The following is a 57,671-nucleotide window of genomic DNA, read 5'->3' as shown; positions in this document are numbered from 1 at the left end:
TCCGCTTTCTTCACAAGACCACTATGGCTTCGGTCAAGCTTCTCAGCAAACCTCAAAAAAGTAGAAAGAACCGCAACTGCCTCCTTCGTCTTCTCATCCATGTCCTTTGTTTTAAGGGCTTTTTTGGTGGGCAACTTTTTGCGGTGAAAAAGCGCAATGTTAGCCATTTCCATGATTTCTTTTTTGTCAAAACCTGGCAATCCCGCGTTGCAGATAATGTAGTGGGAGTGGAGGTGATGACTGCTAAAGGAAAGAAAATCGCCTACATCATGTAGCATAGAGGCGTGCTGTAGCAGTTCTCTTTGGCTATCGCCAAAATCGTGTAACCCGATTTGTTTAGCGCTGTCAAAAAGCTGCAGTGCCAGAGCCGTCACGGTTTCTGCGTGTTTCTCATCAAAATTGCATGAGCGCCCCAAATGTAGCACACTGCGGTTTCTGGCGGGGGTTTTCTGCAGTTCACGGAAACTCTCAAAATTAGAAAGGTAATCAATCAGCATTCCATCCCGAAGTTCTCGGTGACTAATGCATATTTCTTCAAGCCCAAAATCTTCCATAACAGCTTCAATTATTGCTGCCCCTGCGATTATGATGTCTGCCCTGTCAGGGTTGATTGCGGGTAACTGTTTTCTTTTCTCAAGAGACAGCGAGCACAAGATGGGCACTAATTTTTTGAGGTTTTTGCGTGAAAGTGATGCGTTGCCGCAGTTTCCGTTACCGTTTTTCTTAAAGAGTTTGTTTGAGACTTCAGCTAAGTTTATGATTGTTCCCGAGGAGCCCCATGCTCTTCTAACACCGTACTCGAGAACGCGGCTTTTTACAACCTGCATCTTTTTAGATGCATACTGTTTAATCTGTTTGTAAATGTTTAATGAAACATGTCCAGTCCAGCCTTCCCCAATAAAATCCGACGTCAACCGAATAGCGCCCAACCGTAGACTGTTGGCGTAAAAGCTTTCATACTGATTTCCAATAGCGATTTCAGTGCTTCCGCCGCCTAAATCAACAAAAATCGCTTTTTCATCGCCAATATCTACCCCACTTGAAACGCCCAAATAAATCAGGTGTGCTTCTTCCTGCCCAGAAATAACCCTAACAGAAAGTCCAGTTTCATCCTTTAGCTTTTGAAGGAACTCGGCTTGGTTTTTTGCTTCCCTAATCGCGGAGGTTCCAACAGCAATTATATCGCTTGCACCGTACGTTTTGGCTAAACTGACAAATTTTCCACAGACAAAAACAGCCCGTTCAATCGCTTCAGGTTTTAGCTGGTTGTCTTTGAATTCTTGCTCGCCGAGTCTGATGACTTCTTTTTCTTGGCTGATTATGGTGTAGGATAGGTTTGGGTTTATTCTCACCACTAAAAGGCGTACGGCGTTGGTGCCTATGTCCACGAATGCGACCACTTTATCAGTTTTTGAGGTTACTTCCATGCGAGCACCAATTTTTTGTCAAAGACTTTTTCAAACAAATCCTTCTTCTTATTAAAAGCCTCTTCTTCCAGAAGAGATTTTGTACCTGATTTGCATTCAACAATGACTTTTTTTGTGCTAACGTTAAAACTTATGCTTTCCACAGATGCTTCATGAGTGTAATCCAAGCCGTCAGCAACCCGCAGAAAACTAGCCAGTGTCGTTACCTTTACTACTAAGTCGCTGTCTAATGATGCAAGATTGTAATGTTTAGCTTTAGGCAAACCCTTACGGTGATACCGCGCTATACACGCGATTACCTGTCTGTCCTGTGAAGCCAACGGCAACCGCGTTTCATCTAAGATAAGCTCCATTGACTTTTTATGGTGCCCCCCACCCGGCTTTGATAAGCCGATGTCATGCAGAATTGAAGCACATTCAAGCCAACACCGTTCCCTATAGCCGAACATATGCAGGTCAGTTAAGCCATCAAAAAACTGTAGTGCAAGCTTGGAAACTTGAGTGTAATGCTCGGTGTCGGGCCAGTATTTAGCCGCAAAATACCTGCAGGAATTCGCGGTTTCCTTGGGGTTTATGGTCATCATTTCGTGCCGTTTTCTGTCATCTTCCAGTACTTCATCTAAGGAAATACCCCTAAGAAGCATCTGTGCAAAACTCTCAGGCAAGCCCTTCTTTCGCAATGCTTTTGCCGCAACCGTCACATCATAGTTTAGGCGGATAAGTTCCACTTTGAAGGGGTTAAACCACAAAATCGCATACGCCGTCTGCGGATTACCATCGCCTGGGCGTCCCACACTTCCTGGATTAACAAAACACACATCTTTTACCTGTTTTTGGAACTGCTCATGTGAATGCCCAACAATTATCACGTCCGCTTTTGCGTTTTCAGCTAAACTTTTTAGTTTTTCAGTTGGCGTTTTTTGGGTTAGGTGTTCGTTGATTGATTTGGGGCTTCCATGAGTGATGAGCAGTTTTTTACCTGCAACTTCAAAACGTAATTCACGAGGCAACGATTCAAGGTAGCACTGGCTTGATTTAGAGAGTTCTTTTTTGGCAAATTTGTAGGCGACTCTTTTTGGTCCTTTAACGTTGACTTTTCCCTCTAAAACTTCAAGGTCATAATTTCCCAAGACCCCAAACACGCCTTTATCACAAAGCAACTCAACAACCTCGTTTGGGAAAGCGCCATAACCCACGGTGTCGCCTGCATTAACAAAAACATTAACTCCCCGCTTTTTGGCATCCTCAAAAACGCATTCCAACGCGTGAAAATTACCGTGAATATCTGATATAACCCCGATTGGACCTTTATGCGTTGACAGGGTTTGCTGGATTTGTGTTTCAGTCAATGTTGATTCCGCCGCGCTTTCACTTCTTAAATTATTAAAGAAATCGTTTTTCTTGTTTTCCTCCCACAATTTGACAAACGCGCGGTAATTTTGCAGCCTTTGTCTTTTAAGGTAGAGCAGGAACTTTCGCAGTGAGCCTTCAAGCTTGGCGCTGTCTGGTTTTTTTCTTTTTGCCGCAAGTTTTTCTATGAATTGTGGGATGTACTCAATCCAGACTTCATTGTCATGTTTTTCGCCGAGAAGGTCTTGATATTTTTTGATTGTTTCAATCTGTTCTTTCAGTTGATTCTGGTAGAGGGGCGCAAAAAACTCCATGGTGTACCGTAGCTTTTTGGCGGCAATTCGCATTTGATGATGCTTTTTGTTCTTGTTTGAAAAATGAACAAACCTCTGATTGGCTAAAAACTCGTCCAGCCTAAAGGAGATGTACCAGCGGCTTCTTGTGAGAACTTGAGAAGGGTCAAATGGTTGGTTAGCTTTTTCAGTTAGGGTTTGCCTGCAAAAAAGCGATATTTCCCATAGCATGTCTACTGCTTTAAGTATGTTGAGTTCGTGCTCAATTTTGGGTTGAATGCTGCTACGGCGGTTTTTATGGTCTGAAAGCATGATTTCAAGGGCTTTTTTTTTCTCGGGGATTAAATTTTTTTATGTATTCTTCTATGAAAATTATTTGGACATCAAGGTCTCTGGCTTCCCCCAGCAGACGCGTTACCTTTTTTATTTCTTTAAACCATTTCTTGTATTTATCTTCGGGAAAGCAGATTTTGAACAGGGGCAGGGCGGCTCTTAGTTTTCGGGAGGCAACTCGCGTTTTATGCACGCACTCTACATCCTTGTTTTCGATGACGCCGTCAATGTTGCTGCCAAAACTTTCTAGTAATTTGAGAATTGTTTTTGAGCCGAATTTGCAGTAGCTGGTGTCTAAATCACAGGTCTTGGATGTAGTCGGCATACTGGTGCCATACTCCCCTGTTTTGAATTAGCCAAAACTGCGAGTTCACGCTTCGTTCGCCCTCTTTAGGTGTAATCCTCTCGTATGTGCCGTTAGAGAGAAGTCTGCGGGCTTTAATGTTGTCTTTTAAGTGGATTTTTAGCATATTATCAAGGATTGCTTTTCGAATCTGCGGGTCAGGTACGCTGAAGAGGACTTCAACACGCTCATTGAGGTTTCTGAACATCATATCTGAGCTGCCGATTAGGACCTCACTGTTTTCACCATTTTGGAAATAGTAGATTCGGGCATGCTCAAGAAACCGGCCAACAATAGAAATAACTGAAATATTGTCGCTTACACCCTGTATGTCTGGTCTTAAACAGCACAGTGCCCTCACGTTTAATTCGATTTTTATGCCTGCCATTGATGCCCGAAAAAGCGCTTTAATGATGTCTTTTTCTTCCAGATTGTTTAATTTAAAGGCTAAATAGCCTTTGCCTGTTTTGCGGTGGAAGGCAATTTCTTGGTCAATTCGTTTAAGAATTTCGTTTTTAAGCGATTTAGGTGCAACAAGCAAATGTTTGAACTCTTTTTCTTGCAACCCGTTAATCAGGATGTTGAAGAGGTCTTCTAGTTCTCTGCCCACCTCTTGGTTAGCCGTTAAGTAACCAATATCGCCATAGATTTTGGCTGTCACAGAGTTATAGTTTCCTGAGCCGATATGCGAGTACCGCACCAGCCCCATTTTCTCATTGCGCACTACAAGGCACAGTTTTGCGTGCACCTTAAAATTTGGAAAATTATACACCGTGTTAACACCTGCTGCCCGAAGCTTTGAAACCAGCTGGATGTTATTTTCTTCATCAAATTTTGCTTTTAACTCGATTATAGCAGTTACTTTTATGCCTTTTTGGGCTGCATCCATAAGCGCGCTGACAACGGGTGATTTCGCGTCCATGCGGTACATGGTGATGCAGATTTCAACAACGTCGCTGTCATTGGCTGCTTCTTTGAGAAAATCAACAATCACCTCAAAACTGTCGTAGGGATGATAAAGTACAATGTCTCTTTTGGCGATTGTTTTGAAAATATTTTTCTCAGGCGTAAGCAAGGGCAGAATCGAGGGTAAAAACGTTTTATCTTTAAGGTCAGGACGATTTATTTTCATTAACTGCCAAAGGTCAACCAAACCCAAAGGACCGTCAAACTCGTACTGCACGTAATCAGGCAATTCCAAATAATTTGACAACATTTCTCTGATTGGTTGTGGTGTGCGTTTGTCAAACTCTATCCTTGTCGGAAAACCTGTTTTTCTATCCGAAAGCCCCTTCTGAACTGAATCAAGAAAATCTGAAGATTCATCCATTATGATATCAATTTCCCCGTTTCGCGTCACCCTAAACGGATAAGCAACCAGACTTTTCTCGTTGGGAAAGAACATGTCCAAGTTGTTTGCTATTAAATCCTCCAAGAAAACATAATCATATTCCATTAGGTTTTGAGGTTCAGGTTTTGGCAGGTACGTTTTTCGGGGAATCAGAATTAACCGACCAAATTTTTCAATAGGCATCGGAAGTATACAAAAAGAGTCCTTGTTTACAAACCCTGACACGTAAAGCGTAACACACAAGTTCTCAATGTTTTCGCTGTCAAAACCCTGTGCGGGGATTGGAAAGTTTGGGATAACCTCTGTTTTAAGGAACTCACGAAGGTTTTCTCTCCATTTTTCTGGTAACTCCACAAATTTTCGGATATGGATATCTTCTGTGGCCAAGGCAGGGATGAGTTCGTTGTTCCAGCAGTCCGCGTGGCTTTGTATCAGTGGCAGAATCTCTTTTCGTGTGGCTTTGATTTGCTCAAAAAAGGTCATCCCGTCCATGGATCGTTCTTGGGAGTTTTTGTTTATTTTTTTAATCATTCTGGCAACGCGTGTCATGAAGAACTCGTCAAGGTTGCTTCCGCAGATTGCGATGAACTTTACCCTTTCCAGCAGTGGTTGCCACATGTCACGTGCTTCTTCAAGTATGCGGGCGTTAAACCTTACCCAGCTAAGTTCCCTGTTAATGTAGAAGTCAGGGTTGTCAAGCATGGTTTCCTGTGATAACAGGTCTTTATCTTGTGAGTTTAAATCATCGTCAATTAGCACGTGCTGTGACCCTACCAGAAACCTGTGTTGCTATATTCTGTGCATATCATTAGGGCAAACGCGTTTTTATTGTTTATCAAATTTACTGGTTTAGCAACGTTTGTGTTTAGGTAATTCGTAGGCATCCCTGACTCTTGGTTTTTGAACTGCAAAAGTTTCGTACATGAAGAGTGGCATTTTTTTATCCATTTATTATTTTCACTCTGCATTGATTTTTTGTGTTATTTGTCATTAATGCTTCGAAAATAGACTCTATAGTTGTATATATGCTATATAGCAATGGTTAAATCTTCTAACTGTAACTAAAAATATATGAACTCATCAACTTTAAAGGAAAAAGGCTTCAAGGAATTTACATCCATCAAGTCATTAACCTTCTCATCTATACCCGCCGACAAAAGCGGCGTCATCATTCTAATTGATTCAACAATTACAGGAAAAAACCCCTCTGATATCCTCTACATAGGCAAATCCAAAAAACCCGCCAAAAGAATCTTCGGCGGCTACCTTGCAGGATACGGCAGCAAATCATCCAGAAAAATACATTCAATGCTAACAAAAGATGGCTGCATGGAAAAAGTTTCAGTAAGCTGGATGGAAAGCGACAAGCCAAAAGTAGCCCAACAAGCGCTACTTGAGAACTTTAAGAAAGAACACGGTAAATACCCCGCTTGGAACACTCCAAAAAAGCCAGTTCAAAAACCCAAGCCCGTTGCTGCAGCCAAACCTGTTAAGAAGAAACCTGCCCAAAAACCAAAACCCAAAACCGTTCCCTAAACTTCCTTCTATCTATTTTGTTTTTCATAATAATGCCGTATTAACTCGTCAGTTGACCAGGTAAAGCAATCTTTTTCTTGGAAACCCAACATTTCTGCATATTTTCTTATTTCTTTGAGGCTACCTTCTATTTCCATAAACTCTGGAATAAACCCGTAGACTCCTCCATACTTATCAATATCAAAACGAGCACCCTCAAACTTGTAGCTGGTTCGGTGTTTTTGCATTTCTCCAGTAACTTCTAAACCAATTTCCTGCAAAATTTCGGTTATTGCATCCGCATCTGAAACATTAACTGAAACCTCTTGAGCGACCTTAGCTTTTTCCTCAAACCGCGCCTTCTTAAAAGTTAACTCAACCTTTTCAGGCTCTTTCCTCAAACGCAACACATTTCTTTTTTTTCGGATTCTGCCATCTTGAAAATCAAAAAACAACGTTAACAATTCTCCATCAAACACTTTAATGGCACCCAAAGCTGCCAGAGTTTTTTCGATTTTTTCTCTGTTAACTTCTAAAATTTTCACTTCAGTTTCTTTCATACATACCCGAAGAGCCTTTTTAAGTTAAAAACTTCGCGGAACCCAAAAACTCTGCCAGTTTAGTAAAGACGGGAAACCGGTACTACGTGTTGGAGAACTTCAACTCTTGTATTGTTTCCTTTTTTAATTATTTGATGTTCAAGCTCACATACAGGGCACATAATTATGTCGTAGTCGGAAAAGATTTCAGTGTGTACCTCAAAATTCTTCTGACAGCCTGCACATTTAACCTTCATCTTTTTCACCTACCGCGTGTATTATTTTCTTGGTTTGGCTTCTTGGATGCAGGCTTCAAAACATTGAAGTTGAATATTTTGCCCTTCTCGGACAGTGATGCAGTCAATTCCGCAAAGTGGGCAGGGTACAAATTGGTGTTCTTGAACCGCGTCGAACTCAAATTCTTCCAAACATTCTGGACAGGTAAACGTTACTGTTTCTAACGCTTTTATCATTGTTATTTCTCACCATAAAAAATAAGGCTGGCATCAAAATAAGAAGTGCTGACATAAAATTAAGTAACTATATAGATGCCTGAATAAGTGATAAGTGCTGCAAACTATGAAAAAGAATCGATGCAATTGACAGTTTTTACGTATTCAAAGCCTCTTTGGGTCTGCCAATATAAAAGGGGAAGGAGCTGTCGATAGCAAAGAGGGTTAGTTGGTCAGTTGTTGTCTTGTTCTTCTTTAGGTTCTGTCTGCGTGTCCTCGCTGGTTAGTTGCCCTTCTATGTTTACTATTTTTTCTCTTATCGTTTCAAAGTATTTTTTAACCACTTTCTCTTGCTCCTCAATTGACAAGTTAAGAATCCCCAAATCTTTGACAAGCTGTTGCTTTTCTAAATTAAGCGCAATTCTCATGGCTTGGATTTTTTCGACACTGCTTGAAATTTTAGACAACTGAGCCAGTACTGTTTGGGACCCTTGTTCCTGAAACAGTGTAACGTCAATTTTTGGTTCTTCAGGTAGTTTAGCTTCCATTACGGGGGCTGAGGCAATCTCTGGTTGCAGAGTTGGCGTGAAGGGGTTGTCTGGTGGCGGAGAAGAAGTTAATGTTGTGCTTGAAACTGGTAAGCTTGGCATAGCAATGTCCAGTTTTCCTGTGGGTTTTCTTCTAAGGAAAAAGAACAGTGCCGTAAACGTGAATATTCCCGTTGCCACTAAAAGCCACGAAAATAGGCTAATCGCATTTTCTTCTGGAGGTGTTGCTGTTGGCGTTGGTGAAGAGCTACTGCTTGGAGATGAGGTGGGTTCATTATGCATGCTTAATGTTGAGAATGTTTTCGTTTTATTTTCAGCCACTGGGATGCTTATGTTTTCAAAAGTTCCTGAACATATTCCCACGTTAATTTTGGTTAATCCTTCTGGGGTGTTATTGGGGAGTTGAATGGTTGCTGGGACTATGGTGGTGTTTTGCTGTATTTGGACATTTTGAAGGCTTGTTTGGTTTACTATTTTGCCTGTGGAATCCTCCATATCAACATTTATGTTTACAGTTTTTGCTTGAGCTTCCTTGTTTTCGATTGTAATTTGCGTTTCAATTATTTCGCCTGTGTAAAAGCTTGTTTGACTTTCTCCCTCTATATCTATAAGGCGAATAGAAGTGATTTCCATACTCCAATCTGCATTAAAACTAACATCCTCCTCCAACGTCCCATTTTCAGTCTGTATCACAGCAATGCCTGTCCAGTTGCCTGTGAATGGGTCTTGACCTTCAATCGGAACGCGGAATGACCATGAAGCCACACCGTTGGCATCCGTGCTTATGATTCTTGTGATGTTGACTGCTTTGCCGGTGGCATCTGGTCCTTGAAGCTTAAATGTGACAAGCACATCAGGTTGGTTTACGCCCCCGTAGGTTACATTTGCTGTTAATTGTACCTCGTCAAAGGGGTGAGTTGTTGCTGTTCCGTTTTGAATCTGGAGGTTTAGTCCCCACTCTTGTGGTGTAGTGTCACAGTTAACGGGATTTACGGTTTGAATAATGCATAGTGCTAAAGACAGCACTAGCAAAAGGCTTGTTATGCATTGTTTTTTCATTTTTTTCATGTTTTTTCCTCATGTTTGCCCAGTTATTTTTTTATTTAAACGATTTCTAAGCCACAACCCAGTAATGCAAATAATCATGAAAATTCCTATTAGCACAGATGCGGCGGAGAAAGCCAGATTCTCTGCATTAGCCACGTTAACGCCACCTGAAGCCATAAGAGACCTTATCTTCTCTATCCAAACAGTCAGCGCTGGAACCTTGTCGCCGATAATATTAGTTGGAAACGCGTCTGGTATTACATGGCCTGAAGTGAGAAGAAGAACCGCGGTTTCTCCAATGGCTCCCCCTATGCCTAGGATGATTCCTGTGATTACTCCTGGGCTCGAAGCATACAAAATTATTTTTCCAATAGTTTGAGATTTAGTTGCGCCAAGGGCGTATGCGCCTTCACGATAACTTTGTGGAACAGATTTTATTGCCTCTTCGCTCACTCTTATGTTCCACGGTATAGTCATCATCATTAATGATAGGCTACCTGCCAAGAGGCACTCCTTCCATCCAAAAAAATTACAAAATATCGCGTATCCCACTAATCCTATAACAACTGATGGGATGCCAGCTAAAGTTTCTATGAAAAAACGGATGGTTCCTGTAATTTTGTTCTGTGGGGCATATTCCGATAGATAAATTGCTGAGCAAAGTCCCAGCGGGATGGATACTGCTTCACAAAGTGCAACCAGTAATAGTGAACCTAAAATGAATATGAATATGCCTCCTAAGTTCGGGTCACCTGCTAACATAGAAGTTCTAAGAAGGTCATAGCTCCATGGTCCAGTAATGAAATCAAAACTTATGTATATGGAGCCTCTAACAAACACATAAAGTATAAATCCAAAAAGAATAAAGATGCATAAAACTCCTGAGACTTGTAAGCCTAATTTAGCAATATTTTCTGTAATTATTGATGAACTGATTTTTGCCGTTTGCTGTGACTTTCTTTTATTATAAAGATTAATGGATGCTGCGACTGTGCTTAGTAAAGCAACAGGTATTGTAAACATTTGATCTATTAATCCTGTGGCAGTTAAAACAGCTGCGATTATGGCTACTCCATATGTTATTTTCCATGCCATCGGATGCGCTTCAATTAGTAAGTATCCTAATGCAAAAAAGCCAATAATGGGTACTATCATTAATGCTCCCACTATGGTGTCTTGCATATAGAAATTAAAGTATGAAACCCATCCGAAGAGATCCACGTAATCCGCTTGAGATGACATATATAGGATTTTAGAAAAGGCAAAATATGCAAAAATGCCTGCGACAATAAATATGAGCAGTCCTGCCACAATATTGTCTATTTTTTTATTCCTGAAATAGTGGCTGATTCGTTTTGGGCTAATTAATTGAGTCATTTCACTGTTCCCTCGCGGTTCCTTTTTTGGTTAAGAATCGTATAGCTATGTTTAGTAAAGCGCACATTACAAAGAGAATAAATGCTACACCACCGATTGCATACCAAAAGTTGTTTCCGGTGGTTCCTATTTCATTGTCCGTGATTTGAAGTATTAACGGTGTCAAAACGCATGTTTTGGTAAATGGGTTTAAGGTAATGGTTGGTCCATATACCACTGGCATTATCATACTTATTGCCATTACTTCACCGATTGCTTCTCCTAAACCAAGTAGAACCGAAGCTAAGATTCCGGGTTTTGCGGAAGGCAGTAAAACTTTGATGGTGGTTTGCCATTTGGTTGCTCCTACCCCCAGTGATGCTTCTCTAAGGTCATTGGGTACTCTTCTTATTGCATCTTCTGAAACTGTTGTTATAATTGGAAGCGCCATTATGCCAAGGAGGATCCAGCCTGCTAATGTGCTTACAAAAGGTTGGCCAGAATATCTAGTTAAAAGTGGTACCAGTAAAGCGAAACCTATGTAACCAATAATTATAGATGGAAAACCTGTGAGCATTTCTAAACTTGGTTTAACTAAATTTCTAAATTTTGATCCAGCAAACTCGGATAAATATATTGCACAGGGGATGCCTATGATAGCTGCAAATGCTATTGCCCCGACACCGACATAAACGGTACTAAAAATATATGGAATTATGCCATACTCTCCAGCGTTTCCATAATCAGGAAACCAGACCATTCCAAAACCGTTAGCAAACCAATCAATCAGTTGAGAATATCCGATGGATAAAATTATGCCAAGTATGGAGAAAACTATTAGTATTGAGGAAGCCGCACAAGCAAACAAAATGTATTTGATTAACTTTTCTTTCAGTGCCTTATTGTTTCCTGTTGTCGTTTTCCTCTCTCCTTGCTCTCTCCCTTATAAATACAGGCTCAAAATATCCTTGCAACAAAATATTGGTATCCTATTTATTTACAATAGACTCTATTCCATCTAAAGTGGCTATAGCAAAAGTTGCTTTTTTCATTTTTAAAATCGTTTTCTATCGATAAAACTTAGCCTAAATAGTTATACGTAATTTAAATCGACAACCAAAATATTCTCGCTACCCGATAAGACTCCTCGAACGAAACACCGGTCGTTAGCTCGAACGGAAATCGTTCAAAAACAAAAGGAGAAAGGAAACAAATTGACACCTATTAAAAAATCTATTGTTGCTATAGCTTTGATTGCATTAATGGCTTTTGCAATGGTCGGTCCAGTACAGGCTTTGCTAACATCACACGAATTAGTAACGAGAGGTTCTTCAACAGTTTATCCAGTCTCTATGGCTGCAAAAACTGCTTTTATGAACCATTATCCTGCAATTACTTCTGTTGAGGTCAATTCAGGCGGAAGCGGCGGTGCTTTTCCAGGTGTTTATCAGGTAGATACGCCTTACTCTGACGTCGGTTCAATGTCAAGGCTTCCCAAATCAACTGAATGGGCCCTATCTGGTGCTGATAACGCTCAAATCTGGTCTATAGGTATTGACAGCATTGCAATTCTTATCGGTCCTGGCAACAACTGGCTGAAAACAGACCTAACAACGCAAGAAGTTGCAGACATTTACTGCGGCGGTTACACCAACTGGGATGATCTTCCAGCAGGCTACCTTGTCGGCACTGCACCAGCAACTCCAATCGACAGAGTCGTACGCGACCTTGAATCCGGAACTACTGACTGCTTCTATAACTTCTTCCTTGACCCAGAAGATCTAGAACTTACAGACATAACTACTCCATTCACAGAACTGCCAAACAACATTGACGTTTACAACCACATGACAACAGGTGCTACTAAAGACTATTCAATTGCTTTCATCGGCATGGGCTTCCTCCACCTCGGTGGACTCTACCCAATTAACATCTACAACGCAGCCGAAGGCGAATACTACGAACCAACAGAAGCAAACGTTCTTGCAGGTCTATACACACCAATCCGCAACCTCTGGCACCTCACTGACGGCATTCCAGCAGTTGGCTCAGAAGATGCAGCTCAATCAGTTTGGATCAGCTTCATGAAACTGCCAAACGCAACCAACCCTGACTACCAAGGTGACTACGCATACGTCGAAGATCTATGTGAAGAGAACTTCGTTTCAGGTGAAGGCTACATGAACATGCTACGCGACGACTTCACAAGCGACATCAGTACAGGTAACGGAGCACGCCCAGGTCAGACTCAGTACATCCCTGACAACGCGATTTCACCATTAGATCTATACTACTTTGCAGGCAATTATGGTTCAAGCTTACTTAACCCCTATGTCGACATGAACGCTGACGGTCAGTACAGTCCTACAGACACATACATCTTTGCACGCAACTACAAGTAAACACAATCAAAGTGTATAAGCAAAAACTGAATCACGTTCCCCCTTTTATTTAGGGAAATAATAAAAAAATAAGATAAAAATAGTAAAAAATTGAAAGGAGATAAAAATAAATGAACTTTAAAATCTATAAAAGAAAAACCATAGCTACACTGTCGTTAGCTTTGCTCATAATCGTCCCACTAGTCCTTGCTAGCGTTGCTTCTGCTTCTGCAACCGGTTCAATCGATGTCTACAAGAGAGGAACTACTGAATCAACATGGACATACATGCCAAGTGATATGGGCACAATCTTCCAAGTCGGCGTCTACATTAGTGGCGCTTCTGAGGTTTGGGGTTGGGGCTTTGACACTGTTACTTGGAACCCTGACGTTGTCCACTGCACTCAGGTGAAAGAAGGCGATTTCCTAATAGATGAAGAAAATGGCGACTATAACACACTCTTCGCTGTAGGCACAATTGATAATGACGTTGGCATTATTTCTGCAGGAATTGGCGATGCTATTCTAGGTGACGAAGATGGCGCTTCAACTCTTGAGACTGGCGAATTATGCTATCTCAAGTTCGAGATTGTCGGTTTTGGCGATGCAAACATTCAGTTTAGCGGTGCAACCTTAAATGATGGCGATGTTACAGTGAACGCACCACTCGTTAACGTTACAGGACCATTCGTGGTTCCTGAATACCTCGTTGGTGCTCTTGCAGCTTTAGGCGCAGCATTCGCAGCATTCTTTGCATTCGCAGCCTTCAAGAAAAGCTTCAAATTCCCATCATTCAGCAAACACATCTAAGCTATGGAAAAGTGCTGATCACTAATTGTGATCCAGCAACCAACTTTTTTTATTTTTTAATACTTTAAGAGGTTTAATTGCTGTAACCCTTCTCACTCTCACTATAAGTCCTATATTTTATGTAGATAACGCTAATTAGAAATAGGCAACAGAAAAATTGCCAAACTCAGATTGGAGAAGGGATAAAAAATATGTTATCGCATCAAGTTATTAGCAATAGGAATAATCCAGCGTGCAAGTGGAGGCGTCAATTGATGCAAGTTTTCTCAGACCTATGGTTTATTTCACGCATAAATTCTCAGTTGATTCCGAATCAAGAAGTATCACTAAATCGGCAGAAAATAACTTTTCCGAGAGGATTCAAAAAATGAACAGAAAATTTATCGCTTGCCTTTTAATCCTGTCTGCGTTATCAATATTTCTTGCTGTGAACATAGAACCAGTTAACGCTCAAAATGCTCCTACTCTAACGTTTGACCCAGCTGAGTATACTGCTGAACAACTCAATGAAGAGTTCACAGTTGCAATCGAGATTTCATCAGTTGAACATCTTTGGGGCTGGGATGCCAACGTAACATGGGATCCAGAGTGTCTGTCTTTAGTTGGGATTCCTCAAGAAGGCTCTTTCTTTTCAGACCAAGATATTACCACTATCTATGGAGTTTTACCTGCGGAGGACTCAGTAGGATATCCTCCAGGAAAATGCACCATAGCTGATGCTGTGTTGGGTAGTCTTACTACCTTTGCAAGTGGAAGTGGAACGCTAGCAACTTTAACATTTAAAGTGATAAAACCATGTTCAGACTCTCCACTAAAACTAGAGGGTATACGTTTAATTTATGAAAGAACGGCTAATAATGAAATGGAGTATATAACTCCTTCATCAACTTCTTTTACTGCCAAAATTTCTCTTGAAGCAACTGCTGGTCCACCAATCGCTAGCGCAGGAGACAACAAAACAGTCGTACAGGGAACCCCCGTTATTCTTAATGCGTCACGAACAGTGTCTGTGGGAAATGATACCACTTATACATGGACATTTACTGATGGCACAGCCCAAACTCTAACAGGCATGATTGCTACCTACACTTTCAATAACACTGGAACATATGATATCTTGTTAACAGTTCAAGATTCATATGGCACTGATGATGCCTCAGTTACAATAAAAGTCAAAAAGGACACCACTGCATCTCCTACACCGTCTGACTCTTCACCATCTTCTACTCCCGTTGTTATTGACATTACCAAAAACTTGCCCGTTACCATCTTAGGTATTATTGTTGCAGTTACAATTATTGTCGTGGCTGGTTCAGTTTTCTGGCTCAGAAAAGCAAGATAAACTAATTTTCTTATTTTCTTCTATTTATTTATATCTAATTGGTTCCTATAACAGACCATATTCTATGTAGATAATGCTAATTTAGTAAGTAAACAAAGGAACTCTCGTTGTAGTTGATTATGTTTACCAATAAAATCAGCCATAAAAAGATAATTGGATTATTTTGCCTAACACTCCTTGTGGCATCAATGGTTTTACTATCAGTCAACAGCTTTGTTTCCGCAACCACGTCAGGAACATTTAATGTTTATCAAAGAGATACAACGGAATCATCATGGTCATACCCGGACGGGACATACACAATTGGTTCAACCACCTTTCAGGTCAGTCTCACTATCAGTGACGCTGCTGACATCTGGGGTTGGGGAATAGACCTTGTAACGTGGAATCCAGATGTCGTTAACTTAACCAAAATCAAAGAAGGTACATATCTTAGAGACAGAGACAATGGAGACTATACCACGCTCTTCGCTCCAGGCGTCATTAACAATACCGTGGGGGCTCTTCAGGGTGGGGTTGGTGATGGTATTCTTGGTGATGATGATGGCGCTTCAAGCCTTACTGCGGGTGAGTTGTGTTATTTTACTTTCCTTATTGTTGGTACTGGTGATGCAAATATTCAATTTACTGGTGCAACATTAACCGGTCCAGCATTAAGCGATGGTGTATACCCAAAAATTTCTCTACCCATAACTTCTCCAACAGTGACTGTAATTGCCCCTGTTGTGCCTGATACTGGCAAAATCGACGCTTTTACTGATAAAGGCGGAATAGGTGCAAGCGGTGGGGTTTATCGTTCGCTGGAACTTGTTAAGGCATATACTAGGCTTCTTCATTCTACTGAATCTGTTGAGGGTGTAGATGTGTCCTTTGTAGTTACTTATAATGGGACTCAATTTAAATCTGAAATAGTGCAGACAAATTCGTCTGGTTATGCTTCCTTCGAATTTAGGTTGCCTCCACCGAGTGAAATCGAGGCTGAGATGGTTGGAATCTGGATTATTAATGCGTCAGCAACTGTTTCTGGCGTGTTTTTAAATGATACTGTTGGATTTACGTTTACTCGTTCAAACGATATAATCAGCAGCGTTCAAGTTCCCTCAAGTGTCCACAAGCTAGAAAACATTTCAATAACGATACCTACACGCAGCCTGAGTAACTTCTCTTCGTGGCATCAAATAGATATAACCTTATTTGACCATGCACAAATCCCCATAAACTCATACACAATAAAAAACAGTGAAACACCGGTAAATGACACATATACTGCATCAATCTTTATTCCTCAATGGGCTTTCAATGGCGAAGCAATAGCTTATATTTGCTTATTATCTGAAAATAGTACTGCCTTAGCGGCGGAAGTGGATGTTAACTTTACAATTTTAGATAGTATTTCTACACAAGAGCCAACATCTACTACGAATCCTACTTCCACTCAACCCCCCACATCATCTCCTACTGCTGGTCCATTTCCTGTGCCGGAGTATGCTTGGGCTGGTATTGCTGCACTTTTTGTCTGTTTTGCCGCCTTTTTATCCTTTTACATAGTTTCTCATAAAAGAAAAAGTGCTTTTTTTAATAAATTTTCCATCTAAAATCTTTTATAAAAAAGAAATAAATGAGTGTTTATTCTGGACATTCCGTTATCAGCCGAATTTGCCATTAATGTAGTTTCGAGTTAACTCGTTTGCTGGTCTTTCAAAAAGGGTTCTTGTATTATTATATTCGACAAGTTGACCTACATACATGAAAGCTGTGAAATCTGAGACTCGTAATGCTTGCTGCAAATTGTGAGTAACAATGATGACAGTGTATTTTTCCTTAAGTTTTCCAACAAGCGTTTCTATACGTGCTGTCGCAGCGGGGTCCAAAGCACTACATGGTTCATCCATAAGTATCAGTTCAGGTTCGGCAGCTAATGCACGTGCTATGCAAAGCCTTTGTTGCTGGCCTCCTGATAAGCTAAAAGCGTGCTCGTTTAGGCGATCTTTGACTTCATCCCACAATGCTGCGCCTCTGAGACTGTTCTCGACAACTTCTTTTAGTTTTTCGCCTTTTGCTGTGTTGTGGATGCGTGGACCAAAAGCTACGTTTTCAAAAATGGATTTAGGAAATGGGTTGGGCTTTTGGAATACCATGCCTATCCTGCGTCTTAAATCGTAAACATTGCTGTCATCACTATAAATGTTCATTCCATCGAAAAATATTTCGCCAGCAGTTTTGCAACCGTTGATTAAGTCATTCATTCGGTTAATTGAGCGTAAAAGAGTTGATTTGCCACATCCAGACGGGCCCATTATGGCAGTTACTGTTTTCTCTCTGATTTCAAAATCAACATTTTTCAAAATGTGATTATTTTTGAACCATAAATTGAATTTTTTAGTTTGAACTTTACCCAATCCTTTCTCCTCCTAAAGCGAACATTTTTTTGATTTGATTTTGTTTAAGGTTAACTTGATTATGGCACCTTATCTTCTTTCAGTGAATCGTTTGGGTAAAATGTATTATATTGGTTTTCGCAATAGCAGCAATAAACTATGATTTTGTATGTACTTTCTATAGATAAGGCATTTATTATGTAATTCTCTGTAGATAGCCGTGTTATTAGCCGAAGGCATGGAAAGGGAAGGCTTAGTGCAGGCAAAACAGGATGAGGAAACAAGAAAAATTCAGTTCACTGGTGGCTCTACTTACATTATTTCATTACCTAAAAAATGGATTGCCTCTAATCAATTAAAGAAAGGAAGTTTCATTAAATTACGCGAGGAACAAGGTGGCTTATTGACTATAGGTCCTCCAGCTGCTGCTGTGCAAAAAAAGACTGGCGAAGTTGTAATCAAGGTTTCTGCTTCGGACTCTACAGAAATGATAACAAGAAAAATTATTGCAGTCTATTTAGCGGGACATAATACCCTTCAAATTAGACCAGTTAAACCCGATAAACAAGCGTTGTCTACAAAACAAAGGTATGAAATCAAAAATTTTGTTCGTCGCATGCTGGTTGGAACAGAAATAGTAACCGATACATCACATCAATTGAGCTTACAAGTTCTTCTAAGCTATCCTGAACTTACAGTGCAAAGCGCTCTGAGAAGAATGAGCATAATAGCTACCTCGATGCATAAAGAAGCACTATCAGGCCTAAAAACAAATGATTACCAACTGGCAAAGGAAATAATATCCACAGATAACGAAGTGGATCGGTTTAATCTTTATGTTAATAGATTGTTAAAATTGGCCATACAAAATCCTCGGGTATCCAAAGAAATCGGTCTTGAAAACGATAGAGATTGTTTAAGCTATCGTCTTGTTACAACGTCAGTGGAACGAACAGCAGATCATGCTGTTAAGATTGCAGAAAACATTTTAGTCCTCAAAAAGGGGTTAAATCCCGATGTTTTAGAGAAAATTGACAAAATGGGTAATATAGCAATCACAATGTTCACTATCGCCATGGAAGCCCTTTTCAGACAAGACTATAACATGGCTGAAAAAATAATGGAAAACATCAATGAGGTTGTTTCTTTAGAGCATGATGCTATCTCTGCTCAGGTAGATATTGAGGATGTAGCAACATTGCGTTTAATTATTGAAAGTATTCGGAGAACAGCTGAATACTCCTGTGACATAGCCGAGATTGTTCTCAATCTAACAGTGGACTCAATACTGGGATAATCATGGCAGAAACAGTTAACAATTTAAACATAAACAAATATTTAACAAATAAAACTGTAACCGATTTTGTATCTAAACTCACTATAACTTTTGGCATTATCTTGATTATTGGTGGGATATATTTGATGATTGAATGTCCCAGTTCTTCATCTCAACTCGCTCAAACAACTCAAGATTTGCAACCTGCTTTTTCTATTGATTTAGTGCCGGGTGTTCCACTTTCCATGGCTGAACTTGCTGGTTTGGATGCCATAACGTTTGGATCCGTTTCTTGGATAATTGGTGTTGATTTACTGCTTGTTGGTTTAGGGCTTTGGGTGAGACATAAAGTTGCTCGTTTAGCTGCTATGTTGATATTTACGCTGGCTGCTTTTTTCCAGTTTTCAGAGTTTTTATTTCTTGGCTTTTTAAATGCGCCCTTTTCTTTTATAATGTTTATCGTTAATGCTGTGTTTGTGTTCTTTTTATTTTCAAAATTTGACACACATACAGCGACTGTTCACATAAATTAACAGTGTTTCCTATACGGAATATTTTTTTTTATCTTATACTGATGTGGCTGAGGGTTTCGCTTCTGTTTAGACGAAGTTTTCTTGAAGCATCGCAGTTTTCATTTTTTGACAGTATATAGTCTATGGAAAGTTTATGGAAAATGGTTAAAGGTTTTCCATGGCATTTTCGATTTCAGTTACTTGGAGGAAGGAGAGTAGTCGATTAAACCATAAATAGACACCTTGTTCATGTCCTCTTCTGTCAGGAAGGGATTGGATAGGTTTGATTCCAAGTTTGATTTATTTTTTAAAAACATCTTTTGGGGTATTGCTTTGGTTCGTAAAAAACGTGATCGTTTAAGTATAATAATTTCAGTTTTGGATGCTGCAGGATCTGGTGCCTGCAAAACCAGAATTATGCTCAAAGCAAATTTGAACTATACTTTAGTTAATAAGTACCTGTCTATCGTTATGGAGTTTGATTTGATTAAGGTTGAGGGATCAAACTACTCACTGACTTCTAAAGGCAGTGCATTTCTTAAGCAATACTGGTACATACATGAGCGCTATGTTAATACCCAGGCGTTGCTTGAAACTTTAAATTTTGAATACCAAAAGTTATCAAGTTTATATGGTGACTCTCCAACGCCATAGTTAGTCTCATTATAGACTATACCTAAAGATTAGGCAATATAGTGATATAGAATTAACGTCGAGAGTTTTGATATAACGGTTTTCCCCTTTTCTCCTTTCAGGAAGGCAAGTTATCCATAAGAGAGGAGACTTATTGCAATGGAGAAAGGAGAAAGACACAGTAACATTATAATCTTGGCTACTGCCCTTTTGGGTGACAAGGACAAATTAGGATTCCTCGCCAGAGCCAGTCAACCAGTTGTCCAATCAAGCCACGGCTTTTTTGAGCCTAAAGCGCCTTTTTGGGGTTGACAGGTATGGCGGGTGATCTTTCAAATTCGGAAGAGTTGTTCAATGAGACCCAAATCGGTATGCTGCATGACGCTGATTTGTTGCAGCCAAGTAACCTTGAATTTTCTGGTTTCAAGATTGATTGTTTGGACCTAAGTATAGGCGTTGCGATTCCCGCTTTTAATGAAGAAAAAAACATTGGCGATGTACTCACACAACTGACTGGATTGGGTCTTGACAATATTTTGGTCATTGATGGCTTATCAGCTGATGGAACTTTAAAGGTTGCTGAAAAAAATGGTGCCAAAATCGTTTTGCAGGATGGACGCGGTAAAGGTCAAGCTATCCGACAAGTTCTAAAGAATGAATATTTGGATTCTGACGTATTGGTGTTGATGGATGCGGATGGCTCTATGTCTCCAGAAGAAGTTCCCCGATTTGTTGCAGCAATCAAGGATGGCGCCGATGTCGTTAAAGGTTCACGTTTTATATCTGGCGGCAAAACTTACGATATGACTTTTCTGAGAAGATTTGGCAACACTATAATGACATCGTTTGTTAATTTTGTGTGTTCTTCAAATTATACCGATTTATGCTATGGTTTTGTGGCTTTAAACAAGAAAGCGGTTAGAGCTTTGGCGCCAGTTCTGGAGACTAACGGTTTTGAAATAGAAACTGAAGTTTTTATAAAAGCCAAAAAGCTCGGACTTAAAGTTGTTGAAGTACCTAGCATTGAATATGAACGCAAAAGTGGGAAATCCAACCTTAAAACATTTAGGGATGGCTATAAAATCTTGAAGACAATCGCTATAGCCTCCCTCACCTGACTTAGTTTTTTCTGAAGTTCTTTAAAAATATTTACAAGATTCCACTATTTGCTTTCCAAATTTTTAGAATTAGAATAATCTTTGGCGGTTCGTATGGTGTCTAACTGTAAATTGATGACTACGAGCCTGCTTATCCTTTTGCTGTCAATTTCCTACTTTTTTGGAGTACCTGTGGTCTCAGCTCAAAATGATAGTGCCGCAAAATTACAAGCTGCCAATGATGCAACTGAACAGGCTTTTACCGCTGTTTTAAGTGCTGAGAAAGCTGGTGCAAACGTTACTGAGTTAATAGCTAAATTAAACAATGCTATAACTTTCTTAGCACACGCAGAAAACGCAAATAGATTTGGCGACGTCAACTCCGTAATAAGTAATGCGGATTCTGCAATCTCTATCTCTCAACAGGTTACCGCTCAAGCTAAAACTGCTGAAGAATCAGTTACATCACAAAGCATGAATGCTTTTTGGTTAAGTGTTGGTTCTGTAATGGGCGGGTCAGTTTTGTTTATTTTAGGGTTATTTTTGGTTTGGCGCTTGTTTGAGCGGCGTTATCTGCGTAGCCTATTGGATACACAACCTGAGGTGACTGGCAATTAAGTTCTCCGATTATCAGATTATTTTTGTTGCTGTGGGCTTAATCGGCGTTTTACTTATTGCTTCACCGGTTTTGGGGTACATCTTAGAAGACCTCCCTGCTGGTGAAGCGTTTTCTGAACTTTACGTGTTGGGACCAGACGAGATGGCGCAGGGTATGCCTTTTAACATAGTGGTTAATCAGGATTATACTGTCTATTTGGGTGTAGGCAATCACTTAGGTGCATCTACTTACTATGTCTGTTATCTAAAACTGCAAAATCAAACGGACGCGCTCCCCAATGAGGAAACCCAGACGCCGTCATCCTTACCATCCATATATGAGTACCGCGCACTCATCAAAGACAATACAAACTGGATGGTTCCCTTAAACTTTAGCATAACTGATGTGTCTGCCGCAAATCATCAATTATTAATTCAAAACATAAACATTAATGGTGAAGTGTTTACTGTAAACAAAATCGCCCAGTTCGACCAGGATAACAGCGGGTACTATTATCAAATTCTCATCGAGCTTTGGGCTTTCAATCCTGACTTAGACACATTGCAATACCAAAACAGATATGTTTACTTCTGGCTTAAACTGACATCTACCGTTGATGCTCTATGACTACTGACATCTCACAAGTAACAGAAGACTCTGCACGCGGCAGCTTTTTTCTGTTTTCAGGCGCAACTTTAGCTAGCATAATTTTGGCGGTCTCTGCCATACTTATGGGGAGATTTCTGGGACCTGAATTATATGGTCAGTACAATCTGGTTCTTGTAGTTCCTATGCTTCTTGCGTTGCTTACAGATTTAGGCATGAATGCAGGTGTTACCAAATTTGCCGCCAGTCTTCGTACAGAAGGAAAAAGCGAACGTATTCCTGCAATCATCAAGTACAGCCTAATTTTTAGGTTAGCTATCGGAATTACAGTTTCCATTTTTAGCATAGTTTTTGCTAACTATTTCGCTCTTCTCATAAATAGGCCTGATTTTGTTTTCTTCATACAGATAGCGTCCCTTTCAGTGGTCTTTCAAGTATTCTTTACAACAGCCAATTCCGCATTCGTAGGACTAGACCAGTCTGAATATAGTGCTTTAAACACAACTATCCGAGCAGTTCTCACTACAATATTACAAGTTGCCCTTGTATTGTTCAGTTTTAGTGTAACTGGCGCACTGATTGGTTTTGTTGGAGGCTTTCTTATAGCTTCAATTGTTGGAAGCGCTATACTGTTCATCAAATTTCTCAAGCCCAATAAAAGAAGCATTAAGCGGGGAATTGCCAATGAAAATGGACGCCAGATTCTTTTACTTCTCGCAAAGTATGGCATGCCTGTATATGTTTCTGTTGTCTTAGTCGGTTTCTTTCCTCTTTATCAGCAAGTTATTCTTGCCTTTTTCACTTCTGATGTGGCTATAGGAAATTTTAGAGCAGCATACAATTTTGTAGCCTTATTAACTATTCTTTCCGCGTCCTTAACAACAGCTTTTCTACCTGCATTTTCAAAACTTGAATCTGCTAGACCTGAAGTTATCAGCACATTTTTTAATAAAGCAAACAAATACACCTGCCTAATAGTCATACCTATAACCATTTCAGTGATTATTTTTTCAGGTCCAATTGTTAATTTGATTTATGGAGCAACTTACACTTCAGCAGCTTTGTATTTGTCCCTGAACTGTTCCGTCTTTTTACTTGCAATAATTGGCTCTCTTACATTAATGAGTGTGTTTAATGGTATAGGCAAAACCCGTTTAACCATGAACATGACACTGATTAATTTTGTACTCTTGCTTGTCCTCTCACCACCACTTGCTGCTCTCTACGATGTTGTCGGTGTCATAGTTGCTTTCTTAGTATCGACCATAGTTGCGTCAGTCTACGCTGCCATTGTTGCAATACGGCAACTTAAGATAAAATTCAGTTTCGGACCTGACCTTCGAATATACTTAATTTCCCTCCTTTCCGCTGTTCCACCATTGGTTTTATTAGTCTTTTTATCCCTAAACTTCATCGCCGTCTTGCTAATTGGTGGATTAATGTATCTGATAATATTCATAACTTTGATGCCAATAATGGGGATAGTTAATGAAGCTGAAATTGAATCATTAGAAAAAGTGACTGGCAAGTTGCCCTTGGTGAGATTTATCGCTAGACCATTGTTTGGTTATCAACATAAAATTTTCAATACTCTATATGGGTCTAATAATCCATAACTAATTCCATTGGGGTGTAGCGTTTTTGAGAAGTGTTTCCGTAATAATCTCTGTTTACTCAATTGAGAGAGCAAACGATGTAATGGATTGCATTGCTTCTCTTAAGCAACAAACTCTTCCTCCCAAAGAGATAATTCTGGTTTTAGACCCCCAAGCGTCCTTAGTTTCCTATTACAAAAAACGGTTAGATTCATCTGTCAAACTTGTTGTGAGTGATGCTTTTGGTTTATCAGCAGCTAGAAATGCTGGCATAAAAAACACTGATTCTGAATTTGTCGCATTCATAGACGATGACGCCACAGCTGATAAGAGCTGGCTCCAAAACCTCATAAACAACTTCGAATACCCTTCCGTTATTGGTGTAGGCGGCAAAATACTTCCTGTTTGGCCATCTAAAAATCCTGTATGGTTTCCTGAAGAATTATACTGGGTAGTCGGGTGTTCCTATAAAGGTCTTCCAACCCAGAAAGCACCTATCCGAAACCCCATTGGTTGCAACATGGCTTTTAGGCGAAGTATGTTTGAAAAAGTAGGCTACTTCAGCACAGAAACCGGTCGAGTCGGGAATAAACTGATGGGTCACGATGATACCGAAATCGGCATACGTGCAACAAATAAGTTGCATGGAACATCAATCCTCTATGACCCCACTGCAGTTGTCTATCATAGAGTTTCAGCCAATAGAGTCAGTGTCAATTATGTGCTGAAACGTTCATATTCTGAAGGTTTCTCAAAAGCGTTTATCTCAAGTAGCAGCCAAACAAAGATTGCACTTGGAGCTGAAAAAACCTATTTGCACAACCTTTTTTTGGGTTCCTCAAAAATGTTGCTACAGGGTAATATACGAACAGGTCCTTCTCGTTGTTGGACACTTTGGGTTGCAACGGTTATGGTTTTTTTGGGCTATATTGTTGGTAAAACTTATTGACTTCTAGTGAGTGTTCATGAATCAACGAAGACTCAATATCAATAGAGTTGTTGAATCGGATCTTTGTATTAGCTGTGGCACCTGTATAAGTATCTGCCCTAAAAAAGCCATTACTCTTAAAAAAGACGCATATGATGTGTTTATTCCAAAAATTAACTCTGCTCTATGTATAAGTTGTGGTCTTTGCATACAGATCTGTCCTGGGATAGAAGTTAATTTTCATAGTTTAAATGAATCCAAATTTCATCAACTCTCAAAAGATTCTATTTTCGGTAATTATATCAAGTGCTACAGTGGAAATGCAAATAATTTTAACAAACCTATCCATGTGTCTTCTGGTGGAATTGTAACTCAGCTATTGATTTATGCGTTACAGAACAAAATGATTGATGGTGCCTTAGTATCTCGAATGAGTACAGATAATCCCTTGTTGGCTGAACCATTCATTGCAAGGACGGTGGATGAAATTCTTTCTGCTTCAGGTTCAAAATACTGTCCTTGCCCAACTAATTTAGAGTTAAGAAATCTGTTTAGTAATAAGACTGGCCGATTTGCGATTGTAGGGTTACCTTGTCATATTCAGGCTTTAAGAAAGTTTTTGAAGATTCACCCCGAATTTGAAAAAAGAATTGCTCTCACAATTGGTCTTTTCTGTGCGCATTCAAATAATTCCAAAGCTACAGAAGTTGTGTTGTCAAAATTAAAGATTAACTGCAGTCAAGTTCAACGATTGCGTTACAGAAGTCATGGGCGACCGGGGTCAATGTATGTGGAAACAACCACTGGTTTAGTTTATAACTTGCCTTATTCCGGATCATTTAAATCGTATTATCCTCTTTTCGATTCTTACTTTTTTGTACCTTGGCGTTGCATTTTTTGTCAGGACCATTTTAATCAACTTGCTGATGTTAGTATGGGTGATGCATGGCTTCCTGAATTTAAAAGTTGTACACTTGGTCATTCATTGATAATATCAAGAACCCCAATCGGTCAACAATTTATTCAAGATGCGAACATAAAAAAAATGATTAATATCCACCCTATTTCTGCTGAAAGGGTTATGAAATCCCAATGTGATGTTTTAAAATTCAAATCTGCAAATCAAGATTTTAGATTATCTTTAGCGCAAAAAATGAATAAACTATCACCTGCTTGTAGTTTACTTTCGAAGAGGCAGCCCAGCGTCAGTTCATATGCAGTAAATGTCATTCGTATTTACTCTATACGAACACAAAAAAATAGGTTCTTTAAGAATCTTCCAAAATATGTTCCCTTGCCGTTATTTAGGCTTTATAACATTGCGTTTTCCATTCTTTTAAAATTATCTTGAATTATTGATGATTGAAAAGTGAAAAATGATGACTAAGTTGCTAAATTTCTTTATAACACAAGCATGTGATGTAGGGAATAAAGGCGATCAAGCTATTATTAAGAGCGAAATAGCCATGCTCAGACGTCTTTTTCCTGACTGTGCCATATCTGTTGCCACTTGGTGGTCTAATGACTTGCTTCAGCGAATGGATAGTAATATCAAAGTTCATTCTCCCTTAGTTGATTTTAAAATAAGAGGTCATGATGCTCCGCTAATTTTTTATCCATTTCTTTTTGTTTTAACTTCATATCTTTCTGTTTTATCTGCACTTTGTATAAAACATAATTTAGCGCCTATTTATCGAAAAAATTATTTGGTTGGTCTTAAAGAAGCGAATCTTGTGTTGTCGTCTGGTCATCAGCCATTTGTAGAAGGTTCACGTTATCGGCAAAGGACTCTATGGGATACTCTTGCAAATTTTCTTATGTTGCTTTGGGGTTCAATGGATGTTTTAATAGCCAAAAAAATTTTTAGAAAACGCTTTACAACATTTCCTCAGTCCGTGGGGCCATTTGATACTTTTGTTGGTAAAATGTTTGCTAAATTTATTTTTGGCAATATGGATGTTATTTGCGTTAGAGAACAAATCTCTAAACAGACTCTCAATAAACTGGGTGTCACCTCCTGCATAATTCAGTCTATTGATATGGCTTTCTTTTTTAGGCCTAATCTCAAACAAAATCCTTCAATTCAAACAGTCGTAGGAGTATCCCCTTGTTTTGTTGCTGGCATGTCTGAAAATGAAAAAAAACGTTACGTGCATGTTTTGTGTGGAACTTTACGGGAGCTTCTAAGAAGGGATGATTTAAAAATACTTCTGTTGCCCAGTCAAACTACAAAAGGAAAAGCAATGAGCATATCTGGGCGAGAAGATGATGCTTTTTTAAGTCAGCTGATTCAAACTGAAATGGAACAGGGAAAAGAAAAAAACGTTGAAACTGTAATTACTGAGTCTGTTGACGAATTTGTTTATTTAATTAAACAGTTGGATCTGTTGATTGCAAATAGGATGCATCCTAGTATTTTTGCTGCTGCGTTAGGTGTGCCATTTGTTGAGATTATTTATGAACATAAACAAGCAGGTCTACTTGAGAAATTAGATCTTTCCCAGGTTGGAATTAATATTAATAATCTTACAATGGAAAAGTTGTTGCTTAAAATAGATTTTGTGTGGTCGCAACGAAGTGAGATTAGCCATAAATTAACACAGAAAGTTGATTTCCTTTGTCTAACCGATGAACGGAAGATCGAAAAATTGATTGTATGTTTGGTCAGCAAATAATCAGTCATTAGCCAGCTGGTGTATGCATGAACACACGTTTCTTTATATTTGGGTCTCTTCTCATTTTATCAATTGCAAGAGCCATAGGCACAATGGCGACCACTTCTATACCATACACTATGGTTTCTGATTATGGTATTGCTTCCCAACTTCCTTTATTTTATTGGGTGGGCCTGTTAGCTGTTCTTATTCTTTCATTTCTTGGTAGGTCATCAAAAAAACAGTTAGCAATTGTTTTTGCCTTAGTAGTGGTATACTTGTTCGTGGTACCAACAGTTGTTCAAGAAAATGCAACGTTGTTGGGAACAAGCTATCCTGCATCAGAAGGTCAACAACTCGCTACCACTGGTAACCTCCCAGAGGACCTCTACAGTATTTATAAATATCATAATTTTCCAGGATTTTTGTATTTTACCGGAATTTTGACTTCAATAACCGGTATCCCTCTTGTACTTATCTGCAAATATGCCCCGCCTCTTTTTGCTTTACTCATTGGTGTTATAGTTTATCTTATATTCAGACTCAAATTAAATTCATCCAATTCCATTATGGGTGCAATTTGGTTCCTTGCAAGTTGGTGGTGGGTAGCTGGTAACTATTTCAGCCCACAAGAAGTCGCTTTTGTGTTTTTTGGTCTAGTATTTCTGATTTTTAGCAGATTTGCTTTTGGTTATAAGAGTCATGATCGGTCATTGGTAGTGATTGTTTTTGTTCTTTTAGGTGCAACAATTTTCACCCACGCTTTTACATCAATTATGTTGTTGTCTTGTTTTGTACCTTTGTTACTTTTTAATAAAATAAAAACTGGGCGGGTGATGGCCTTCTTGCTTCTTGTTTCAGAAGTAGCTTATCTCGTTCTATGGGCAACTCCTTTTACAACTTGGGCTGCATCAAGAACTTTAGAGGAGTTACCTACTTTATTGAGCTCTCAATTTGGTAGAGCTGTGCTGCCGGGATCATCATCGCAGATTTTTACAAATGATTTTAGATATTTTACTATGCTTATAACGCTCTCGATTTTAGCTATTTTTGTTTTTTCGGTCATATTAAAACGAGAAAAGAACACAGAAAAATATTGGCTGTTATGTGTTGTTGGAATGGCTTTGCCTATCGCGGCAACTGCTTATGGAATGTCGGAGACAATTATCCGGTTTTTTATGTTTGCTTTAATTCCCTTATCTTATATTTGCGTTAAATTTATCTCTAAAAAACCTGCGGTGTTGGTGTTTTTGGTATGCCTGCTGATTGTGGCTAATGTTCCTGCTCATTACGGCGGCTCTACTGTGGAAGGTGTATCATCATCTGAAATCGCGGGAGCTTCCTTTTATATCAATCATGTCCCAGCAGGGGCACCGTATTTTTCCCTAACTGCAAAAACAACCTATTTAATGTGGTTTATTTCCCCATATTCTGTTCAGTTCCCTGTGCATTTGAATGTGTTATCTCCTATATCCGATGAATCAGTTTTGCCGCAACCTCTGAGGTATTATCAATTTATTGTTTATTCTCAGGCAGATGTTAATCAATTTTTGTATTATCACAACAATGTGCCGTTAAATGAATCAAACTTTGCATTTTTTAATAAGATCTATGATAATCCCTTTATTAAATTATACGAAAATAGTACATTCGTTGAGATCCCATTACCTCCTGGAAATTAATGTTATAAGGTGTTTTTATGTATAAATTGTCTTCAAACAAAATAATAAAACAAACTTCGATAATTAGAAAGCTAATTCCCTTCACCTCTTATCTCAGAAAAAACCGGTCATTAGTTGTTAGTAGATACTCTTCAGGAGTCGTCTTAGATGTAGGATGTGGACCTGCTGAGATATTGCATTATTTTCCAAAAGAAAATCATGTCAGGTATGTTGGGGTTGATACAAACAAACCTGAAATAGAAGGTTTGGGCAAAAAATATCCTTCTTTGGAATTCTATTGGGTGGATGTTGATAAACAAGACTTGCCCCCACAGGTGTCTGCTTTACGTTTTGACACTGTGTTGCTGATTGCTGTTATAGAACATTTAAAGTGTCCTGAGGTGCTTTTGGGTCAGCTTTCAAAATTGATAAAACATAACGGTAAATTAATAATGACTACGGCCACTCCTATGGGTGAACATGTTCATAATATGTTGGCAATTTTTGGTCTCACCAGTTTCGAGGCAATACAGGAGCACAAAACTGCCGCTCACGCTTCATACTCTACACAACAATTGCTTGAATTGGTCGCACCTTTTGGCTTCGAACTATCAAAACAACATAAATTTGAATTTGGATTAAACCAGGTTATTATTTTTACAAAGATTCGTTAATTGTCGTATTTATTTGTTTATCAGTATTTCATATGCGCTTCTTGTGTCACCGGTTTGAGCATCCTCACATAAGTTATAGCCTGTTCTTCCGTATCCAAAAGTGTTTGGAACATTGTTATCGCCCTCCCAGAACCATGCCGAATAGGATGTAACTTGTAGCGTTTTGTAGAATTGTATGCTCTTTTCCATGTGGGCTGCTTGTATGTTGGAATCATTAGTGTTGTATCCAAATTCGCTTATACTAACCGTTTTGCCATGATAATTGCTTTCGTTGATGTTGGTTATAGTCATGTTTTGCCATGTTTCTTCAAGTTGCGGGTAATCTGGCATATACACATTGAAGCTGACAAAATCAACGGCATTAAAAAGTCTATTATCCATTCCCCAATCGTCTGTAAAAATATTTTTTATCTTTGGAGCGCCGTCTGACCCTATGTACGTCTTGGTGTTACAGAATTTTATGGTTACTGGTCTTTCATCAACCATTTTGACGGTATTTGATAGGTCTTTAAACAGTGTTAGGAAGTTTTCCTTTTGTGTTTGTCCGTTGCTTGTTACAAAGTCATGTTCCGTTGGTGTTCTGCCCCAATACCATGGTTCGTTAAGGATTCCCCATGCCCAAATGCCTTGAGCATCTGAAAGATAGGTAACGGTGTGATTTATCATGTCTATAAATGCCTGTTTCATCTCCGGGCTTCTAACTATTGCCAAGCCAATGTTTTTTCCACTAGCAGGGTCAATAACATAGTCGGGTGTGCACCATGTGCTATCATCATCCCAAAGCGTTTGGACTGTAGCTATAACTTTGATTCCATATTGATTGGCTGTTGAAATGACATGTTTAACATTATCTAAAAATATGTCACCATAAATTGATCCGTCGGGTAACGTGCCGTTGTAGCTTCCTTGGGTGTTCCCTTCTAAACGGTACCAGTAGAGGCTTAAGCTGATTATGCTTATGTTATCTTGTTGAAATTTTGAGAAGTCCCTGTTAAGAATTGCGTCAGTGGTGTATTTTGGAGAATAAAGGTGGTATGTTGAGAGGTAGTTTAGCCCTATTTGTGTGGTTGTTGGTTGGCTGTTGTTGATTGTGCCTGCGTTGGTTATGGTTTGTGTGGTGCTGGCTAGTCCTTGGGCTTGTGTGGCTATTAGCAGAAGTATTAGGGTTGTAATTAGAATGTATTGTTTTTTCATTTTGTTATCTACAAATCTCTTATATATTAAGAGTTAATATATGCGATGGTTTCTTGGTAAGGATTTACAATAAACAATCCCTGCCGAAATGCTTCATATTTACTTCAAATTTTAGTCAAATAAAAAAAACAAATGAACGTGAAGATAAAAATGCAGAAGAACCATAAAAACATTATTCAAATACTAATTATCTGCCTTGTTGTATTGGGAATTACTTGTATAGTTGCTTCTTCTTTCTATGATTCTTCATATTTGGCAATCTTGGGTGTAAGCTTTGTTTTCTGGGGTGGCATCCTGCTATATATTAAACCCACCCGAAATGTACCCTTGCGCTTTTTGACTGCTGTGGCAACATCAAATGCATGCAACACTGAACGCTTGCTAACACAGCATAAAATCAGCCAAAAAGCCATTTATCTCCCCCCAAAAAACCTCCAAGACCCTGAATCATCTCTAATGTTTATTTCAAAAATGCAAAACCAGCCGTTCCCTCAACCTCAGGACACAAAAGTAGGTGAAATAAGCCTCAGTCAAGACAGTTTATTTTTAACGCCGCCGGGCTCGGGTTTAGTAAAGCTTTTTGAGGAAAAACTAGGTGGGTCTTTTACAAAAGTTGAAATAAGAAATTTGCAAAATACCTTTTCTAAATTGTTGGTTGAGGATTTGTCCATAGCAGAAAACGTAGAGATTCAAACACAAGGCAATGCGATAATAGTTGAGGTGTACGGTAGCATTTTTACAGAGGATTGTCAAGAAACCCAAATGTATCCTTTGACACACAAAATTATTGGTTGTTTGTTTAGCAGTTTTCTTGCGTGTGTGTTGGCTAAGACTACTGGAAAGCCCATAATCATTGATGGTGAAGAACATAAGGACGTAAAGACAGCAAAAATTCAGTTTTTAATGTTGGAGGAATAATGTGCAGTTACCCCCTTTAGTTTTTACTGATGTGAGTTTGCTGTTTGCGGTGTGTTCTATCATCCTTTTGATTACTGCTGAGTTGTCGTCTTCTTATTATGGACAAACCAAGCTTGATTGTAATAGGGAAAAACTGAAAAATTCTGCTTATGCTGCGGGTGTAATCTTTCTGATAACTGCTGTTATGAGAATGGTGGGTGTGCTCTATTAATCGGTGGTTTATTTGATGGTTAGTCAAGAGGTCGCAGTCGGCCAGATGCGCGAATTAATAGTTGAGGTTCTTAAGAGTAGTGAGCCTAAAACTACTGCTGAATTAGTGAAACTTTTACAGCAAAAATCTTCTTTGCCTGAAAAAGAAGTAATCCGTTTGCTGATTCAATTTAAAGATGAAAACCAGATTTTGTTCAAAAAAAGAAGTTTGCCGCAGCAGCCAGCAACCTTTGGAGCATACCTGTTTTCGTTTAAGTCTTTTTGGTTCTGGTTTTCACTAGTTTTGACTATTGTAACAGCTGTTGCTGTTTTTACTATTGGCGATGATGTTTATCCTTTAGTTTATGTTCGTCAAATTACGGGTTTAGTTTTTGTATTGTTTTTGCCTGGTTTTGTTTTGCTTAAGGCTCTTTACCCATCAACTGTTCCTATTCCTACTTCTTCAGAGACTTTAGATAAGCTGGAGCGGACTGCGTTAAGTATTGGGCTAAGTATCTCTTTGATTGCTATTTCTGGTTTAGTGCTCAATTATACACCTTGGGGAATACGTTTAACCCCTGTTACTCTGAGCTTATCGGCTTTGATAGTGGTGTTTGCAACAATTGGGTTACTGAGGGAGTTCTCTATTGTACTTAACATGCCAATGTCTAATAGTATTTCAAATGAGATAAAAGTTGAAAAACATCCTAAAGATAACTTACAACCCCCTATGGCAAGTGCTGTTAAACCTGATATTTCTTCTGAAGCCGTACCTGCTCAAACAACAGAGCCGGTTTCTTCTAAGATCCTCACCGTTGAGGAACCACAGAAAAGTGGTGATTTAGATGTCTTAAAGAACTCAGACGCGTTGGCGTTGGGTCTTCAGACAGAGAAGGCTGTGTTTACAAAAGATGAGCTTGCTGAGCTTAAGAAGTTGTTGAGTGATGAAGAAGCTGAAGCGGAGAATTATTTTGATTCGTTAAGGAGGGAAATTCAGAAAATAGTGAAAAAGCTGGATGAGAAAAAAACGTAAGCTATTGTTTTAAACTTGACTGTTTTTAATTGTATCATCATATTCTCTTTTGAGGTGTCATGATGGTGTGGTGAGTGATGAATTCTTTTTTTAGCATTTATTTTGGTATTTAGTCTATATATTCAATAGACTAAACCTAATTTTAGCGCTAAAGCCACTTCCTTCTAAGTGCACTATATGCAAAATGTAAATAATCCCCATAGCAATACCCTCAAGGTTGCATCAACACTAAACCAGCACAGATTAGCTATAGCCTTAAAATTTTCAGTTATTACTGTCGTGGTCGGTGCACTTTATTTTCAGGATTTAAACATGGTTTTTCAAGGCGCTCTGACTAATGAATCAACTTTTCATATACTTGCGATCCCTTTCCTTTTTACGTATCTTCTATTTCGAAAACGAAAAATGATAAATGCGTCACTTCAGCTAACTGAAGAAAATAAACGCGGGTTCCAAAAATATTTTAGTACGCTGGCGGGAATCGCACTTTTTGCCGTTGCAATACTCTTGTATTGGTATGGTAGCTACTCGTTTACACCTCTAGAATTTCATGTCCTTACTCTGCCGTTATTAACCGCGAGTTTGGTTCTTATTTTGTTTAATGCACAGATTCTAAAACAGTTGATTTTTCCCATATCCTTTTTAATTCTCCTAACCCCTCCGCCATCAGAAATTCTCTACACTGTAGGTTCAGCGCTTGCTAGTTTGAGTGCAATCGCATCAAACAGTTTAGCGAATCTTTTCGGGTTTAATGCTACCCTTCTTTTTGATAATACGGGACCTGTTATTACTATAGCTCGACCTGATGCTTCTGTTCTGCATTTTAATGTCAGTGTTGCTTGCTCGGGGATCTATAGTATAATTGGGTTTATGATTTTTGTAATCTTTATTGCTTATATAACGCATGGTAAACTGCTCAATAAGTTAATTATTCTCCTTTTGGGTCTTCCTCTAATCATAGCCTTAAACATAATTCGCATTACCACTATTCTTGGTATAGGCTATCATTGGGGCGAGGACTTAGCCTTGCAAGTTTTCCATAATTTTGGTGCAACAGCGCTGATGTTCATTGGAACTCTCATATTGCTTGTATTCACAGAAAAGGCTTTCAAAAAACCCAAGCCAGCGCAACCTTGTCCAATATGTACTCCAACACCTAAAAACCCAAACTTGCCCTTCTGTTTGAACTGTGGTAAATTTTTCAAATACCCAAAAATGTTGAGGCTAAATAAAACCGATTTAGTAAAGGTTCTAGGAATCGTTATCGCCGCGGCTTTATTGTTGTCAATTCAGGCGCCTGTGTTTGCGTTAACTCAAGGTCCACCTGAAGTTATCTCTCAGAGCCCTTCAGGTATACAGGTGGATTCTTCAGCTTCTGCTTTGCCTGAAATTTCTGGTTATAATTTGACTTACTCTTACCGAGATAAGGCGTATGAGCAAACCTCTGGAAATGATGCAGCAATTGTTTATATTTATCGTCCCCAAGGCGAAAATAAGTCAGTTGTTACAGCGACTATACAGATAGGTGTCAGTTCAACTTCTCAACACCGCTGGGAAACCTGCCTTATTAATTATCCACTTAGTCAGGGTCAGCAAGCAAAGGTGGAGCAATTAGACCTGCATGATATTCAGATTCAAGATAATCCTCCCATAACCGCGCGATACTTTTCTTTCCAGTATACAAGCAATAATCGAACTGAAGTGGTTTTGTACTGGTATCAAACAGCGAATTTTAACGTGAATGGTACTGCTCAAACAAAAAGTGTCATGATGAGTCTAATTATTTATCCAAAATCAGTACATGATCTTCAAGATGCTGAAAACCAACTGTTGCCTATAGCCCAAGCAATTAATCTTTATTGGCAACCCTTGAAAACGTGGTCTTCTGTTTCTTTGGTTATCAGCCAAAATGGGTTTGAGTTATCAGTGGGTGCTGCTGTAGTTTTTGTGTCTTTGCTAATTTATCAGTTGTACTTGAGTAGAAAAGAGAAAGTTGAGTTGCTGACTCTTTACCGGAAACTTCCTGAGCAAAGCCAGCTGCTGATAAAGGCAATTAGTAGTTCAAAGATGTTTTCTACTCAGGAGATAATTGCAGAGTTTCAAAAAGTTTCCCAGGCTGATGCATCTGAAGGGTTGATTGCTTCAAAGCTGGAGGACATGGAAAAATCAGGCTTAATTAAAAAAGCTTTAGTGAACAAGCGTGATAATCCTGTATTGTTATGGAAAAATCTGGTGCCAAAACAAGCAGGCTTTTTTGGTGTTCTTAAAAGCGTAGTTGCTACCATATTTTAGGTTACACTATAACCCTTGATATAGGAAAAACTGTCTGATTAGTGTAAACGGCGTAGTTTTGTTAGTTTATTTTTTGGTCTATATTTTATTTGTGTAACTCTTAAGAGCAGAATTTGGCTTGTAGTTAATTGCGAGACCCGCAGGCAAACCGTAGTAGTCTTGGCGAATCAACGTTTAACAAGCCACACATAGCCACCCCGTCCCCAAGGTTTCCGTATTTGTTGAACGTTGGTTTGCCAAGAATTCGTTTTTGTGAAAAACAGGTTTGGTTTTGGTTTGGGGTTGTTGATTTTTGATTCTGTTTCTGTTTTCATAAGTATTATGTATTAATACAACATATATGATTTCGGCGTTAAAATGACTCAACATACCCCTCAAATAAATTACAGAATAACCCAACTTGTTCATAGCGTAGGCTTAAGTTGTCTTGGAGGAGCAATATTTCTGCAAATTCTTGTGTTTTCCAGCATCCTTGGGCAAGGGTATTTTAGGGCAATTGAAACAAACCCCTACATCCTATCATTTGAAGTTATACTCACAGGCTTCACAGCGTTTTATTTTCTCTACGTCTACCATAAAATTTTTAAATCCATCAAAAGCTCTTAACTTTTTTTGGTACATGTTTGCCAATCCCTAAACTATATACTTAGGGTATGAAAAGCTATAGAAAATATACAGGACAACTCTAAAAACGACCCTGCCTTCATCAAGAATGTGGAGGCAACAAAAATGTGTAAACTAACAATCCAAATACCTGATGAGGTAAATAAAAGAAAAAGCTTCGAACCCCAAATATCCCATAAAAAACAGGTGCCTTTCCACTGTCACTGCTAACAAAATTCTGAGGTTTGCCCATGTACAAAACAATAGTTTTAGACTGCCAAGACTCAGCTATAGCTGTAATTTCCTGCGATGGGTGCATCGCCTACAAGACCTGCGCGCTTTCTCGTAGTGCACAAAAAGAAGAAACCGTGCCAGTTAAAAAGCACCTGTAATTTTTTTCACACAATTGTCTTTTTCTGTTTTAGTTTTTGTTTTGTGTGCCGTCCGAGTAACTCTGATCCGTCATCCAATTAAGTCAAGCTAATGCCTTCTCTTCATCCGGCAAAAAACAATAAGCTCTGTCGATAATAAAAGCATTCAGAAAAAATCAAAAAGTATAGCTTGAGATTGTCTATTAAGGAAAAAATAAGGCGGTTGAAGATGTTTAATGGTCTTCAACAACTATCATGGTCAGTGTTGATCGTACTTTGTCAAGGCGGCGTATTCGCCAAGTGACTATTTCTTTGAGTCTATCCATTGCATCGGCTTTGACCCGCGCAACAATGTCATAAACTCCATAAACCGCTGATGCTTCTTCGACGCCTTCAACTTTTTTCATGTCCTTAAGAACATCCGATTCAGAACCAATTTCCGTGTTTATTAATACAAACGCTGTTGGCATGATTAAGTCCCTCTAACAATTACTTAGAGGAGTTTGCATTAAAATCTTTCCCATAACCTAACCGTAGCAACTAAAAACACCAAACAAAACCAACAAGCAATAGACTAAATTCTTCCAAAATACCCAATTTTATATCTACAATACAACCAAACCACGAGCGCCTTAAGTCTTAAACAGAAAAACCATAAAAAGCTTCAACATTCATATTTGCCGCCTATTAGGCTCCAAATAGTTGATCTATGCAGAAACGATAGAGGGGAGAGAGCTAACGGCGGCACCTCAAACCAAAAACTTGGGTAGTTGGTCGTTTTAGGGTGGGGCTATTTTTTGGAAATTAATTTCGAAAGCCGCCACGGGATTTTCCAGTTTCCACGCTTCCAGCACCGCGGGGCTAACTTCACCGACAACACCCACCTCAGCTCCATCAACGATGACCATGCCGACTCTGCCCTCAACAAAACTCGGATGCGCAGTCTCTCTAATCTGCCATTGCACACCTAGATTACTCAAGAACGAGTCCAAAGCGGATTTTGCTTCGCTGAATCCTGCGGTTGCGTGTGTGGTTGCGGCGGCTAGCCAGTTTTGGTCGTCGGTTTTAGTTTCTTTTGAGTTATCGATTAGTGTGACTTTGCCGGGTTCAAAGATTTTTTGGGGGAACTCCACAGATGGATTAACGCTGAGAAACTCCATTAGGCTGGGTAGAAGCTGGTTGCGTAGGCAGGTCATGGTTACTACCTGCGGGTTAGTAACTTCAACAATTGGTGTGGGTTGTGTGTTCATTTTTTCAAACAGGTTCTGCGGGTTTGTTAGTGTGTTGTTGAGTGTTTCTTGATAACCCAGTCCCACCATGAGGTCACGTGCAAGGTTAATGATGTGCTGCTCGGGTTTGGCGCGTCCAGTCGTTGGCAATTCCCGCCATAACGGTTCAATATTATTGTAACCATACGCAACCGCAACATCCTCCATCAAATCCACAGGATGCATCACGTCCACACGATAAAACGGCACCAACACATCCACCACGTCCGCGCTGACTTTTGCTACGCCCAACCCTGCTGTTTGCAAAAGCTCTGCAATCTTCTCCGCAGAAAGCTCTAAGCCTAACAGTTTGCAGGTTTCATTCACGCTTAAGTTCATGGTTCGGTTGCTAAAATCTGGAGTTACCACGGTCTGATTGGTTTGGGTGTAGTGGATTGTGGCTTTGTAGGCTTTGCCGCCTCTGTCAATCAACGCCGACGTGACAAGGTTAAGCGTGTTTAGAACCGTTTTGTGCAGTGTACCCGTTACTTCAACGAGTAGGTTGCGTGAGTCCTCAGTGATTTTGCCCAAATCATTGCTGTTTATGATGGGTGGGAAAGAGAGCACTTTGCCTTCGCTGTCATAGAGCATGGGGTAAAGCTGGTTTTTCTTGACAATGTGACCATACTCATTGCCCTTGGGGTGGAATTCAAGAATCTGGTCCAGCCCCATTTTTTCCTCGAACCCTAAGGGCACAAAAGATACATCCGAGGGTTTTACGGCGCAGTAACGAATTGGAGGCTTGATTAAGTCGAGGTTGTAGATGCCGATGCTGGTTTTTTGGCGGTTGCGTCCAAAGGTGCCATCCAGCTTGTCCTGTAGATGCATTATGCCTTTTATCATGGAATCGGACAGGTTGATGTCTTTGATTACGGCGCAGGCGATGAAGGGTCTGATGCCCTCAAGATTATCGTCAACAGTGACTTCGACTGCTGAATCACCCAACTGGTAGGTTTTAATGCCCTTTTGAATGCCCAAGTAGCATTGCAAACCGCGGGCTAAACCGTCTACACTCCAAAGGTCAGGGCGGTTTGTGTCTTTCATTTCAATGTTAACCGTGCCTTCTTTTTCGTTTACGCCTTTAACTTCAGCTTTCACATAAGCCAAAATATCGTCGAGCTTTTCCATGTCACCGTTTAGGTTTAGTTTGAGCAAGCGTTGAAGCTCATTACAGTCCATGTCTATTGTGGGCATTTATGTCACCTGTTTCCTTCTTAGCCAATCAAGGTCTTGGCAGAAAATCTGCCGTATATCAGAAATTCCCGCCTTCATCATAAATAATCGGTCAACACCTAACCCCCACGCAATAACGGGCACCTTAACACCTAAAGGCTGCGTGACTTCAGGACGGAAAATCCCCGAACCCCCAAACTCAACCCAGCCATACCCTTCCTTATACGCGCTGAGTTCCACACTGGGCTCGGTGAAGGGGAAATAGTCAGGTTTGAATCGGACTTTGTCAGCACCCGCGATTTCCATAGCAAACTTGCCCAAAACTCCCAACAAATCCCGCAGGGTAAGGTTTTCGTCTACGATGATGCCTTCAACTTGGTTAAACTCGGAGAGATGAGTTTTATCCACGACTTCGGGGCGATAAACCCGTGCAATTGAGAAGTGTTTACTTGGAACCTCAAAGCGGCCTTCTGCCAGAGTTCTTGCACTCAAACAGGTCCCGTGACCACGCAAAATCAAACGACGCGCTGCATCCATGGTGTATTGGTAGCCCCAACCTGTTGAACCCGTCTTCCAACCGTTCTCATGAGTTTCTTTCACATTTTGCAGTGCTTGCTCATACCCGCTCACGTCGCCATATTGGGGGTTTTTGATATAGTAGATGTCGCTTGCTTCTCGTGCGGGATGGTCTTGTGGCACGTTTAGTGCGTCAAAATTGAAGAAGCTGGTTTCTACAACGGTGCCCGTCATTTCTTTAAAGCCTAACTCGACGAGTTTTGAGCGGACTTCGTCAAGGAAGCTTAGGTAGGGGTGTTTTTTGCCTCCCCAGGTTTTGGCTACGGGGGCTTCGATGTTGTATTTTTGAAGTTTGGTTGTGCGCCATTTGCCTGTGATGATGAGTTCAGGCGTGAGTTGGGTTACTTCTTGGAAGACTTGGGCTTCTTTAGCGGCGGTTTTGCCTTCTGGGGTGATTGTGAGGACTCGTTTGGTTTTTGGTTCAACTGTTAGCAGGGTGCGTTTTTTGAGTTGGTCTGTTGCCGCTTTTTGGTCGCTACTTAAATCCTCAAGATTCGCCTGCTCTTTAGTATAAAGATGTGCCAGTAGGGTTTCGTCGCAGCCCTCGGGAACATTCATTTGATGAATCAAACCTTCAGACACACGCAGAGTGCTAGATGCTGAAGTGAATTGTGCCCATTTCTTTTTTATGCACCAACCCAACGCGATTTGGATAACTTGGCCTTCTAAGCCTGCAGTTTTTGCGGCTTCAGAGAGGACTGCGCTACCACCGTTTGCCAGTATAGCGCGGATTAAGTTTCGTTCGGGCAGACCATTTTGGGCGTACTGTTTGCCCTCAGTGGTGAGTTTGATTACTTGCTGGGTTTCGGCTTTGATGGTTATGAGCGTCTTTTCCTGCAGAACCAGCGCGTTACGCATGATTGCTGCGTCGGGCAGATTAGCTGCGTCCATTAATTGTTCAACGCTGGCTTTGCCGCCTAATTTTTCTATTTCTTTTAGGATTTGTTGTTCTTGCGCTCTGAGCTCAACCATGCTGTTTAGCCTTCACTGTGGAGTGTATTTTAAGGGTGACAAATAAAGCATGCTGGTTAATGCCTAATATAAATAGCGTCTTGTTTTTAGTGACTGCGTCAAGTTTTCTTTTTGTGAAACATGAATGCGCCTATACTGCCTACTGCTACTATTACGATAATGCCAACTGCAACTAAAGCAGCAGTAAGCCAGTTTAGTATGTGTCCAGTTCCATGGCATTCTGGGCAAGCTATGTTCTCCTGCAGAGTTACTACTCCTGTTCCATTGCACTCAGGGCATATTCCGTTAAACATTACAGTTCCAGTGCCATTACATTTATCGCATGTAACATTTGAGGAAAAACCACCCGTCCCATGACAGTCAGGGCAATTTATTTGGTCAACGGATTTAAGGTGTATGTCGTATGTGAAACTGAGAAATATGCCGTTCTTAGGTGTATTGATTGTTATGGTTGTGTCAGTGTGTGGTGCTAAAAGTGTTGCCCCTGACTTAACGGTGTAGTCAGCTGGTTCAAAGTTTGGGCCCACTCCACCTGTTATGTGTACTGTCGCTTCTGCTATGCAATACGTTTCCTGATTAGCCTCGTTTTTGACGGTAATTTGGCAACTAACAAAACTTGCAGAACTGCCATCAAAACTTTCAACACCACTTGTGCTGATTATTGCTACTGGACAATTTACTTTTCCGCTACCTCCACAAGTGTTGCAGGGTGTGGTGATAGTTATGGTTCCTGTTCCATTACATTTGTCACAGGTGATGGGTACAGAAACGTTTCCAGCTCCATGACAGGTTGGGCAGGTTATTGTAGTGTTTTGAAGTATTGTTCCGGTTCCATTGCATCTTGGGCAGGTTTGTTCAAAAGGTCCAGTAGCCTGCACAGTACTTGTATGTAACATGGAAAACAATAAAATTAGCAACACAGCACACAGTATCTTCTGTTTATATGACTCTGCCATTATTGCAATCAGACGATTGCTTAGTTACTATAGATCAGCTTTTAAAATTTGGGATAAAGGCAGTTTTTTTTAAAAAAAAAATAATAGAAATTATTATTATTCTTCTTCGGAGGGCAACCCAATCTTACGCAAGTAATCTCGTGCATACCGTGGATTATACGCCAAAAGTTCCTTGCTTCGAAGGATTCTGCGCTCCATTCTGTCCAGTGCGGTTCGGAATGTGGGTTCAACACCCCAGCCTTCACCTGAGCTGAAGTATGGTCCACGTATGGTTCGCAATTGTAGGCGGCAATGCACCAGTGGCACACCTTTCATGCTGGTGTTTCCATGTGTTTTAAGATAAACAAATAGAGTGCCTGCTTGGAAGGCGTCTTGGTATTTGCGGGTAAAAGAGGTGTACTCATCCATCATGAAACCTTGCTGCTCAGGTGTTATTTCTGCGCCTTTAACCGCGAATTGAACAGTGAAGTTTCCTTCTTCAACTTCTAACTGTGAAATCGGCTCAAGAAAGTCAAGTTTTGTAATAATGCCCACAAGTCGGTCTTCATTTACAACTGTTAAGCAGGAGATATCATGTTTATGCATGGTTTTTTCTGCATCATGCAGGGTAGTTTGAGGGTGCACTGAAATTGCTGGGCGTGCCATTATGCTTTTTGCGGTGATGCCTAGTTTGCCAAGTTTTTCGCCTGCGAAATCGCCTGTTCTTTGGCGCTGGTTTGGCCAGAAAACGTTTTCCAAAATGTCTTGTATGCTTATGATTCCTGCAAGCTTGCCCTTTTCTATTACGGGGACATGTGAGATGCCGTTTTCACGCATTAGACCCAGTACTGCACCGATTGAACGGTTTGCTTCTATAGTGTGGGGGGCTTTGGACATGATTTTTTCTACGATTGTGTTGCCAAAATCGGTTAGGACTGCGGCGTGGATTACGTTTTCGTCGGTTATGAACCCGATGAGTTTTTCTTTTTCAAAAACAGGAAGTTGTCTTACGCCTGAGCCAATCATTAGTTTTGCCATTTTGCTCATTGAGTAATCCAAGGTTACTTTTGGTGCTACTTTCATTAGGGTTTTGACTTTGTTCTCGTTAGGGTCAAGTCTTGAACGTAGAATTGAGCGCCGCGTAATCATGCCAATGTATTTGCCTTTGTCGTCCAGAACCGCAAGCACAGGGGGCATTCCAGTTTTGAAAGATTCTAAACATCGGGAAAGTGACTCGTTTTCATTTACGGTGTTAAAACCTTTAGAATATATTTCGCCACTAGAAACTTGTTTGGCCATAAAAGTTCACTTAAAAAATAATACTCTTCAGACACATTTAAACATTATAAAAAGCAAGCAGCCGCTAAAGAAAAAGCTTGATTAAACCGGGGGTTTTGGTTGCCCAAGCTTCTTGTTTAGGCAAGCACTAATGAATGATGCGTATTCTGGTGAGGGTCTTCCGGGTCTGCTTTTGAATTCTCCGTGGAACTGCGAGGCAAAATAGAAGTAGTTACTGGGCAACTCCAAAGTTTCCATTCTTCGTCCATCCAAGCTTTTACCCGTGAAACACAAACCTTTGGCGCGCATTGTCTCAATGTAGTCTAAGTTGACCTCGAATCTGTGACGGTGACGCTCCATGATTTCGTCCTGTTTATAGAAATTATATGCCATACTTCCTTTCTGCAGGACAACTTTGTGGACGCCCAATCGCATGGTTGCACCTTTGTTTGAGATGCCGCGTTGTTCAGGCATAAGGTCAATAACTGGGTAGGGTGAGTCAGGGTTGATTTCTGTGCTGTTTGCGTCTTTCATGCCGCAGACGTTTCGTGCAAATTCTATGACTGCAAGCTGGAATCCGTAGCAGATTCCTAAGAAGGGGATGTTGTTTTCTCTGGCAAACTGAGCCGCAGCGATTTTGCCCTCTGTTCCTCTGGGACCAAATCCGTAAGGAACAAACACGCCATCAAACTCGGATAACTCTTTGAGGCAGGCGGGTTCACGTTCAAACCTTTCTGCTTCCATGTAAGATATGCAAACTTTGGTTTTGCACGCTGCACCACCATGACGCAGTGCCTCAGTCATGCTCACGTAACTGTCAGTTAAACCTGCATATTTGCCTACTAACGCGATTTTTACTTCGTGCTCGGGGTTGGTTACTCCCTCAACAAAGGTTTGCCATTCCTGCATGTACTGACTTGGGCAATTGAATGATAATCTTTGACAGACAAAATCGCCCATGCCTTGCTTGTCTAAGATAAGTGGAACTTGATAGACGGATTCTGCATTGTAACTGCAGAACACGGCGTTTTGGGGGATTGTACCAAACAAAGCGATTTTTCGCAGTGATTCAGCATCTATCATTTTGGGGCTGCGCGCCACAATAATGTCAGGTTGGATACCGATGCGACGTAGCTCGTTGACGCTGTGCTGGAGTGGTTTAGTTTTCATTTCTCCTGTTACATCAAGAATCGGAACCAACGCAACATGCACATAAAGCGTGTTTTCGTAGCCTTCTTCAATGCGCATTTGCCGGATAGCTTCAAGGAAAGGTAAGCCTTCAATGTCACCCACAGTTCCGCCAACTTCAGTTAGAACTACGTCTGCGTTTACAACTTTGCCTGCGCTTTTTATGCGTTGTTTGATTTCGTTGGTTACGTGGGGGACGATTTGGACGCAGTGTCCAAGGAAGTCGCCGCGGCGTTCTTTTTCGATGACGGATTTGTAGATTGAGCCTGTGGTCAGATTATTTTCCTGTTTAAGGCTTACATCCAAAAAGCGTTCATACCAGCCCAAATCCAGGTCGGTTTCGCCGCCATCATCAGTAACGAAGACTTCGCCGTGCATGTACGGGTTCATTGTGCCCGCGTCAACGTTAACGTATGGGTCAATTTTTACAACTGTCGGTTTTATTCCTCTAAATTGAAGCATTTTTCCAATAGACGAGGTTAAAATGCCTTTTCCAACTGAACTTAGCACTCCTCCAGTTATGAAAACGTACTTGACCGTTGCTTTTCCCCCATTTAAGTTACAACTTCTAACGTAAAATGATATAACTCTTTTGTGTGTGCTCTAAAACTATCATGGAAATATTTAGAAAAAACAGGTAGCGCTAACATCCTCTGTCTCTGTTACCTTTAAAAATAAGCCAGCGCCCCATTCAACCATGTTTTACCTGATGTCTGCTTAGGCTTCTTTCCTAGTGGTTTTCTCTTGGTTGGGCAGTATGTGTTAAGGGTGAACCGCATTTTGAGCAGTAAACCATTCTTTTTCCCATTAGGTATCTTAAACCTAATGCCTATTCCTGCTTTTTGGTGATGCCTTTAAAATGAAAAAATGGGAAAAAATCCGTATAATTCTGCAAAATATTTTAATTGTTAACCTCTAAATTAATAATGAGAGATATCAAATGCCCAAAGCTTATGTGTTAATTAATGTTGAGTCAGGCGCTGAAGAATCAGTCATAAACGAGTTAAGAAGCATCGGCGGAGTAGAGGAATCTTACTATTCATACGGCGTGTACGACATCATAACAAAAGTAAACGCTGAAACCATGGAAAAACTAAAAGAAATGGTTACCAAAAAAATAAGAATCCTAAGTAGAGTCCGCTCAACCCTAACTCTGATTATGATGGAAGAATAAATCTCATTTTTTCAAGATTCTGTTGCTCCCAATAAACGTCCTGCTACTTCTAACTCAACTAGTAGACGCTATAACTGATGTTATTCTTACCAGAGCAGCATTGAAGTTATTACAAAGGAAAACGTTTTAACCCTATAAAGGCTATTGCTGAGAAGGGTACCATATTGGCAGAAACGCAAACAATCAAAAAAAGGCTGATTTTCCGCTCTATTCTTCTCGTTGCACTTTTAGCGGTGGCAGGTGTGTTGGCTTACTGGCAGATGCAACCTACATCAGACACCGCGGACAAGTATGTGCTCTTTCAGGTTGCAGCCTTTAACAGTTTTGCAGAAGGCAACTATTCAGGATTTTACTCTTACGGCGATTTAGCAGAGCACGGAGACTTTGGAATCGGTACCTTTAACAACTTGGATGGTGAAATGGTGGCACTTGACGGAAAATTCTATCAAGTGCCAATGGATGGTATCCCAATACAGGTCGATGCATCCTACACCGCGCCGTATGCGACAGTAACATTTTTTGAGGCAGACCAAACAATTCCAGTTACCGAGCAATTGAACTATACAGGGCTACTTTCGTTCATCAGCACGGCTTTTCCTGACCAAAACAGCATCTACGCCATAAAAGTAGCAGGAAACTTTAGTTATGCTCAAACCCGAAGTGTCCCCACACAGTCAGAGCCTTATCCGCCGCTTTCTGTACCTGTAGCAAACCAAGCGGTCTTTAATTTGACCAATGTTGAGGCAACTGCTGTGGGTTTCTGGTTCCCAAATAGCATGGACGGCGTAGACTATGCAGGTTTTCATTTACACATGATTACCACTGACTATCAGGCGGGTGGGCACCTGCTGGATTGTGTCATTGAAAACGTCACAGTTGAAATTGACCAAATCAAGACTTACCAGCTGATTCTTGCCCCGTAGAATACACCGTTAAAGTGAAAACTTATTTTTTGGAATTTTGACCGTTAAAAGTTGCTTTGTGTTGGTTCAGAAGTAAGTAGCTGCTGGAGTTTAAGGTATTTTTCCAAAAAAACGGTACCTTTCTTTGTTGTTACGTAATGAATAAAACAACTGTCTTCCGCATTGGATGCCTCAAGCCAATTCTTCCTAAGCAACAGTAAGATACATTTTCTAAATAGTTTAGGCGGCAGGCTAACGTTTGTTTTGAGGGTTCTTTCAGAAATCGGCGTTTTACAGGCATCCAGAATTTCTGAGAGTATTTGACTGTTATATCGCCTCAAAGGGGTTACCTCAGCAATTGATTGTTAAGCGACTAACCAATTAAGCGTATGTTATTGTATAATGGCAGTCACAAGGTAGCCATTACTTGTTTTTCAGCCAGTTTCTGGATTTGCAAATGGTTTTACCTGCAAACTTTGCTTCCAAAGCACCCTCATAAGGACACATCTCTACACAACGCATACAAAGCATGCAACCTGAAGTTGTCACGTCTCCACCTTTGCGCTCATAAACTTCCGTAACCTGTGTGGGGCATACTCTTTTGCAGACGCCACATTTGGTGCATTTCTGCTCGTTTTTCTCAAGTTTGGTTAGGGCAATCTTGTTGAATGGGCGATAAGTGCTAAACAGGGCAGTTAAGGCGCCTAATGGGCAAATTCTACACCAGAAACGTCGATAAGCCAAAGATAACGCGGTTATCACGCCAAATATGATAAGGTTTATTGAGGAAACATAGTAACCCAGACTGTAAAAGGGACCTGTAATTATGTCAAAAACGTAATCTGCTTCCATATAACCAAGACCCATCTGGGTCAATGTGCATAAGGGTCTCATAGGGCAAATCACACAGAACGGCGCTTGGAAATGGTTGGTTATAAATCCTCCTTCAGAGTTTGAAAAGTTTGCCAGTTCTGTTCCGGGAACAAGCTGATACCCAAAAATCAAGCCTGACCCAAAAATTATGCTAATTATCATAAATACTGCAATTATAACAAATCGGGATTGACTGAGTTTATCATTGGTTTGTTTGGAAAGCGTCAAATGTTTTTTGGTGAAAAAGCCTCTAAGTCGCGTCAATAAATCCATATACAAGCCAAACGGACAAAGCCAACCGAAAAACGACCGCCCAAGAATCAACGCACAAACAATTACAGTGCCAAAAACAACTGCTAACCGCTCCAAACCTATGGTAGTGTAGTAGGCCCCATACCCTGGTCCTGTTTCCCAAAGAGGGAAAATATAGGTTTGCATCTGCCAAATTGGGCAAGTAACTGTGCGTCCAGAACCAAAATAGCAGCCTAACACTGGAATGGATAAGCCGTCAGGCAATGCGTACCCAAAGATGTCTGTGGCTATCAGGTGGTCTCTTGGTGCTATGCCTAAGGGTAGATACTGGGTTGTTCCAAAGGGCCCAATCAGTAACCCCATGAATATGACGCAAACAGCTACTATTTGGATGAAAAGACGAAGGTTGCTGATGTTGGTGGTTTTGTTTTTTGCAAATTTAATTATTGCTACTCCACCAATTAAGGCGATTCCTATGAGGATTAGCAATGCTGCTTGAGTGCTGATGATTTCGAAAGCCACTTTGTTGACTCACTTAACGAAGAATGTACATGTTGCCTTTATGAACTTACCTACTTTTAAGTTGCTCAAAGACTTATCTGCTTATGTCTCTGATTACGGCTAATCGCCAACTGTTATTATACATGTCCACGGATGTCCAGTGGCATTGTTCACGTACATAAGTACCCAATGCAACATTTGCTGAAGGAACGTTATATTCAAGGGTTCCAGTGGGGTTGCTAAGGAGGGTTCCTATTCGCGTGTTAAAAGTAAAGTTTCCAATTCGGGAAGTGCCCAATCTCACAGTGGAGCCGATTTTGGTTGCATTTTGGTCAAAAATCACGGTTCCATTGGTTTGAACCGCCCAAGCCTTGAACTCAGTGCCTGATAAAACCTCTGTTACCGTGCCGTTCATGATTTGACTTGGCAAAATCACAATGCTAACTGAACCTTTCAAGTTACAGGCATCATCAAAAACAGGTGCAACCATCACCACTCCACTGAACCCTTCAACCAGTGCGGTCAAGTTGCTCATTTGGGGCATAAGCGTTTGATGCATAACTATGTTTTGGGCTTGATTACTGATGTCTTGTCCTATGATGTTATTGTACTGTTCTGGTTGAACCGCCAAAAACACATCATTAACATCACAGATTGCACAATTAACAATGTAGGCATTGCTGTTGCTTAGTTGACTTAGGATGCTGTTAGCTTCTGCACTCTGCAAATCCACCGTGGCAAGCTGGTTTGCGGTTGCAGTTAAGCTCTGGTTAAGCATGTTAAGGTCAGTGGTGACTTGACTTTGAATCTGCGTCAAACATGAAACAAATTGAGATTGCACTGCAAGTTCATCATCAACGACTTTCTGCTTTGCCCACAGGCAAAACTCATTGGTAGCTACAACTAAAGAAACAATTAACGTGACCACTATTATTGCAGTTATGATTTTCGAGTGCTCCAATTTGCCTCAGCAAATAATTACATCAGCTTATCCTATTATGGGTTACGAAAAACAAAGAAAAAATGTTGCCCTCAACACTTCAACACTACAAAGCAACAATTACACATAAATCATTAACATTAGTTGAAGTGGCTCCAGTCATGATAAGATCGCCGATTTGCTCAAAGAAATCATACGAATCATTTTCTGCAAGAAACAATTTAGGATTCAACCTTCTCTTTTTTGCACGCTTCACAGTGTAACCATCCACAACTGCACCCGCTGCATCTGTTGGTCCATCCACACCATCCGTACTAAAAGCTGCAATCACGCATTCTTCAAGTTCAGACAGGTTTAGAGCTGCAGAGAGCGCAAGTTCTTGATTTCTGCCCCCTTTTCCCTTGCCCTTCACGGTAACGGTGGTTTCTCCACCAACCACGATGCCAACAGGTTTAGGAAATGGCGATTTGCTACTGCAGAAGAATTGAGCAAGTGCAGCGCCGACTTCTCGGGCTTCACCTTCCAGTAAATTGGGCAGTAGCACAGTGTTTAATCCTTTAGACGATAGGTATTCTACGGCAGCTGTGACTGCGGTTTTGTTGTTTCCAATTATTAGGTTGTAAACTTTTTCAAAAGCCGTATCGTTTGGTTTAGGTGTTTCCTCAATCTTGCTTGCTATTCCATCTAATATGCTTTTGTGGATTGATACGGACACGTTATCCCATAAACCATACTTTTCCAGCACTGCTTTTGCGTCGGAAAACGTTGAATTGTCAGGTACTGTGGGGCCTGACGCAATAGAATCCAAGGAGTCACCCATCACATCTGACAGCACAAGGTTCAGAACTGTTGCGGGATAAGCTTTTTTGGCCAGCCAACCCCCTTTAAACTCGGAGAGGTGCTTACGCACAATGTTAACCTGTGCTATTGGAGCCCCACTTTTTAGTAAAGCACTTGTAATGTCCTGTTTATCTGTTAAGGAAATGCCTTTTCTTGGTAGAGGCATAAGGCTTGAACCGCCGCCTGAAATCAGGCAAATCACCAAATCATCTGCCCCTGCACGCTCAGCAATACGGACTATTTGCTTGGTGCCTTCTACACCGTTTTGGTCAGGAACAGGATGACTAGCTTCATGAAGTTCAATAACGCTGGTTTCATGTTTTGTTCCATAAGGAACATTCACTGCTCCCCCCGTCAAGCGTGCCCTCAGCAGCTCCTCCAATGCCTGCGCCATTTTGCCGCTTGCCTTACCCCCACCCACCACATAAACATGCGCAAAATCAGAGAGGGTAAACTTGGAGTTTTCAACGTGGAGGGTATCATTTTGCACTTTGATTTTGGCGTTGAGAAGTTGTTTGGGTTCTACTGCGTTTACGGCGTACTGTAGACTTTGCAGGGCTAAGTCGCGGCTTTTTTGTAGCTCGGGAGTTTGTCCATTTTGTGTTAGCTGCTGGCGGTTTTGTATTTCTATCATGTTTCTAACTTGGAGGTTTGAAAATAAAAAGGATGAGGAAAAAAGAAAAAGGTGAACGTGTGTTTATTGAGGTGTGTACGCGTAGGTTATTTCCGTAATAGACCCTGATTGCCAGGTTCCAACCCAGATAATCATGTAAGCATCAGAAGCTGCTGATGGCGGGTATGTTACTGAAACAGTATAAATTGGGTCGGGAACAACGGGGTTAGTTATTGTCACGTTCCAACTGCCGCTTATGTAAGAGTAAGCTGTTGAACCAAGACCGCCAGTTTGAATTTCACCGCCAGTCCAAATCATGGAGCTGGTAATGTATTCGGCTATTTCAGCGTGGTTTTCTGCAATGTATGTCATTACTTCTTCGCGGACTTGCATCTGAACGGGTGGCGCATATGTGTAGGCTGTTTCTGTTATGGCACCTGATTGCCATGTTCCTTCCCAGCTAATCCAGTGAGAGTCATCTGTTGCAGTTGGGTCGGTGTAAGTTACTGTAATTGTGTACTCTGGATTGGCTACTACTGGGTAATGTATTGTCACGTTCCAGCCGTTGCATGTGTAAATGTATGTTTCTGAGCCGACTAGACCTTCGGGTGTTGCTTCTCCGCCTTCCCAGGTCAGAGTGCTTGGGAAGAATTGTTCAGTTTCTGTGTGGTTTGCTTTAATGTATGCTATTGCGTCGTTTCGAGCTTGCTCTTGCTCTGTTAGTTCTGGAGTTGGTGTTGAGTTAAGGTAGGAGTACGCATAGTATCCAACGAGAATGATGACAATTGCTACGATAACAGTAGAGATTATAAGCACATTTTTTTTCATTTTTCATCGGTCTATAGATAGCGCTGAATCCCTATATAGCACCTTCTATCTTTGGATTGCAGGGAACACCTGATGTACTCATAGACAACATTGTCAAGAATAACTAATTTAGGCAGAACCGCCCATTTTAAAATGCGCCTATGAAGACAATTGCACGTAACGATTGGAATGGTTTTCCAAGCATGAGTTGCAGCATTAGTGTACTGAGGCGTCAAAGCCTATGTAAACGTTAATTAACGGTTACGCCAAGCAGATAGCTATGATTAAGAATCCTCCAAGACCACCTTTCTGGTTCATCCGCGAAGGCGATAAACTCAAGCCCTGCAGCAAAGCCGAATTTGATCAGGCAATTCTTGAAGGCAAAAGCATACGATACCGCGGATACGCAAACAAACGAGAAGAACACATCGCAGAGAAACTGGAGGCGTCTCGCATGGAATTTTTAGCTAAACCTGACCTACCTGAAAAGTTCAAAACTGCAATAACCAACCCTGCCAACGTGATTGAAGTACAGATAATGCAGGTTGATGACCCTGAATTTTGGCTAAAAGAATTCAAGCACCCAAAGTATCATCAATAATTATTTCTTATTTTGAGTGTTTACCTGCTCCATAACTATCACTGCAGCTTGTTTTTGGTCTGGCGGAATTGGCACACGTGTAGTGTATGTTTGGGGTCCCGCACGGGTATATGTTGTGTACTTGAAAATTAGCAGTGACAGGTTTTTCTTTTCTTCAATAGATACACTCTTAAAGCTTGTCATGGGTGCACGCCACATGTAGAGTTTACCGTTAAGATAAATGGCGTCTTTGGTGATGTAGACTTCTTTGGGTCCGTTCAGGTTTTGCCGATAATTGCTCCACACGGTAAACCGCCACGCAAACAAAACCAGACCAATCAAGCCAAGCATGACAAGGAAAACATAAAAGCCCGCCTCAGGGTCAAGAACCCAAAACAGAACACCAAAGAACAGGGCAAAGGCTGAAATAATCAGGAATAACCCTTTCTTTTCGGCATTTTCTGTCTGCTGCTCTTTTTTTGTGTACATCTCCCAGTCCTGTGGTGTGTATGTCCAATGGGCAAGGATGCCTTTACGGTTCAAAATATTAGCCAGTTTCCCCGCATACCCAAGATATACCGCTCCAACGATGCATCCTACTATGGCAATAAAGAAACTGGCAAAAGAAATCGCAAAGCCACCATCAAAACCGTCAATTCCCACGGCTTCAGGAACAAAAATCATGATGGCAAAGGTAAATGCAATTGTAAATGATGCTGTAGCGGTTTTTCTGTAGGGGTTACTGTTCAATTTTAATCAAGCTGAAAAGAGTGCGCTCTAATCTATTAACCTTTGACTTGTTACAGGGGTTCTCGGTTTAGCCGCCTAAAAAGCAGGTTTGCAATGCCCGCAACGATTAAATCAGCTATAAGCCAAACAAGCCAGTTAACCTCAGCAACAAAAGCTAACACACTGAAAAGTATCAAAAGACTTATTGCTACTGCGCCCACGATTTTCTTTTGGCGCTGGATTTTTTGGTTTTTAACTTCAGCATTGGTTGGCATAGAAGTATTCTTTGTTGCGATGTATTTTAAATTTCCTGAGACCCCACCATAATTAGAGTAAATTCTGTTGGCTGTTAATTTTCGTATAAGCTTAAATCGTTTTGGCATCAACAGTTAATCAGGCTAACTAATGACACATAGAAACAAGCCTCAAATTTTCAAAACCAAAGGCACAAGCATAATCAGCATAACCGCTTTGCAACTGTTCATTGGTGCAGTACATGTTATCTTTGGACTGCTTCTCATCACTATCCAGTTGACAGCTTACAGCGTTTACACTGTGGTTTTCGGCTTGTTTGTGCTGGTTTTTGCTGTTCTGGTTTGGCAAGAGAAAAAGCTGGGATGGATTGGAACAGTTACGATATTGTTTTTTGTTGTTGTAGTAGATTCACTAACGTTGTTGGATTTGCCCAGCATTCCAGGTATTCCTAAAGTGGCTGGGGCAATTGAGATAACCTATAGCGTGATTGTTGTGACCTGTCTTTGTTTACCATGGGTTAGGCGTAGGTTTTTTTAGGGTTCGGGTATGGTTGCATTGTTGGGGTATCCGCGGCTTTCCCAGTATCCAAGGAAATTGGGGTTATCGGTTAACTCGATTGTTGTTATCCACTTTATCCATTTGTAGCCCGCTTGGCTTTCAGCAACCAACTCAAAGGGGAAACCACGCTCGGGTGGAAGCACCAAATCATTCATTTTGTAAGCCATCAAGATTTGTTTATCATTAATGTACTCCAAAGGTAACTCAGTTGCGTACCCGTCGTAGGCTCGGAAAACCACGCCTACCGCTTCGGGTTTTATGCCTGCTTCTTTTAACAAGTCGCTTACGAGGAAGCCTTCCCAGAAAATTGTTACTGACCAGCCTTCGACGCAGTGGAGAGTGACGACTTTTTGGTATTTGTCAAATTGGTTTAGGATTTGGTCGTAGGTGTAGGTGACTGTTTTGTTGACTAAACCGGTTATGGTTAACTGATACGTGGTAATGTCGACTTGTTGTGGTCCTAATATGGAGTTTTCTCGGAAGTCGCTGATTGACGAGAGGTTTTCACCTTGGTACTCTCGGACTTCTGCGGGGTACAGCTTTTTTGGTTCTAATGATGGCAGAATTTGAATCACCAGCGCCATAGAAACAGCCAGAATCAAAACAGCAACAAACGCAATCGTTAGAAGCGATTTTCTACTTTTAACATTCTGCATTACCTAACAACTGCGTTTTGGGCTGGTTTATACTTATTTGTTGCAAACCCAGGTTTTTGATGGTTATCATTAAAGTTTAAAACCTGCAAATTCTATTTCTATGCAGGTGCCTTCTGTGAAACAAACGTTTTGGCTACTGGATATCAACTCAAAAATTACAGAGGACACCGCAGAAGTATGGCTTTGGGGCATAACACCAGAAGGCAAACGTGTACTCATAATTGACCGTGATTTTGTTGCCTATTTTTACTGCGTGGTGACTGAAAGTTTTGATGCATCGAAGTTGGCGGGGCAAATCAGCAGTGGCTTTGCAGAGTCAGTTGTGAAAACTGAAGTTGTTTCGCGGAGGTTTTTTGGGCAACCTGTGATGGCAATAAAAGTTTACTGTAAAAGCCCAAGATCTATTGATGGCGTTTCCAAGCAACTTCGAGACTTCGAAGGGATAAAAGAGTGCTTCGAAGATGACATCCGAACAGGCATGCGTTACCTCCTTGACAACAGCGTGGTTCCCTGCACATGGCATGAAGCAGAAGTTCAAGAAGAACCAAACGTGCAAACCGCAAGAGTGGACACCGTTTACGCAGCCCAGTCACCACCAAAACAGTTGAATCGTCTTGATGCACCAGCACTGCGGGTTTTGGCGTTTTCGATGATGTGCTACAGTTGCGAGGGTTCGCCTAAAGCAAGCAGAAATCCCGTGTTCATGATTTCCACTGTCAACAGCGAAGGCAAAGAAAACCAGTTTATTGTTGGCGAAGACAAAAACGACGCGTCAGTGCTGGAGGAATTCAGCAGTTACGTGCAGATTTACGACCCCGATGTGATTGTCAGCTACGGAGCCAACAGCAAGGACTGGAATTACCTCAAGAGCCGATGTAAAAAGCAGGGCTTAAAATTGGAACTGGGCAGGGCAGGTGGCGAACCCTACACCAGCATGTATGGACATGTTTCGTTATCGGGCATTGTAAATGTTGATTTGGAAGATTTCGGTGACATTTTTCCTGAAGTTAAAGTCAAAACTCTGCAGAATCTGGCAGATCACTTAGGCGTAAAAAGTCAAGAAGCATCCATTAATGATGTTGAATTTGCTGCCTACTGGGATGACCCAAAGAAACGTGAAAACCTAAAACGATTCAACCTTGACAATTCACGCAGAGTTTTGGGAATAGCGAATTTGCTGCTGGATTTTGCCATGCAACTTTCAAGCTTAGTGAGTTTACCGCTGGATCAAGTAATGTCCGCCGCGGTGGGGTTCCGTGTGGAGTGGTTTTTGATTAAGCAAACACGCATTTTGGGAGAGTTGATTCCAAGGAAAATGGAGCAAATTTATCTGCCTTACACGGGCGGCTTAGTTTTTGACCCTAAACCAGGATTGCATCAGGACATTGCGGTTTTAGACTTCAAATCCATGTACCCCAACATAATGATAACCTACAACCTATCCCCAGACACATACATCCCCCCAGAGCAACAGGTACCTGAAAGTAGCGTTTACGAAGCCCCCGAAGTCAAACATCGCTTCCGCAAAGAACCAGCAGGATTCTACAAAGAAGCCCTCACCTACCTCATTAGCGTACGTGGACAAATTCGTAAAGAAATGAAAACACTGCAACCCCAAACTGTGGAGTACAATATTTTGGATGCACGCCAAAAAGCCGTCAAAATCGTCACCAACGCCGTTTACGGTTATGCTGGCTGGACAGGTGCCCGATGGTACATTAAACCTGTGGCTGAAGCTGCAAGTGCATGGGGGCGCTTCATTATTCAAAGCGCGGCGCAGATGGCAGAAGAGAAAGGGTTGGAGCGCATTTATGGAGATACTGACAGCCTTTTCTTATCTTACAAGCCCCAAGTTATAGAAGCGCTTACTGAACAAATCAGGCAAAAATATGGTTTAGAAGTGGAAGTCGGCGAAAAATACAAACGGGTTTTCTTTACTGAAGCCAAGAAACGCTATGCTGGCTTGCGCGGGGACGGCAGCTTGGACATTGTGGGTTTGGAGGTTATTCGCGGTGACTGGGCAGAAGTAGCCAAGCTGGTGCAGGAAAAAGTCCTTGAAATCATCCTAAAAGACCAATCCCCCAAAAGCGCAGTCAACTATGTGCATGTAGTTATTAGGCAACTGCGGCAAAGGCAGATTCCCTTGCAGAATTTGATAATATGGAAAACCCTCACAAAGCCACCCCAAAAATACAACATAAAAGCCCCACACGTGGAAGCAGCCAAACAACTTATTGAACATGGCTGGCGTTTAACCAGTGGCGACAAAGTGGGTTACGTGATTTTACAGGGCAAAGGCAGGCTCTACAGTCGCGTTATGCCTTATGTTTATGCTAAACTTGATGATGTAGATGGAGACTATTATGTGGAGCATCAGGTGGTTCCTGCAGCCGCAAGGATTTTAGCATTTTTTGGTGTAACAGAAGAACAACTGCTTAAGGATCAAGAAACAGAAAAGTTAGAAAAGAAAAGTTTAATGGATTTTATGGGCGCCTAAGCCATTATACGTGCAAAAGTGATTAAATCAACATTAAGCACTGGCTTTACCGCTTCAGATACACGTGAAGCAATGACTCGTTTGATGTTCTTGTCAGCAGCGATGTCAACAATGCGTTGTGTGATGATGCCATCGAAAACAACTGTGTCCACGCCGGGTACCTGTTGCAGTTTTTCTGCGAGCTGGCTAACGGGCATGTGTTCGATTTGTTCAAGTTTATCGTTTAACAGTACTGCTTCAAGGGTTCCCTGTAAGGCTTTGACTGATGCAATGATTGGTTCTGGGACTTCTGGTTTGGGTGCTGCTACTGGTTCAGGTTTTTTAGGTGCTGGCTTGTGAAGTTCTGATACTGGAACACGGTTATCTAAGGCCTCAGCGATTTCTTTGCAGTTGCATTCCTCGATTTCTTTGCCTCGTGGAGCGCGTCCCACGTATTTTATGTTGGTGACTTGCAGGAGTTCTTTTTGGATTAGGTCTCCGCCGCGGTCGCCGTCTAGTAGTGCGGTTGCTTCTCTGTCTTTGGTTAATTTTTTTATGGATTCTGGAACCTTGGCGCCTTCCAATGCAACTGTATTGAATAGCCCGCAACGCATTAAGTTAATGATGTCTGCTCGTCCTTCAACAACAATGATTTCTTTGGAGCTTTCTAGTGCTGGTCCTGCGGGTAGGTCTTCTGGCCCGAATTTTTCGACTTTGCCTACTTTCATGGTGTCGCTGATTTCTTTGTAAACTTCTTCTACGCTGGGCATTGATTCAATGTTCCATCGGTGAAGAATTTCTTTGGCGCGGTCAATGATGAGTTTTCGTCTTGCTTCGCGTATATCTTCAATTTTGTCTAAGTGAACTTTTGCTGAGCATGGACCAACACGGTTTATGCTCTCAACGCTTGCTGCTATTAGGGCGGTGGATACGCGGTCTAGGCTTGTTGGTATAGTTATGGCGCCGTGTGTTCGGTCGTTTTTAGAATGTAGGTCTATTTCGATTCGTCCGATGCGGCCTGTTTTTTGGAGTTCGCGGAGGTCAAGTTCTGGTCCAAAAAGTCCCTCTGTTTGCCCAAAAACTGCGCCGATAACGTCGGGCTTTTCTACTACACCTTCAATTTCGAATCTCGCGTGGATAACATACTTTATAGTGAATGTTTGGGATGTTCCCGTAAGTGTGCACTTCCTTTGAGTTATTTATTGAGTTAGGTTAGGTTTTTTTTTAAAGCGAGACATTCTCGCTTAATTATAGATTAATAGATTATGATTATCTATCTACTACTTCTTACATTATTTATCGAGGCTATTTAATATTGATTGTGGTTTTCTGATAAGTTCATCAGTAACAAACCCAAAATTTTTTCAAAAATTCAAGACAACGGCTACAAAAAATGGTGCTTGATGGTTTGGTGTCTTGAATTAATTTTGAAATCACAATTATTGAAGTTTAAACCTTAAATTGTGCCTTGCAACCCATTTTTAAACCATAAAGTAAAACAAGGCTGGACTTTAACTCATACTTATTTTGGTTTATTAACTCCATCACTGCGACTTATCCTCTCGAATTTCTTTAATCATCTGCTGCTTCAAAGCTAAACTCAACTGCTTAAGCTGGTTATCTTCTATATGGCCCTGCCCTAGAACAGTCGCGTTAGCCTGCGCTTCCCGCGTCAATATTTCCTCAGGATTCAAACCCCAAGCTCTAATGATTTCTTTGAGTGCATCGATTTTGCCAACTTTAGTTTTCTGTTGAACACACAAACCTGACGCTGCATAAATGCCCCGCAAATACTCAATACCCTTCATCTCGATGTCATGGTAGGTG

Annotated in this window: 56 protein-coding genes (2 of these 56 cut by a window edge); 29 read left to right on the top strand and 27 right to left on the bottom strand. The window is 40.8% G+C overall.

Going from position 1 to position 57,671, the window contains the following annotated elements; all coding sequences use genetic code 11:
* The 4 genes in view from NWF01_08270 to ppk1 are tightly spaced (at most 4 nt apart) and all read right to left on the bottom strand, a layout consistent with a single transcriptional unit that may run on beyond the window.
* On the bottom strand, positions 1-1,427 hold the 5' portion of the coding sequence (locus NWF01_08270; protein ID MCW4025014.1) for a Ppx/GppA family phosphatase. Its footprint begins 166 nt before the window's first position; the window shows 1,427 of its 1,593 coding nt (coding positions 1-1,427); the start codon lies at positions 1,425-1,427; its stop codon lies beyond the left edge, outside the window.
* Entirely contained in the window at positions 1,418-3,382 is a 1,965-nt protein-coding gene (locus tag NWF01_08265) for a YfcE family phosphodiesterase (protein MCW4025013.1), read from the bottom strand. The genes NWF01_08270 and NWF01_08265 overlap by 10 nt, the downstream gene beginning before the upstream one ends.
* Positions 3,383-3,386: 4 nt before the next feature.
* Complete coding sequence (locus NWF01_08260; GenBank protein ID MCW4025012.1) at positions 3,387-3,728, bottom strand: CHAD domain-containing protein; 342 nt, start codon at positions 3,726-3,728, stop codon at positions 3,387-3,389.
* On the bottom strand, positions 3,703-5,856 hold the full coding sequence (gene ppk1, locus NWF01_08255; protein MCW4025011.1) for a polyphosphate kinase 1: 2,154 nt from the start codon (positions 5,854-5,856) through the stop codon (positions 3,703-3,705). The genes NWF01_08260 and ppk1 overlap by 26 nt, the downstream gene beginning before the upstream one ends.
* 312 nt (positions 5,857-6,168) lie before the next feature.
* On the opposite strand from ppk1, the gene NWF01_08250 reads away from it, so the two are divergent.
* A complete protein-coding gene (locus tag NWF01_08250; GenBank protein ID MCW4025010.1) occupies positions 6,169-6,633 on the top strand; it encodes a hypothetical protein in 465 nt (154 codons plus the stop codon).
* Positions 6,634-6,641: 8 nt separating this feature from the next.
* On the opposite strand, the gene NWF01_08245 is transcribed toward NWF01_08250, so the two are convergent.
* From NWF01_08245 to pstC, 5 genes are all read right to left on the bottom strand, one after another.
* Positions 6,642-7,172, bottom strand: a complete 531-nt coding sequence (locus NWF01_08245; protein ID MCW4025009.1) for a class IV adenylate cyclase — start codon at positions 7,170-7,172, stop codon at positions 6,642-6,644.
* Between the two features lie 257 nt (positions 7,173-7,429).
* A complete protein-coding gene (locus NWF01_08240) occupies positions 7,430-7,624 on the bottom strand; it encodes a hypothetical protein (GenBank protein MCW4025008.1) in 195 nt (64 codons plus the stop codon).
* 212 nt (positions 7,625-7,836) lie between these two features.
* Positions 7,837-9,219, bottom strand: coding sequence for a hypothetical protein (locus NWF01_08235; protein MCW4025007.1), 1,383 nt, complete (start codon positions 9,217-9,219; stop codon positions 7,837-7,839).
* 9 nt (positions 9,220-9,228) lie between these two features.
* Complete coding sequence (gene pstA / locus NWF01_08230; protein MCW4025006.1) at positions 9,229-10,575, bottom strand: phosphate ABC transporter permease PstA; 1,347 nt, start codon at positions 10,573-10,575, stop codon at positions 9,229-9,231.
* 1 nt (position 10,576) lies between these two features.
* Positions 10,577-11,434, bottom strand: a complete 858-nt coding sequence (pstC, locus tag NWF01_08225) for a phosphate ABC transporter permease subunit PstC (protein MCW4025005.1) — start codon at positions 11,432-11,434, stop codon at positions 10,577-10,579.
* 334 nt (positions 11,435-11,768) lie between these two features.
* On the opposite strand from pstC, the gene NWF01_08220 reads away from it, so the two are divergent.
* The 4 genes from NWF01_08220 to NWF01_08205 all read left to right on the top strand — a co-directional run bounded on the left by NWF01_08220 (position 11,769) and on the right by NWF01_08205 (position 16,681).
* Positions 11,769-12,956: a substrate-binding domain-containing protein gene (locus NWF01_08220; GenBank protein ID MCW4025004.1), complete on the top strand. Its 1,188-nt coding sequence runs from the start codon at positions 11,769-11,771 to the stop codon at positions 12,954-12,956.
* 110 nt (positions 12,957-13,066) lie between these two features.
* Entirely contained in the window at positions 13,067-13,744 is a 678-nt protein-coding gene (locus NWF01_08215) for a hypothetical protein (GenBank protein ID MCW4025003.1), read from the top strand.
* A gap of 367 nt (positions 13,745-14,111) precedes the next feature.
* Positions 14,112-15,086, top strand: coding sequence for a PKD domain-containing protein (locus tag NWF01_08210; protein MCW4025002.1), 975 nt, complete (start codon positions 14,112-14,114; stop codon positions 15,084-15,086).
* Positions 15,087-15,205: 119 nt separating this feature from the next.
* A complete protein-coding gene (locus NWF01_08205) occupies positions 15,206-16,681 on the top strand; it encodes a hypothetical protein (protein MCW4025001.1) in 1,476 nt (491 codons plus the stop codon).
* Positions 16,682-16,732: 51 nt separating this feature from the next.
* Here NWF01_08205 and pstB read toward each other — a convergent pair whose 3' ends face one another.
* A complete protein-coding gene (gene pstB / locus NWF01_08200; GenBank protein MCW4025000.1) occupies positions 16,733-17,485 on the bottom strand; it encodes a phosphate ABC transporter ATP-binding protein PstB in 753 nt (250 codons plus the stop codon).
* A 199-nt stretch (positions 17,486-17,684) separates the two neighbouring features.
* Between pstB and NWF01_08195 the strand changes: the two genes are divergently transcribed.
* From NWF01_08195 to NWF01_08135, 13 genes are all read left to right on the top strand, one after another.
* Positions 17,685-18,761 carry a phosphate uptake regulator PhoU gene (locus tag NWF01_08195; protein MCW4024999.1) on the top strand — a complete coding sequence of 359 codons (1,077 nt, stop codon included), beginning with the start codon at positions 17,685-17,687 and terminating at the stop codon, positions 18,759-18,761.
* Positions 18,762-18,763: 2 nt separating this feature from the next.
* Positions 18,764-19,273 (top strand): hypothetical protein, encoded by a 510-nt coding sequence (locus NWF01_08190; GenBank protein ID MCW4024998.1) that lies wholly within the window; start codon positions 18,764-18,766, stop codon positions 19,271-19,273.
* 252 nt (positions 19,274-19,525) lie between these two features.
* Positions 19,526-19,906, top strand: coding sequence for a winged helix-turn-helix domain-containing protein (locus tag NWF01_08185; protein MCW4024997.1), 381 nt, complete (start codon positions 19,526-19,528; stop codon positions 19,904-19,906).
* 138 nt (positions 19,907-20,044) lie between these two features.
* On the top strand, positions 20,045-20,197 hold the full coding sequence (locus tag NWF01_08180) for a hypothetical protein (GenBank protein MCW4024996.1): 153 nt from the start codon (positions 20,045-20,047) through the stop codon (positions 20,195-20,197).
* 5 nt (positions 20,198-20,202) lie between these two features.
* Positions 20,203-21,003 (top strand): glycosyltransferase family 2 protein, encoded by an 801-nt coding sequence (locus NWF01_08175; GenBank protein MCW4024995.1) that lies wholly within the window; start codon positions 20,203-20,205, stop codon positions 21,001-21,003.
* A 171-nt stretch (positions 21,004-21,174) separates the two neighbouring features.
* On the top strand, positions 21,175-21,600 hold the full coding sequence (locus NWF01_08170; GenBank protein MCW4024994.1) for a hypothetical protein: 426 nt from the start codon (positions 21,175-21,177) through the stop codon (positions 21,598-21,600).
* A 31-nt stretch (positions 21,601-21,631) separates the two neighbouring features.
* Entirely contained in the window at positions 21,632-22,207 is a 576-nt protein-coding gene (locus NWF01_08165; GenBank protein MCW4024993.1) for a DUF1616 domain-containing protein, read from the top strand.
* The gene (locus tag NWF01_08160; protein ID MCW4024992.1) at positions 22,204-23,802 is read left to right on the top strand and encodes a flippase; all 1,599 of its coding nucleotides are present in this window, start codon (positions 22,204-22,206) and stop codon (positions 23,800-23,802) included. Before NWF01_08165 ends, NWF01_08160 begins: the two co-directional genes overlap by 4 nt.
* Positions 23,803-23,827: 25 nt before the next feature.
* Entirely contained in the window at positions 23,828-24,730 is a 903-nt protein-coding gene (locus NWF01_08155) for a glycosyltransferase (GenBank protein ID MCW4024991.1), read from the top strand.
* A gap of 16 nt (positions 24,731-24,746) precedes the next feature.
* The gene (locus tag NWF01_08150) at positions 24,747-26,060 is read left to right on the top strand and encodes a Coenzyme F420 hydrogenase/dehydrogenase, beta subunit C-terminal domain (protein ID MCW4024990.1); all 1,314 of its coding nucleotides are present in this window, start codon (positions 24,747-24,749) and stop codon (positions 26,058-26,060) included.
* A 28-nt stretch (positions 26,061-26,088) separates the two neighbouring features.
* Positions 26,089-27,384, top strand: a complete 1,296-nt coding sequence (locus tag NWF01_08145) for a polysaccharide pyruvyl transferase family protein (protein MCW4024989.1) — start codon at positions 26,089-26,091, stop codon at positions 27,382-27,384.
* 26 nt (positions 27,385-27,410) lie between these two features.
* Entirely contained in the window at positions 27,411-29,045 is a 1,635-nt protein-coding gene (locus NWF01_08140) for a hypothetical protein (GenBank protein MCW4024988.1), read from the top strand.
* Between the two features lie 26 nt (positions 29,046-29,071).
* A complete protein-coding gene (locus NWF01_08135; protein ID MCW4024987.1) occupies positions 29,072-29,698 on the top strand; it encodes a class I SAM-dependent methyltransferase in 627 nt (208 codons plus the stop codon).
* Between the two features lie 9 nt (positions 29,699-29,707).
* Here NWF01_08135 and NWF01_08130 read toward each other — a convergent pair whose 3' ends face one another.
* On the bottom strand, positions 29,708-30,892 hold the full coding sequence (locus NWF01_08130) for a hypothetical protein (protein MCW4024986.1): 1,185 nt from the start codon (positions 30,890-30,892) through the stop codon (positions 29,708-29,710).
* Between the two features lie 150 nt (positions 30,893-31,042).
* Between NWF01_08130 and NWF01_08125 the strand changes: the two genes are divergently transcribed.
* The 6 genes from NWF01_08125 to NWF01_08100 all read left to right on the top strand — a co-directional run bounded on the left by NWF01_08125 (position 31,043) and on the right by NWF01_08100 (position 36,319).
* Positions 31,043-31,810 carry a hypothetical protein gene (locus NWF01_08125; protein MCW4024985.1) on the top strand — a complete coding sequence of 256 codons (768 nt, stop codon included), beginning with the start codon at positions 31,043-31,045 and terminating at the stop codon, positions 31,808-31,810.
* Position 31,811: 1 nt separating this feature from the next.
* Positions 31,812-32,021 (top strand): hypothetical protein, encoded by a 210-nt coding sequence (locus tag NWF01_08120; protein MCW4024984.1) that lies wholly within the window; start codon positions 31,812-31,814, stop codon positions 32,019-32,021.
* Positions 32,022-32,036: 15 nt separating this feature from the next.
* Complete coding sequence (locus NWF01_08115; protein MCW4024983.1) at positions 32,037-33,032, top strand: DUF1616 domain-containing protein; 996 nt, start codon at positions 32,037-32,039, stop codon at positions 33,030-33,032.
* A 1,281-nt stretch (positions 33,033-34,313) separates the two neighbouring features.
* Complete coding sequence (locus tag NWF01_08110) at positions 34,314-35,324, top strand: hypothetical protein (GenBank protein ID MCW4024982.1); 1,011 nt, start codon at positions 34,314-34,316, stop codon at positions 35,322-35,324.
* Between the two features lie 357 nt (positions 35,325-35,681).
* Positions 35,682-35,930, top strand: coding sequence for a hypothetical protein (locus NWF01_08105; protein ID MCW4024981.1), 249 nt, complete (start codon positions 35,682-35,684; stop codon positions 35,928-35,930).
* 248 nt (positions 35,931-36,178) lie between these two features.
* Positions 36,179-36,319, top strand: a complete 141-nt coding sequence (locus tag NWF01_08100) for a hypothetical protein (GenBank protein MCW4024980.1) — start codon at positions 36,179-36,181, stop codon at positions 36,317-36,319.
* Between the two features lie 212 nt (positions 36,320-36,531).
* Here NWF01_08100 and NWF01_08095 read toward each other — a convergent pair whose 3' ends face one another.
* From NWF01_08095 to NWF01_08070, 6 genes are all read right to left on the bottom strand, one after another.
* Positions 36,532-36,768: an Lrp/AsnC ligand binding domain-containing protein gene (locus NWF01_08095; GenBank protein ID MCW4024979.1), complete on the bottom strand. Its 237-nt coding sequence runs from the start codon at positions 36,766-36,768 to the stop codon at positions 36,532-36,534.
* A gap of 309 nt (positions 36,769-37,077) precedes the next feature.
* A complete protein-coding gene (gene pheT, locus NWF01_08090; GenBank protein MCW4024978.1) occupies positions 37,078-38,760 on the bottom strand; it encodes a phenylalanine--tRNA ligase subunit beta in 1,683 nt (560 codons plus the stop codon).
* A complete protein-coding gene (locus NWF01_08085; protein MCW4024977.1) occupies positions 38,761-40,287 on the bottom strand; it encodes a phenylalanine--tRNA ligase subunit alpha in 1,527 nt (508 codons plus the stop codon).
* Between the two features lie 98 nt (positions 40,288-40,385).
* Positions 40,386-41,183: a hypothetical protein gene (locus NWF01_08080; protein ID MCW4024976.1), complete on the bottom strand. Its 798-nt coding sequence runs from the start codon at positions 41,181-41,183 to the stop codon at positions 40,386-40,388.
* 156 nt (positions 41,184-41,339) lie between these two features.
* The gene (locus NWF01_08075; protein MCW4024975.1) at positions 41,340-42,521 is read right to left on the bottom strand and encodes a CBS domain-containing protein; all 1,182 of its coding nucleotides are present in this window, start codon (positions 42,519-42,521) and stop codon (positions 41,340-41,342) included.
* Between the two features lie 81 nt (positions 42,522-42,602).
* The gene (locus tag NWF01_08070) at positions 42,603-44,273 is read right to left on the bottom strand and encodes a CTP synthase (protein ID MCW4024974.1); all 1,671 of its coding nucleotides are present in this window, start codon (positions 44,271-44,273) and stop codon (positions 42,603-42,605) included.
* Between the two features lie 355 nt (positions 44,274-44,628).
* On the opposite strand from NWF01_08070, the gene NWF01_08065 reads away from it, so the two are divergent.
* Positions 44,629-44,862 carry an Lrp/AsnC ligand binding domain-containing protein gene (locus tag NWF01_08065; protein ID MCW4024973.1) on the top strand — a complete coding sequence of 78 codons (234 nt, stop codon included), beginning with the start codon at positions 44,629-44,631 and terminating at the stop codon, positions 44,860-44,862.
* 164 nt (positions 44,863-45,026) lie between these two features.
* Positions 45,027-45,785 carry an acetolactate decarboxylase gene (budA, locus tag NWF01_08060; protein ID MCW4024972.1) on the top strand — a complete coding sequence of 253 codons (759 nt, stop codon included), beginning with the start codon at positions 45,027-45,029 and terminating at the stop codon, positions 45,783-45,785.
* Positions 45,786-45,829: 44 nt separating this feature from the next.
* On the opposite strand, the gene NWF01_08055 is transcribed toward budA, so the two are convergent.
* From NWF01_08055 to NWF01_08035, 5 genes are all read right to left on the bottom strand, one after another.
* Positions 45,830-46,105, bottom strand: coding sequence for a hypothetical protein (locus tag NWF01_08055; protein MCW4024971.1), 276 nt, complete (start codon positions 46,103-46,105; stop codon positions 45,830-45,832).
* 82 nt (positions 46,106-46,187) lie between these two features.
* Positions 46,188-47,411 (bottom strand): 4Fe-4S binding protein, encoded by a 1,224-nt coding sequence (locus NWF01_08050; protein MCW4024970.1) that lies wholly within the window; start codon positions 47,409-47,411, stop codon positions 46,188-46,190.
* 73 nt (positions 47,412-47,484) lie between these two features.
* Positions 47,485-48,351, bottom strand: a complete 867-nt coding sequence (locus NWF01_08045) for a hypothetical protein (protein MCW4024969.1) — start codon at positions 48,349-48,351, stop codon at positions 47,485-47,487.
* Between the two features lie 85 nt (positions 48,352-48,436).
* Complete coding sequence (locus tag NWF01_08040; protein ID MCW4024968.1) at positions 48,437-49,804, bottom strand: glycerate kinase; 1,368 nt, start codon at positions 49,802-49,804, stop codon at positions 48,437-48,439.
* 63 nt (positions 49,805-49,867) lie between these two features.
* The gene (locus tag NWF01_08035) at positions 49,868-50,611 is read right to left on the bottom strand and encodes a hypothetical protein (protein MCW4024967.1); all 744 of its coding nucleotides are present in this window, start codon (positions 50,609-50,611) and stop codon (positions 49,868-49,870) included.
* A gap of 259 nt (positions 50,612-50,870) precedes the next feature.
* Here NWF01_08035 and NWF01_08030 point away from each other — a divergent pair, with 259 nt between their 5' ends.
* Positions 50,871-51,191, top strand: coding sequence for a hypothetical protein (locus NWF01_08030; GenBank protein ID MCW4024966.1), 321 nt, complete (start codon positions 50,871-50,873; stop codon positions 51,189-51,191).
* On the opposite strand, the gene NWF01_08025 is transcribed toward NWF01_08030, so the two are convergent.
* Together NWF01_08025 and NWF01_08020 are read right to left on the bottom strand one after the other, a co-directional pair.
* Positions 51,192-51,920, bottom strand: coding sequence for a hypothetical protein (locus NWF01_08025; GenBank protein MCW4024965.1), 729 nt, complete (start codon positions 51,918-51,920; stop codon positions 51,192-51,194).
* Between the two features lie 50 nt (positions 51,921-51,970).
* A complete protein-coding gene (locus tag NWF01_08020) occupies positions 51,971-52,282 on the bottom strand; it encodes a hypothetical protein (protein ID MCW4024964.1) in 312 nt (103 codons plus the stop codon).
* Positions 52,283-52,304: 22 nt separating this feature from the next.
* Here NWF01_08020 and NWF01_08015 point away from each other — a divergent pair, with 22 nt between their 5' ends.
* The gene (locus NWF01_08015) at positions 52,305-52,691 is read left to right on the top strand and encodes a hypothetical protein (protein MCW4024963.1); all 387 of its coding nucleotides are present in this window, start codon (positions 52,305-52,307) and stop codon (positions 52,689-52,691) included.
* On the opposite strand, the gene NWF01_08010 is transcribed toward NWF01_08015, so the two are convergent.
* Entirely contained in the window at positions 52,688-53,368 is a 681-nt protein-coding gene (locus NWF01_08010) for a molybdopterin-dependent oxidoreductase (GenBank protein MCW4024962.1), read from the bottom strand. The genes NWF01_08015 and NWF01_08010 overlap by 4 nt on opposite strands.
* Before the next feature lie 115 nt (positions 53,369-53,483).
* On the opposite strand from NWF01_08010, the gene NWF01_08005 reads away from it, so the two are divergent.
* Complete coding sequence (locus NWF01_08005; GenBank protein ID MCW4024961.1) at positions 53,484-55,865, top strand: DNA polymerase II; 2,382 nt, start codon at positions 53,484-53,486, stop codon at positions 55,863-55,865.
* Here the strand turns inward: NWF01_08005 and dnaG are convergent.
* Positions 55,862-56,983, bottom strand: coding sequence for a DNA primase DnaG (gene dnaG, locus NWF01_08000; GenBank protein MCW4024960.1), 1,122 nt, complete (start codon positions 56,981-56,983; stop codon positions 55,862-55,864). The two genes, NWF01_08005 and dnaG, sit on opposite strands and share 4 nt — an antisense overlap.
* 405 nt (positions 56,984-57,388) lie before the next feature.
* Positions 57,389-57,671, bottom strand: the final stretch of a protein-coding gene (locus tag NWF01_07995) for a site-specific integrase (GenBank protein MCW4024959.1). It continues 1,055 nt past the right edge of the window; the window shows 283 of its 1,338 coding nt (coding positions 1,056-1,338); its start codon lies off the right edge, out of view; its stop codon occupies positions 57,389-57,391.

The sequence above is a fragment of the Candidatus Bathyarchaeota archaeon genome (genome assembly GCA_026014585.1).
In the GTDB taxonomy this organism is placed as follows: Archaea; Thermoproteota; Bathyarchaeia; order Bathyarchaeales; family Bathycorpusculaceae; genus Bathycorpusculum.
The sequence above is the reverse complement of the archived record's forward strand: the minus strand, read 5'-3'. Positions and strand labels throughout refer to the sequence as shown.

Bases quoted from the DNA above. Each gene is read 5' to 3' on its own strand.
- NWF01_08095 (MCW4024979.1), bottom strand. From the start codon at position 36,768: ATGCCAACAGCGTTTGTATTAATAAACACGGAAATTGGTTCTGAATCG.
- NWF01_08020 (MCW4024964.1), bottom strand. From the start codon at position 52,282: ATGCCAAAACGATTTAAGCTTATACGAAAATTAACAGCCAACAGAATT.
- NWF01_08115 (MCW4024983.1), top strand. From the start codon at position 32,037: ATGGTTAGTCAAGAGGTCGCAGTCGGCCAGATGCGCGAATTAATAGTT.
- NWF01_08145 (MCW4024989.1), top strand. From the start codon at position 26,089: ATGACTAAGTTGCTAAATTTCTTTATAACACAAGCATGTGATGTAGGG.
- NWF01_08190 (MCW4024998.1), top strand. From the start codon at position 18,764: ATGGCAGAAACAGTTAACAATTTAAACATAAACAAATATTTAACAAAT.
- NWF01_08010 (MCW4024962.1), bottom strand. From the start codon at position 53,368: ATGCAGAATGTTAAAAGTAGAAAATCGCTTCTAACGATTGCGTTTGTT.
- NWF01_08140 (MCW4024988.1), top strand. From the start codon at position 27,411: ATGAACACACGTTTCTTTATATTTGGGTCTCTTCTCATTTTATCAATT.
- NWF01_08235 (MCW4025007.1), bottom strand. From the start codon at position 9,219: ATGAAAAAAATGAAAAAACAATGCATAACAAGCCTTTTGCTAGTGCTG.
- NWF01_08075 (MCW4024975.1), bottom strand. From the start codon at position 42,521: ATGGCCAAACAAGTTTCTAGTGGCGAAATATATTCTAAAGGTTTTAAC.
- NWF01_08260 (MCW4025012.1), bottom strand. From the start codon at position 3,728: ATGCCGACTACATCCAAGACCTGTGATTTAGACACCAGCTACTGCAAA.
- NWF01_08205 (MCW4025001.1), top strand. From the start codon at position 15,206: ATGTTTACCAATAAAATCAGCCATAAAAAGATAATTGGATTATTTTGC.
- NWF01_08040 (MCW4024968.1), bottom strand. From the start codon at position 49,804: ATGATAGAAATACAAAACCGCCAGCAGCTAACACAAAATGGACAAACT.
- NWF01_08100 (MCW4024980.1), top strand. From the start codon at position 36,179: ATGTACAAAACAATAGTTTTAGACTGCCAAGACTCAGCTATAGCTGTA.
- NWF01_08015 (MCW4024963.1), top strand. From the start codon at position 52,305: ATGACACATAGAAACAAGCCTCAAATTTTCAAAACCAAAGGCACAAGC.
- NWF01_08105 (MCW4024981.1), top strand. From the start codon at position 35,682: ATGACTCAACATACCCCTCAAATAAATTACAGAATAACCCAACTTGTT.
- NWF01_08150 (MCW4024990.1), top strand. From the start codon at position 24,747: ATGAATCAACGAAGACTCAATATCAATAGAGTTGTTGAATCGGATCTT.
- pheT (MCW4024978.1), bottom strand. From the start codon at position 38,760: ATGCCCACAATAGACATGGACTGTAATGAGCTTCAACGCTTGCTCAAA.
- NWF01_08210 (MCW4025002.1), top strand. From the start codon at position 14,112: ATGAACAGAAAATTTATCGCTTGCCTTTTAATCCTGTCTGCGTTATCA.
- NWF01_08250 (MCW4025010.1), top strand. From the start codon at position 6,169: ATGAACTCATCAACTTTAAAGGAAAAAGGCTTCAAGGAATTTACATCC.
- NWF01_08180 (MCW4024996.1), top strand. From the start codon at position 20,045: ATGGAGAAAGGAGAAAGACACAGTAACATTATAATCTTGGCTACTGCC.
- pstA (MCW4025006.1), bottom strand. From the start codon at position 10,575: ATGACTCAATTAATTAGCCCAAAACGAATCAGCCACTATTTCAGGAAT.
- NWF01_08085 (MCW4024977.1), bottom strand. From the start codon at position 40,287: ATGGTTGAGCTCAGAGCGCAAGAACAACAAATCCTAAAAGAAATAGAA.
- NWF01_08065 (MCW4024973.1), top strand. From the start codon at position 44,629: ATGCCCAAAGCTTATGTGTTAATTAATGTTGAGTCAGGCGCTGAAGAA.
- NWF01_08245 (MCW4025009.1), bottom strand. From the start codon at position 7,172: ATGAAAGAAACTGAAGTGAAAATTTTAGAAGTTAACAGAGAAAAAATC.
- NWF01_08035 (MCW4024967.1), bottom strand. From the start codon at position 50,611: ATGAAAAAAAATGTGCTTATAATCTCTACTGTTATCGTAGCAATTGTC.
- NWF01_08030 (MCW4024966.1), top strand. From the start codon at position 50,871: ATGATTAAGAATCCTCCAAGACCACCTTTCTGGTTCATCCGCGAAGGC.
- NWF01_08080 (MCW4024976.1), bottom strand. From the start codon at position 41,183: ATGTTACATACAAGTACTGTGCAGGCTACTGGACCTTTTGAACAAACC.
- NWF01_08130 (MCW4024986.1), bottom strand. From the start codon at position 30,892: ATGAAAAAACAATACATTCTAATTACAACCCTAATACTTCTGCTAATA.
- NWF01_08125 (MCW4024985.1), top strand. From the start codon at position 31,043: ATGCAGAAGAACCATAAAAACATTATTCAAATACTAATTATCTGCCTT.
- NWF01_08240 (MCW4025008.1), bottom strand. From the start codon at position 7,624: ATGATAAAAGCGTTAGAAACAGTAACGTTTACCTGTCCAGAATGTTTG.
- NWF01_08265 (MCW4025013.1), bottom strand. From the start codon at position 3,382: ATGCTTTCAGACCATAAAAACCGCCGTAGCAGCATTCAACCCAAAATT.
- NWF01_08160 (MCW4024992.1), top strand. From the start codon at position 22,204: ATGACTACTGACATCTCACAAGTAACAGAAGACTCTGCACGCGGCAGC.
- NWF01_08175 (MCW4024995.1), top strand. From the start codon at position 20,203: ATGGCGGGTGATCTTTCAAATTCGGAAGAGTTGTTCAATGAGACCCAA.
- NWF01_08215 (MCW4025003.1), top strand. From the start codon at position 13,067: ATGAACTTTAAAATCTATAAAAGAAAAACCATAGCTACACTGTCGTTA.